We start from the raw sequence: 55,411 nt of genomic DNA, 5'->3' as shown, positions 1-55,411 counted from the left end.
GCAGCTCACCCAGAGCGGTTCGGCGCAGCGCTCCAGCTCCACGCGGACGTTGCTCGGCTGGGCCTTGAGGCTGATGAAGTAGAGCGTTTCGCCGAGCAGTTCGTTGAGGTCGATGCGCTGTTCGGCCTGCTCCAGCTTCACCACGTACTCGCGCACGCTCTTGATGATCAGCGAGGCGTGCTCGATCTGCCGCACCGCGCTGTCCAGGCCCCAGGCGGCGGAGGCTTCGGCCTTCTGTTCGCGGTCCAGGCGGATCAGCGCGCCCTCGATGAAGTTGCGCGTGGCTGCCAGCGGCTGGCTGAGTTCGTGGGCGATCGCCAGGGCCATCTCGCCCATGGCGTTGTAGCGCGCCAGGTACTCCAGCTTCTGGTCGCTCTGGCGCTGCGCCTGGGCCGCGCGGACCTGCTCGGTGACGTCGCGGAACAGCAGCAGGTGGCCGACCAGGTCGTCCTCGATCTCGATGTAGCGGCAGGTCGCATGGTGCCAGCGCCACTCGCCGTCCAGGCGCTGCAGCTGGTAGCTGACCGAGTAGGGCTCGCGGCTCGGCGGCTGCATGGCGAGGTGGTGCTCCAGGCGCGGGCGCGTGGCGCTGTCGCAGCGGCCGAGGAAGTTGTGTGCCAGCCAGTCGTCCTGGCTGCCGCCGAGCAGGGGCAGGGCGGATTCGCTCAGGAAACGCAGGTTGCCGTCGGCATCCAGCACGGCCACGCCTTCGGCAAGGTCCTGCATGAAGGCCTTCAGGCGGCTCTCGAAGCGCTGCAGGTCGCGCTCGACCTGCTTCTCCTTGGAGATATCGCGGAACTGCACCATCAGCACGTCGCGCTCCTGCAGGTGCACGCGGGTGGCGACGGCTTCGGAAAGGATCTCCACGCCCTGCTTGGAGCGGTAGCACCACTCGATGGTGCGCTGGCCGGTGCGCGCGGCGCCCTCCAGCCAGCGCAGGCCGACCGAGCGGCGGTACTGCGGGGCCTTGGCGGTCATGTCCGGGGCTTTCAGCGGAACAAGCTCGGCGAGGGTGAAGCCGAGCACGGCCAGGGCGGCGTTGTTCGCCCAGAGGATTTCCTTGGTCTGCACGTCGTGGAGGATCACGCACAGCGGCATGGCCTGGAGCAGGGCGAGGAAGTCGTCGGGCCTGGGCTGGAACATCGGTTCTGTCTCGGTAAGCAGTGGCGTCTTTATACCGCGCAGCGTAGCGCGATGGGACTGCGGAGTAACCCGGCGCCGACTAGGGGATTTCCTTAGGCGTGGGGCTGCACGCCCCAATGGTTGGGCGGGCAGGGCGGTTCATACACTGGCCCCACGACGACCGACCCGCATCGAACGGGCCGGCCCTACAAGAACAACCGGAGATGACGCCATGCTGCGTGCCGCTGCTGCCAAACCGCTCGATGCGGACGGCCGTGCCCTCGAATTCCAGCGCGTACTGGAGGAAGTCCGCCAGCGCCGCGAGGAGTTCGACACCCGCTCCCATGTGCCGCGTGACATGGTCGAACGCTTCCGCGACGTGGGCATCTACCGCGCCGCCACGCCCAAGTGCTTCGGTGGTGACGCGCTGCCACCGGCGCAGTTCCTGCGTCTGGTCGAGCGCATCGCCGAAGCCGACGGCTCCGCCGGCTGGGTTGCCAGCTTCGGCAGCGCCAGCACCTACCTCACCGCGCTGCCGCGCCATACCCTCGCCGAACTCTACGCCGACGGCCCGGACCTGGTGTTCGCCGGCGGCCTGTTCCCGATCCAGCCCGCCACCCAGGTGGAAGGCGGCTGGCGCGTCAGCGGCACCTGGAAATTCGCCAGCGGCTGCAAGGGCGCCGACGTGCTCGGTGTCGGTATCGGTATCGGTGGCCCGGGCGGCAAGCCGCGTACCGCGGTGCTGCGGGCCAAGGATGTGGAGATCGTCGAGAACTGGAACGTGGTCGGCCTCAAGGGCACCGGCAGCCACGACCTGAAGCTGGACAACGCCTTCGTCGCCGACGACTGGACCTTCATCCGTGGCGGCCAATCGAACATCGACGAGCCGCTGTTCCGCTACCCGACCATCGCCTATGCCGCCCAGGTACTCGCCGTGGTGAACCTCGGCCTGGCTCGCGCGGCGCTGGACGAGATCACCCGGATGGCCTCGTCCAGCGGCGTGACCGGCGCGCCCAAGCTGGGCGACCGCGCCTACGTGCGCATCGAGATCGGCAAGGCCGAAGCCGAGCTGCAGGCCGCCCGCGGCTTCTTCTATGACGCCACCGAGGCGGTCTGGGAATCCATTCTCGCCGGCGATGCGGTCAGCCCGGAGCAGGTCAGCCAGCTGCGCCTGTCCGCCGTGCACGTGTCCCGCGCCGGCGCCGACGTGGTGCGCCGTGCCTACACCCTGGCCGGCACCACGGCGATCTACATGCACCACCCGCTGCAGCGCTACCTGCGCGACGCCATGGTGGTCACCCAGCACGCCTTCTTGAGCGATGGCATGTACGACGGCGCCGGCGCGGTGCTGCTCGATGTGCCGCCGTTCCCCGGCTACATCTGATTTCGACTCATAAAAATTAAGGACCGAGCCATGACCCGTCCCACCACCGAACCCTTGCGCGTACTGTTCTGCATCGGCATCGCCCAGCCGTTCTTCGACCTGCCCACCGGTGAAGGTATCACCGTGTGGAAGGGCTTCTCGCAGATGATGGGCGACCTCGGCGCGCTGCCCGGCATGAACGTGCTCGGCGTGCTGGATGACGACCGCCTGATGGTCGGCCCGTCCACCACCTCGCCCTGGACCGTCTACATCATGGCCGACGTGGACTGCCACCAGACCGTGATCGACGCCTGCAACCTGTTCCGCACCACCCCGGTGGGCGAATACAGCCTGTGGAAGTACGCCAAGGTCGAGGCGCGCATCGGTCGCCCGCTGACCATTCCCGAAGCCGCGCGGACCTGAGCCATGAGCAGCCTGAGCATGGCCGAGCTGAACCGCCGCCTTGAGACCCTCGAAGGGGAAAGCCAGGTGCGCCGGCTGATGGCCCGCTACATGGACCTCTGCGACGTACCGCACGCGCCGGTGGCGATGAGCGAGCTGGCCGAGTTGTTCAGCGAGGACGCGGTGTGGGAGGGCATCGGCTCTTCCACGGCGCAGACCTTCGGCCATCACCAGGGCCGTGAAGCCATTGCGGCGTTCGTCTTCGGCTACCTGCCGCCGTCGCCGCACTTCACGCTGAACCTGCACTTCCTCACCAGCGAGTCGATCCGCGTCGACGGCCGCACCGCACGTGGGCAATGGATCATGCAGCAGCTTTCGACCTACGCCGAGGGCCACACCGAGCTGTTCGGCACGCGCCTGGACATCGACTTTCGCGAGATCGACGGTCGCTGGCAGATCAGCCACTTCCGCACCCAGCGACTTTCGCAACGCATGCTGGAGGGCCGTCCATGAGCACCTTCGTCAGTGAGTTCCTCCTGGGCAGCGGCGGCAAGCGCGTCGCGGTCAAGGACAGCATCGACATCGCCGGCTACCCGACCCGGTGCGGCACCCGCGCACTGGCCGACGCCGCGCCGGCCGAGCGCAACGCCTTCGTGGTCGACGCCGTGCTCGATGCCGGCTGGCAGATCGTCGGCAAGACCAACCTTCACGAACTGGCCTTCGGCGTCACCGGCATCAATGACTGGACCGGCACGCCGATCAACCCGATGGCGCCGGACCGTGTGCCGGGCGGCTCGTCCAGCGGCTCCGCATCGGCTGTGGCAGCAGGGCTGGCGGACATCGCCCTGGGCACCGACACCGGCGGCTCGGTCCGCGTGCCGGCGGCCTGCTGCGGTATCGCCGGGCTGAAGCCGACCTTCGGCCGGGTCAGCCGCGACGGCGTGCACCCGGCGCAGAGCAGCCTGGATTGCGTCGGCCCGTTCGCCGCCAGCATGGCCGACCTGATCGCCGCCATGCAGGTCATCTGCCCTGGTTTCGGCGAAGTGCAGCTGCCGGGCGAGGGCGCCCGCGTGGCCTTCCTCGAAGTACCGTCGGCGCCACACATCCAGGCCTGCCTGGGCGCTGCCGCCGACCGTGCCGGCTGGCGCCGCAGCCACCTGTTCCTCGGCGAGTTCGAGGCGGCCTTCCAGGCCGGGCTGGTGGTGATCAACCACGAGAACTGGGCTGCCTATGCGGCGCTGACCGGCAAGGGCCTGATCGGCGCCGACGTCGAGCAGCGCCTGCTGCTGGCCAGCCGCACCACCGACGCCGAGCGCGCCGAGGCGGAGAAGGTGCGCGACGGCTTCACCCGCGCCATCGACGCCGCCCTGGAGGACTTCGAAGTCCTGCTGCTGCCGACCATGCCCGACCTGCCGCCGCTGCTCAGCGATGCGCGCAACGGCAAGTCCGTGGCCGGCATGACGCCGCTGGTACGGCCTTTCAACCTGAGCGGACACCCGGCGCTGACCGTGCCCGTGGACCTGGATTGCGGCGGGCTGAAAGTCGGCCTGCAGATCGTCGGCCGCAAGGGCGACGACGAACGTGTGTGTGCCTTCGGCGCGCAACTCGAACACAGCCTGGCTGCCACGCGGCCTGCGCAAAAACATAAGAAATCGGCATGAGGAGAGGGGCATGAGCGCTCACGAATACCGGCTGATCGCCCGGTCGCGCAGCGTCGAAGAGCTGGTCGGCGACGACCGCGTCGATGTTTCGCTGTACAACGACCCGCAACTGTTCGAAGCGGAGATGGACAAGATCTTCTACCGCACCTGGGTGTGGGTCGCCCACGAAAGCGAAGTGCGCAACGCCGGCGACTTCAAGACCACCAGCGTCGGTCGCCGCCCGGTGATCGTGGTGCGCGACAAGAAGGGCAACATCAACGTCCTGGAAAACCGCTGCCGCCACCGTGGCGCCACCGTGTGTGAGAAGCACAAGGGCAACGCCACCGGCTTCACCTGCCCGTACCACAGCTGGTCCTACGCGCTGGACGGCAAGCTGCGTGCGCTGCCGTACCCGGACGGCTACGAGGACATTCTCGACAAGTCCGAGCTGCCGCTGACCAGCCTGCGCGTGGAAAGCTACGCCGGCATGGTGTTCGCCACCTACAACGACGACATCGAGCCGCTGGAAGACTTCCTCGGCGGGGCGAAGCACTGGATGGACCTGTTCATGAAGCAGGGCGCCGGCTACCCGATCAAGACCCAGGGCGAACACAAGTTCACCTTCCGCGGCAACTGGAAGATCCAGCTGGAAAACACCACCGACGGCTACCACTTCCCCATCGTGCACAAGTCGTTCATGTCCTCGGTGGATGAAGAGACCGAAGAGATGCTCTCGTTCATGAGCGACGAGCAGGCGGTCACCCACGCCCTGGGCAACGGCCACAGCGTGATGGTGATGGTCCCCGAGCACGTCGATCTGGACCACGACGACGGCACCGAGCAGCTCCAGGAGCGCTTCGCCCACGTCACCGAGGAACTGTCGAAAACCATGCCGCCGGAACAGGTGCGCCGCATCGTCCGTTCGCTGCATGGCGCCGGCTTCAACCTCAACCTGTTCCCCAACGTGGCGATGTCGATGTCGTTCTTCCGCGTGCTGCGGCCGATCTCCGTCACCGAGACCGAGATTCGCCACGTCGCGCTGGGCATGGACGGCGGCCCGGAAATCGCCAACCGCGAGCGCATGCGCATCCACGAGCACTTCCAGGGCCCGTTCGGCTTCGGCAGCCCGGATGACGCCGAGGCCTGGGACCGCGTGCAGCGTGGCTCCTATGCCGGCGTCGACGCGCCGATCCTGGTCAACCGTGGCCTGAACCGCGAAGTGGTCGCGCAGAACGGCGACAAGGTTTCCCACGCCACCGACGAAGGCGGCATGCGCGAGGCGTACCAGATGTGGAAAAGGATGATGAGCCAATGAGCAACGACACCCTGAACGGCTTCTCCGGCCCGTTGGCCCAGGCCATCGAATTCGTCTGGCGCGAAGCCGAGCTGCTCGACCGCAAGGACTACGCGCAGTGGTCGCAGCTGTGGAGCGAGGACGGCGTCTACGTGGTGCCGATCGACGGCGAGGACGATGACTTCGCCTCGCGCCTGAACTACGTCTTCGACGACGCGCGCATGCGTGCCCTGCGTATCGAACGCCTCACCGGCGGCCATTCGCCGTCGGCGGTGGACGCGGCGAAGACCGTGCGCAGTGTCTCGCGCTTCACCCTGGTGGAAGCGGCAGGCGATCTCGTCGAAGTGAACTCGGCGCAGGTGCTCTACGCCTACAAGCGCGGCGTGGCGACTCCGTTCATTGCCGACCTGAACCACCGCATTCGCCTCAAGGACGGCCAGCCGCGACTGGAGCGCAAGGTGATACGCCTGATCAACGCCGAAGACGCGCTCAACGCGCTCGGCTTCCTGCTCTGAGGGCCGCGCCATGCAACGAGTAGCTCTGGTAACCGGCGCCGCACGCGGTCTGGGTGAAGTCATCGCGCGTCGCCTGCACGCCTCTGGCCTGCGCGTAGCGCTGGCCGATCTGAACGAAGAAGCGGTGCAACGCCTGGCCGACGAGCTCGATCCCGAGGGCCGCACGGCTGTCGGGTTGAAACTGGACGCGCGGGAGAAGGCCGATTTCGAGCGCGCCCGTGACCGGCTCGCCGAGCGCTGGGGCGGCACCGACATCCTGGTGAACAACGCCGGGATGTCGAAGGTAGCCGCGCTGATGGACATCAGTCCGGAGGACTTCGACGCCTCCATGGCGGTGAACCTGCGCGGCACCTTCGTCGCCTGCCAGGTGTTCGGCACGCACTTCGCGGCGCGCGGTTACGGCCGCATCGTCAATATCGCCTCGCTGGCCGGGCAGAACGGTGGCACCGCCACCGGCGGCCACTACGCCGCGGCCAAGGGCGGCGTGGCGACCCTGACCAAGGTGTTCGCCCGCGAACTCTCGGGGCAGGGCGTGACCGTCAACGCCATCTCGCCGGGGCCGCTGGACTTGCCGGTGGTCTACGAAAGCGTGGCGCCCGAGCGCCTGGAGATGATCCTCAAGACCATCCCCACAGGCCGCCTGGGCGACCCGACCTTCATCGCCGACAGCGTGCTGCTGCTCTGCGCGGAGAACGCCGGATCGGTGACGGGCGCCTGCTGGGATATCAATGGCGGGTTGTTCATGCGCTGAGGCTTCGGGCTGCGTGATCGGCGGATAACGCTGCGCGTTATCCGCCCTGCGCTCGGTTCTGGCTTGGGTGATGGGCTTCAAGCCCCCTCACCCTAACCCTCTCCCGAAGGGAGAGGGGACCGTCCGGAGCAGGATGAAGCCGCATCGTCAGCCGGCACATTCTGCTCCCTCTCCCTCCGGGAGAGGGCTGGGGTGAGGGCAGTGCCCTTGCTCCGAAACCAATCAATCGGAGAGAGGAAATCTCTCTCCGGAGCAACATCGACAACCCGTCCGCTCGTGAAAAAGAGGCCGGAAAGGGGCCACAGAGCCCGCACTCAACGCCTTGCAGGTAACGCCATGATGAAGGTCAGAATCGAAAGGATCGTCGAGGAAGCACAGGACATCCGTTCCTTGCGCCTCGTACGTTGTGATGGCCAGCCGTTCGACGCCTACGAGCCGGGCGCCCACGTCGACGTCACCGGTCCCACCGGGGTGACGCGCCAGTATTCGCTGTGCAGCCCGCCGGACGACCGCGCGGCCTACCTGGTGGCGATCAAGAAGGAAGGCGCCTCCCGTGGCGGCTCCAGCGCGCTGCACGAAGTGCGCGAAGGCATGGAGCTGGACATCGGCGCGCCGCGCAACCTGTTCCGCCTGGCGCCGGAAGCCCGCGAGCACGTGCTGTTCGCCGCGGGCATCGGCGTCACGCCGCTGCTGAGCATGGCCTACCGGCTGAACGCCAAGGGCGAGGCGTATCGCCTGCATTACTTCGCCCGCTCCGCCGAGCACGCGGCCTTCGTCGAACTGCTGGCCAGCGAGGCCTTCGCCGGCAAGGTGGAGCTGCACTACGGCGTCGAACCCGCCGACCTCGACCGCGTGCTGGGCGAGTGCCTGGAGCGCGCGCCGCAGCAGGCCCACGTCTACACCTGCGGCCCGGCGCCATTCATGAACAAGGTGGTCGAGATCGCCGCGCGCAGCCGCCCGGAAGATGCCATCCACCTGGAACACTTCCAGGCCGATCCGGCCGCCAACGCGGCGCCGGCCGGTTCCTTCGAAGTGGAGCTGGCCAGCTCCGGCGTGGTGCTCCACGTACCGGCGGATTCGACGCTGGTGGATGTGCTCCAGGCCCACGGCTGCGACATCGATACCGAGTGCCGCGAAGGCATCTGCGGCACCTGCATCGTCGAAGTGCTGGAAGGCGAGCCGGAACACCGCGACAACTGCCTGTCGAACAAGGAAAAGGCCGCCAACAAGCAGATCTGCGCCTGTGTTTCGCGGGCGAAATCGGCGCGGTTGGTGCTGGACCTGTAATCCGAACCACTCTTGTAGGATGGGTGGAGCGCAGCGATACCCATGTTGCTGGTGCGCGGAATGATGGGTATCGCTGCGCTCCACGCCATCCTACGTGGCGTTTCCTGGGGGCTACGGAGCCCAGTGTAGGAGCGGGCCATGCCCGCGATCGCGCCCATGGGGCGCTCCTACAGGGAGGCAGTGCGATCCCGGAAGATGTCGGCGTCGGTTCGTGTATGGCACAGCTGGCAATTCGTCTGGCAGACAGCGACACTCGCGCGCCGCCGGCACTTGCTAGCCTCCGGCAATAGCCCCTCGTTCGGAGTCCCCATGCCTGCGCTGATCGCGCGCCTGGCGCTCGGTTGCCTGCTGCCGGTCGCCGTCCTGCTCGGCCTCGGCGCCATGCCGGGGCTCGGCTATGCCTGGGATTTCGCCAATGCCGCCGGGCTGCTCGGCGCCTGTCTGTTGGGGCTGTTGTTCGTCATCGGCGGCCGTCCGCAACCGCGCCCGCTCTACGAGGGCAAGTTCTTCCTGCGCCTGCACCGCGACCTGGGTTTTGCCGCCGTTACGTTGCTGCTGGTGCACATCGCTGTGCTGCTGGTTGACGAGCCGCTGCTGATCGAGGACCTGCTGCCGTCCGCGCCCGGCTACATGCTGGCCGGGCTGGCATCGGCAATCCTGATGCTGGTGCTGGCGGTTTCCAGCTTGAGCCGCGTTCGTCCGCGCTGGAGCAGCAGTGCTGCCTCGTTCCGCCGCTGGCATTACGGCGGCAGCCTGGTCGCCCTGTTGCTGATGGCCGTGCACGTGCTCGGCGCGGGCTACTACAGCGGCGGCCTGTGGAAGGGGGCGCTGCTGGTGGCGCTGATGCTGGTGGTGGCCATCTGGCCACGCCTGCCCAAACCGGCCAATGGCGTCAGTGGGCGCAAGCGCAACACGGCGCGGCGGGCTACCTGGTTCGCGCTGGCGGCCAGCGGGGTGATCATTGGCCTGTCGGCGCTCTACAGCCTGCTGGCGAATCTGGAGATGCCGCTGTGAAGCGCGTCGGGATCGGACTGTCGGTCGCCGCCGTGATGGCGCTGTCGGCTGGCGCGTGGTTCGCCCACGGGGACTGGCAACGCAGCCGGCCGCTGATGCCGCTGGCGTTCCCCCACGAGCCGCACGCCTCGGTGAACTGCATCACCTGTCACCATGACTACAAGGACCAGTCGCCCTCGGTCTCCGGCAACCGTACCTGCATTCTCTGCCACAAGCAGAGCCCGGAGCTGGCCGTGCGCATCGAGGCGGATTTCCACCAGCTCTGCCAGAGCTGCCACCTGCAGCGCCTGCAGGCGTTCCATGCCAGCGGGCCGGTACGCAGCTGCCTGGCGTGCCATCGCGATACAACCGGAAAATCCAACCCGTAGGGCGCATAACGCCCGAGGCGTTATCCGCCATCGCGGCGGATAACCCGTTCCGGGTTATGCGCCCTACGATGGTTCTTGCGCAAAAGAAAGCCCGGCATTCAGCCGGGCTTTTTTTCAGCTGCGATAAAGAACCGGCCGCCGCAGGTGCACATAGCTGTAGCCCTCGCGTGCCAGGGCTATACGTTGCGGGTCCAGCTCGGCTACCAGAAGCTCTTCGCTGTGTTTGGCCTTGGTCAGCACCTGGCCATCCGGGGCGACGATGCTGCTCAGGCCGCAGTACTCGATCTCACCTTCACTGCCGACGTAGTTGGCGTAGGCGAGGAATACCTGGTTCTCGAAGGCGCGGGTCGGCACCAGGACCTGGGCGACGAACTCGTAGGGGCGCATGTTGGCGGTCGGCACCAGCACCAGGTCGGCGCCGGCCATCGCCAGGCTGCGCACGTTCTCGGGGAACTCGACGTCGAAACAGATCAGCAGGCCGACCTTCCAGCCGTCCAGCTCGAAGATCGCCGGCGCCTCGTCGGAGGCGCTGAACTGGCTGCGGTCGAGGTCGCCGTAGAGGTGGGTCTTGCGGTAGTTGGCGCGGCGTTCGCCCTGGCGGTCGATCAGTTGCACGCTGTTGAAGATGGCGTCGCCGTCACGCTCGGGGTAGCCGTAGAGGATGCCGAGCTTGTGCTCGCGGGCGATCCCGGCGATGCGCAGGGCGGACGGGCCGTCACAGCTTTCCGCCAGTTCGGCGACGCGCTGGGCGCCGATGTTGTAGCCGGACAGGTACATCTCCGGCAGCACCAGCAGGTCCGCACCGTTCTGCACCGCCTGCTGCGCGGCCTGCTCCAGACGGCGCAGGTTGCCGGCGACGTCGTCGGGGCCGGGTGGGCACTGGTAGAGGGCGAGGTACATGGGCTTCTCCTTGGAAACGTGCAAGGCCGGGATCAGGCAGTTTGCACCCGATCCCGGCCTTGCGCGAGCCGCTGTTCAGTCAATGGCGGGGAATGCTGCGGATCAGTCCGGCAGCTCCATCGGGCCCAGTTCGGCGAAGCGGTCGCCGGGGCCGGGGTTGTCCGGATGGGTGGCGCCGCCGAAGTGCTTCATGATGCCCCACACGGCGTTGAGCGAGGTCTGTACCGCGCCTTCCACCCAGGCCGGGGTCCAGGACACGTCGTCGCCGGCGATGAAGATGCCGCGCTGCTCGGCGGGCATGTCGTCCTGCATGAAGTGCGCGTACATGCGCTGGTTGTAGCGGTAGTGGCCCGGCAGCGCGCCCTTGAAGGCACCGAGGAAGTGCGGGTCGGCCTCCCAGGACACGGTGATCGGGTTGCCGATGATGTGGCCGGCGATGTCGACCTTCGGGTAGACCTTCTTCAATGCATCCAGCGCAAGCTGCACGCGCTTCTCCACCGGGTGCGGGAGCATCTTCATGGCGTCGCTCATCCAGGAGTAGGACAGGCAGATCACCCCCGGCTTGTCGTCGCCGTTGTCGAACAGGTAGGTGCCACGGGTGAGGCGGTCGGTGAGGGTCATGCTCATCACGTCGCGGCCGGTCTGCGGGTCCTTGTCCTTCCAGAACGGCCGGTCGACCATCACGAAGGTCTTCGACGACTGCATGTAGCGGGTGCGGTCCAGGGCCATCCACATCTTCTGCGAGAACAGCGCTTCCTCGCACTCGATCTGGGTGGTCAGCAGCCAGGTCTGGCAGGTCGCCAGGACGGCCGCGTAGTGGCGGGTGTCACCCCAGTAGTCGGTGACGGCGAAAGTGCCGTCGGCGGCGCGGGCGATCTTCTTCACGCCCGGACGCGGCGCGCCGTTGTGCAGGCTGGCCAGGGATGTACCGGCCGGCCAGTGCGCGCAGTTTTCCGGCACATGGCTCCAGATGCCGCGCGGCACCTGCTCGACGCCACCGACCACCAGATGCTGGTGATCGTCGCAGTTGGTCATCACCACGCGAAAGATTTCCAGCATGGAGTTGGGGAAGTCCGAGTCCCAGCCGCCGGTGCCGAAACCGACCTGGCCGAAGATTTCCCGGTGGCGGTAGGACAGGCGCGAGAAGGCCTTGGAGGTGGCGACGAAGTCGTAGAAGGTGCGGTCGTCCCATTTGGGCACCAGCTCGCCCCACAGAGCTTTCAGCTTGACCGTGTCGCGCTCGCGCAGCGCGTCCTGGACCTCGGAGAAGCGCGCGCCGTCTTCCAGCGCCTCGGCCCAGGCCTGGGCGACTTCACGGAAGATTTCCGGCAGGTCGGCCATCTTCTCGGCGTAGTGGCTGGTGCCTTCCAGGTCGACCACGGTGCTGCCCGAGGCCGGGGTCAGCGGGTTGGGGAAGGGTTTGGTTTCCAGGCCGAGCTTGTCGACGTAGTGGTAGAAGGCGGTGCTGGAGACTGGGAAGCGCATGCCGCCCAGCTCGGCGATGATGCCGTCGGCGCCTTCGAAGGTCTCCGAACGTAGCCGGCCGCCCATCTTCGAGGCCTCGTAGACCACCGGCTTGAGGCCCATCTTCATCAGCTCGTAGGCCGCCACCAGGCCGGAAATGCCCGCGCCGACGATGGCCACTTCCTGGCCGTGCTGCTCGGCAGGGATGCTGCCCAGGCCGGCGGGGTGCTCGATCCAGTCGTCGAAGGCGAAGGGGAAGTCCGGGCCGAAGATGGTCACCGGTTTCTTGCCGGGAGTGTGGGGGTGGCGGTTCTTGTGCATGGGGGCTTCCTTCTTGTTCGACGTGCCAGTTGTTCTGCGTGCTGGCTTGTGTCACCAGCTTGGCAAGGCTTTGCGCAGCCCGCAGAAGCCAGTCGATGGATGGCGCGCGGGCAAAGAAATGGCGAGCTGATTGGGCTCGCCGTGACGTCCACTATTGCAAAGGCCGTCGTTGAAATGAACCTGACAATCTGCAAGATTGGCGAGAGCTTTCAGGCAGATTGATCAATACGATGAGCAATATGACGAAAAATGCCGACGCGGCCTTGTTGAACCTGCTGCGCGCCAATGCCCGCGAGTCGATCTCCGAGCTGGCGCGCAAGCTCGGGGTGTCGCGCTCCACGGTGCAGAGCCGCATCGAAAGGCTGGAGCAGCAGGGGGTCATCAGCGGCTACTCGATCAAGGTATCGGACAGCTATGCGCAGTCGCTGGTGCGCGCCCACGTGCTGGTGACGGCGTTGCCCAAGCTGTCGCACCCGGTGGTGCAGGCACTGGAGAAGATTGCCGAGGTGAAGACGCTGCATTCGGTGAGCGGCAACTTCGACATGATCGTGATAGTCGAGGCGCTGTCGATCCGCGACCTGGACGCGGTGCTGGACCGCATCGGCGCGCTGGACGGGGTGGAGCGGACGATGTCGTCGATCATTCTGTCGACGCGCATCGATAGGTGAGGGGTGTGCGTTCCCGGTAGAGGGCGGGCTTTGCCCGCCTGTCGCGGGCAGGGCCGGCGTTTGCGAGGGTTCGCGAGCAAGCTCGCTCCTACGCAGAGCACTCCGGAGCCGGGGCGGAACTGTAGGAGCGAGCTTGCTCGCGAACCGCCCAGCGCCGATGCCGCCCGCGAGAGCGGGCGACCGGCTGGAATCAGCCCAGGTCTTCTTCCAGGGCCAGCAGCTCTTCCACGCGCTGGCGACGGCGGATCAGCTTGGCTTCGGCGCCTTCGAGCAGCACTTCGGCGATCAGCGGGCGGCTGTTGTAGTTCGACGACATGGACGCGCCATAGGCGCCGGTGTCTTCGATCAGCAGCAGGTCGCCGACCTGGGCGCGCGGCAGGGCGCGGGGGATGACCACGCCGCCGTCGCCCTGGGTGAACACGTCACCGGACTCGCACAGCGGGCCGGCCACCACGGTGTCGATCACCTCGCGACTGGCGACGTCGCCGGCCAGCACGCGGATGCCGTGGTAGCTGCCGTACATGGACGGGCGCATCAGCTCGTTGAAGCCGGCGTCCACCAGCACGAAGTGGTTGCGGCCGGCGTCCTTGGTGGCGCGCACTTCGCTGAGCAGGCAGCCGGACTGGGCGACCAGGTAGCGGCCCGGTTCGATCTCCAGGTGCAGCTTGTGGCCGACCACGGCCTCGGCGGCCTTGCGCGCCTTGTCCCACAGCTGGAAGTAATGCGCGGTGTCCACTTCCGGGTCCCCAGCGCGGTAGGGGATGGACAGGCCGCCGCCGGCGGAGATGCCGGACAGGTCGTGGCCGGCGTCCTTCACCTGTTGCACCAGACCGAGCATGGCTTCGCCGACCTGGGCCAGGTGGCCGTAGTCGACGCCCGAGCCGATGTGCATGTGCAGGCCGACCAGACGCAGGCCGCGCTCGCCGATCACGTCCAGGGCGGCACGCAGGTCGCTGTGCCAGATGCCGTGCTTGGAGTGCTCGCCGCCGGTGTTGGTCTTGTTGCTGTGGCCGTGGCCAAAGCCGGGGTTGATGCGCAGCCACACCGGGTGACCGGGGGCGACTTCGCCCAGCTGGCGGAGCATGTCGATGGAGCCGGCGTTCACCGGGATGCCGTGCTCGACCACGGTTTCCAGGGTAGCGCGGTCCAGCAGGTCGGCGGTGAAGACGATCTCGGATTCATCCTCGCGGCACGAGTAGCCGGCGGCCAGGGCACGCAGCAGTTCGCCCTGGGACACCGCGTCGACCTTCACCCCCTGTTCGCGCATCAGGCGCAGGATGTGCAGGTTGGAGCAGGCCTTCTGGGCGAAGCGGATGATGTCGAAGCTCTTCAGGCGCTCGATCTGGCCGCGGATGGTGGCGGCGTCGTAGATCCACAGCGGGGTGCCGAATTGCAGGGCGAGCTGTTCGGCACGGGGCAGGGCGAGGAAAGTCATGAATGGGCTCCGAAGATAGATGGCGCTAGTCTACCGGCCATTTACGGAGCTGAATAATGCCGCTTGTTATTGGGTCAATTCAATTTTGATATAGGGTGCAGCCCACGCCGGCTTCGCGCAGGCGCTGCACCAGTACGCCGGCCTCTGCCTGGAGTGCCGCCACGAAGCGCTCGCGCAGCGGCGTAGCGGGGCGGTAAAGCGGTTTCGCCACGCTGACCTGGAACGGCAGCGAGAAGGCCAGCGGGCGCAACTGGATGCCCTGGCCCTGGAACATCAGCGCGGTGATCGGGTTGACCACGGCCAGGCCCAGGCCGGCGCGGACCATGCTGCATACCGAGACGGCGCTGTGGGTTTCCACCTGCATCTGCCGCTGCACGCCGGCGCCGAGGAACACGGCGTCGATCAGATGCCGGTAGCGGTCGCTGGTGGCCAGGCTGACGAAGGGCTGGCCGGCGAAGTCCGCCGCCTCCAGGCGCTCGCGGGCCAGCAGCGGATGGCCGTCCGGGAGGATGCATACCTCGTCCACCGCCAGCAGCGGCTGCAGCTCGGTGCCGCGCGGGGCGTCGTCGTTCTCGATCAGGCCGATGTCGTGGTGCTGCGCGCTGAGCGCCTCTTCCAGGTGCGGTGATTCGAGCGCCGCCACTTCCAGGCTGATCGCCGGGTTCTCCCGGCTGAAGCGCTTGCAGGCTTCCGGCAGCAGCGCCTGGGTCAGCGCCGGCAGGCAGCCGATGGAGAACTTGCCCTCGGCGAACTGCCCGAGGCTGTCGGCGAAGGCGACAATGCGGTCCAGCCCGGTGAAGGAGCGCTCCACCTCCTCGAACAGCATCAATGCGCGCGCCGTCGGCGCCAACCGCCCGCGCTCGCGCAGGAACAGCTCGAAGCCGACCAGTTGCTCCAGCCTGGCCAGCTCGCGGCTGACGGTGGGCTGGCTGGTATGCAGGAACGCCGCCGCGCGGGTGACGCTGCCGGTGGTCATGACCGCGCGGAAGACTTCGATGTGGCGGAGGGTGATCATGCTGGGCCCGATGCTGGAGTGCGGGGGCATTGTGGCGTTGTTCGGGGTGGTGCACCAGTGCGGGCTGGCGTGGCATGTCAGTGCGGACTTTGTCCGCTTTTCGCGGGCATGGCCCGCTCCTACATGGGCAGTCTCCAGCCGGCCTGTAGGAGCTGGCCATGCCTGCGACAGCCCAGCGCTTAAGCATCAGGATGGAATCATGTAGGGCGTTATCCGTATTTCGCCGGCAGCGTCGGCGTCAGATGTGTTCGCGAGCAAGCTCGCTCCTACGAAGAGCGCGCGGTACAAACCCGAACCTGTAGGAGCGAGCTTGCTCGCGAACCGCTTGGTGCTGCAAAGAGTGCATCAATGGAAATCCCGGCTCCGCACATCCAGGCCTTCCAGCAACTCGCTCAGATCCGTCAGCCGCCCGGCGATCACATGGCGCACGCCGTCCTTGGCTTCCAGGGTGCCGTCCACCTGCATCAGGCGGGCGCTGAGGAAGGGGCGGCGCTGCTGTTCGGCGAGGTCGCGCCAGACGATCACGTTGACCATGCCGAATTCGTCTTCCAGGGTGACGAAGGTGACGCCGCTGGCGGTGCCGGGACGCTGGCGGCCGACCACCAGGCCGGCGACGCGTACTGGGCGGCCGGTTTCCAGTGTGGCCAGTTCCCGCGAGCTGCGGCAGCGACGCGCCTTGAGGGCGCCGCGCAGTAGGGTCATGGGGTGCGGGCCGAGGGTGGTGCCGAGGGTCGCGTAATCGGTGAGCAGGTCTTCGCCGCGGCTGGGCAGCGGCAGGCTGATCGGCGCTTCCTCGGTGGCCTGGCCGGCGAACAGCGGCAGTTGCGGCTCGACCCCGGCAATCGCCCAGCGTGCCTTGTGCCGATGACCGGCAAGGCCGCGCAGGGCGCCGGCGTCGGCCAGCTGTTCGCGGGCGCGGCCGTCCAGATGGGCGCGCAGACAGAGGTCGGCGACATCGGCGAAGGGGCGTTGTTCGCGTGCCCGGGCGATGGCATTGGCGACTTCCTCGCGCAGCCCGCGCACCATGCGCAGGCCGAGGCGGATCGCCGGCTGGCGTTGGGCGACAGGCTCCAGGGTGCAGTCCCAGTGACTGTGGCGCACATCCACCGGGCGAATCTCCAGGCCATGACGGCGGGCGTCCTGCAGTAGCTGGTCGGGACTGTAGAAACCCATGGGCCAGCTATTGATCAGCGCGCAGGTGAAGGCCGCCGGCTCGTGGCATTTCAGCCAGCAGCTGGCGTAGGTGAGCAGGGCGAAGCTGGCGGCGTGGGATTCGGGGAAGCCGTAGCTGCCGAAGCCCTTGATCTGCTCGAAGATGCGCGCGATGTATTCCTGCGGGTAGCCCTTGGCGGTCATGCGCTCGAACAGCCGCTGACGGTGCGGTTCCAGACCGCCGTGGCGTTTCCAGGCGGCCATGGAGCGGCGCAGGTGGTCGGCCTCGCCGGGGGTGTACTCGGCGGCGATGATCGCCAGCTGCATCACCTGTTCCTGGAACAGCGGCACGCCGAGGGTGCGCTCGAACACTGGCTTGAGCTCCTCGGAGGGATAGTCGACCGGCTCCTCCTTGTTCCGCCGCCGCAGGTACGGGTGGACCATGTCGCCCTGGATCGGCCCGGGGCGGACGATGGCCACCTCGATCACCAGGTCGTAGAAGGTCCTGGGCTTGAGTCGCGGCAGCATGGCCATCTGCGCGCGGGACTCGATCTGGAACACGCCCACGGTGTCCGCGCGGCTGATCATTTCGTAGGTCTTCACACACTCCTGCGGCAGCGAGGCCAGCGTGAAGCGTTCCCCGCGATAGCGTTCTACGAGATCGAAGCAGCGGCGCAGGGCACTGAGCATGCCGAGGGCGAGCACGTCGACCTTGAGCAGGCCGACGGCGTCGAGGTCGTCCTTGTCCCACTGGATCAGGGTGCGCTCGGGCATTGCCGCGTTCTCCACCGGCACCAGGGTTTCCAGCGGCTGCTGGGAGATGACGAAGCCGCCGGGGTGCTGCGACAGGTGCCGGGGGAAGCCGACCAGTTGCCCGGTCAGGGCCAGCACGCGGCGCAGGATCGGGCTTTCCGGGTCGAAGCCGGCCTCCAGCAGGCGCTCGGGCGGCGGCGCTTCGCGGCTCCAGGCGCCGCAGCAGTCGGCCAGCGCGCCGACCTGGTCCGGCGGCAGGCCCAGCGCCTTGGCCACGTCGCGCACCGCGCCGGCGCCGCGGTAGGTGCTGGCCACGGCGGTGAGCGCGGCGCGGCTGCGGCCGTAGCGCTGGAACACGTACTGAATGACTTCCTCGCGGCGGTCGTGCTCGAAGTCGACGTCGATGTCCGGCGGCTCGTTGCGCTCGCGGGAGATGAAGCGTTCGAACAGCAGCTCGGAGGTGGACGGGTCCAGCTCGGTGATACCCAGAGCGAAGCAGACCACCGAGTTGGCCGCCGAGCCGCGTCCCTGGCAGAGGATGCTCTGGCGGCGGGCGAAGGCGACTATGTCGTGGACGGTGAGGAAGTAGCTGTCGTACTTCAGCTCGGCGATCAGCCCCAGTTCTTTCTCGACCTTCGCGCGATTTTCGTCACTGACCCCATCCGGCCAGCGGCGCCGGATGCCTTCCTCGGTCTTCTCGCGCAACCAGGTGGTCGGTGTATGGCCTTCGGGCACCAGCTCGCGTGGGTATTGGTAATCGAGGTGATCAAGGTCGAAGGAGCAGCGCCCTGCGATCTTCAGTGTCTCCGCCAGCAGCCCGGCCGGGTAGATCGCCGCCAGCGCCTCCCGCGGCCGCAGATGGCGTTCGCCATTGGGGTAGAGGTGCTGGCCGGCCTCGTGTACCGGCAGGTGCTGGCGGATGGCGGTCATGCAGTCCTGCAGGGCGCGGCGACCGCGGGCGTGCATGTGTACGTCGCCGCAGGCCACGGCGGGAATCTCCAGGCGTGCGGCCTGTTCCTGCAGGCGACGCAGCTTGCCGGTGTCGTCCGGGCCCTTGTGCAACTCGATGCCCAGCCACAGGCGCTCGGGGAACAGCCCGCGCAGCCAGAGGCCGTCGTCGTCCTTGTCGTCTCGCGGCAGCCAGATCGCCAGCAGATGCTCGAGGTTGCCGTCGAAGTCCGCGCGCACCAGGCGATAGCTGCCTTTCTCGGCGCGGCGGCGGGCGTGGGTGAGCAGGCGGCAGAGGTTCTCGTAGCCGGCCAGGTTCTCGGCCAGCAGCACCAGTTTCGGGCCTTGCTCGATGCTCAGCTCGCTGCCGGTGATCAGCGCGATCTCGTGCGTCTTCGCCGCCTGCCAGGCGCGGACGATGCCGGCCAGGCTGCATTCGTCGGTGATTGCCAGCGCCTGGTAGCCGTGTTTTTTCGCCCTCGCGAACAGCTCGTCGGCGCTGGAGGCGCCGCGCTGGAAGCTGAAGTTGGACAGGCAGTGCAGCTCGGCATAGCCGATGCCTTCGGCCGACGCGCTCATGCAAACCAGCCGTGCAGCAGCAGAGGGCCGTCGCCACCCACCGGGCGGAACACCCAGGCGCGCTGGCCGCTGCGGGTGCGCACCTGATAGTAGTCGCGGCGGATGTCCTCGCCGTCCCACCAGCCGGACTCGATGCGCTCGGGGCCGGCCAGCAGGGCCGGGGCGAACTCGCGCAGCGGTTGGGGCTCGGCCAGCAGCCAGCCGGGGCGCGGGGCTTCGGTGATGGCCTGAAGCGGTGTGGAGCTGCCTTGCCAGGCGCGCTCCGGACGATGGTCGGCGCGGCCGCCGAGGCTGTGTACGGCGTCGTCACCCAGTCGCGCGCGCAGGCGTTCGCGCAGCTGTTCCCAGGGCAGCGATTGCTGCGGGCGGTCGTCGAACAGCTCGCGGTGCTGCGGGACGAAGGGCGGCAGGTCGTCGGCCAGCAGCCGCACACTGTGCACCGGCGCGCGCAGTTGCAGCTGCTCCAGGCGGCCACGGGTCAGTTCGAAGAGCATCGCTGCCTCGCGCTCGGCGCTGAGCAGGCCGACCGGCATCTGCGTGTCGCTGCCTTCGTGGTGCTCCAGGTGCAGGACGAAACGCTGCACACCGCTGTCGCGCCCGGCGAGGAAGGCGGCGAGGTCGGCGGTCAGGCGGCGCAGCGGGAACAGCAGCGCCTGGGTGGATTCCACGTCGAAGTTCAGCTCGATGCGCGACTCGAAGCGGTCCGGCGGCCGGTAGAACTCCAGGGCCAGCGGGCGCTGGCCGAGCAGGGTGTCGACCTGCCGCAGCACCTGTGGCGGAAAGCGCCGGGCCAGGCTCTCGCGGGGCAGGGCGAGCAGTTGCTGCAGGCTGCGCAGGCCCATGCGCCCCAGCGAGGTGGCGGCGTCGCGCTCCAGGCCCAGGCGCTCCAGCGGCATCCGGCCCAGGTACTGGCGCAGCTGCTGGTTGTCGTGGATCGCCAGGCCGTCGTGGCCGTTGGCGAGGATGCGCGCGGCGGCCGGGTTGGGCGCGGCGGTGATGCGGTGGCGGAAGCCCAGCCCGTTCAACTCCTCGCGCAGGCGCGCCTCGAAGCGCGGCCAGGGACCGAACAGTTGCAGGCTGGACTGCACCTCCAGCAGCAGCGCACGCGGGTAGTGCTGGCTGACCTGCGAACTGAAGCCATAGGCCCAGGCGGCCAGCAGGTTCTGCCAGCGCTGCACTTCGCGCAGGTCGTATTCGGCGCTGGCGAAGTCGCGGCTCAGCGCCTGGGCGGCGGTGAGCGACTGGCCGGGCTTGAGGCCCAGCGCCCGCGCGGCCGGGTTCACCGCCTGCAGCACGCGGCGCTGGGGCGGCCCGGCGAGCAGTGCCAGGGCGGCGTCCGGCTCGGGACGGCCGCGCAGCACGCCGTCCATCGCCAGTTGCGGCAGGAGAATGCAGGCCCAGAGCATGGCGGCCTCAGTGCCAGGGCAGCGCGATGGGCCGCGCCGGCGCCAGGCCGCCGCGGCACTTGAGCACGCGCAGCTGCGCCGGGTTGGCGTCCAGCGCCAGACGCAACGCGGCGGGCGACGGGTTGAGTGCCTCGCGCTGTGAGCGGTAGGCGATGGCCAGGGTCTGCCCGGTTTCGGCGGCGACTTGCAGACGGCGCAGGGCACGGTCGTCGGCCTGCTGCGGCCAGCACAGTACGGCGCCGCAGCTGCCCGAGCGCAGGCACTGTTCGGCAGCCCAGAGCGCATCGCGGCCGGTCGCCTGGACGATGGCCAATTGATCGATTGAGACGCCGGCAGCCTGCCAGGCAGCCGGGTAGGGTACATGGGGAGGCGCGACCAGTACGATGCGTTCGCCTGCTGCGCTGAGCCGCGCCAGGGTCGGCCAGACCAGTTGCAGCTCGCCGGTGCCTTCGGCGGCCAGGAGGATTTCGCTGAGCGCCGCTTCCGGCCAGCCGCCGCTGGGCAGGGCGGCGTCCAGCACCGCGTGGCCGGTGGGCTGCTGGCTGGGCGGCAGGCCCTGGGGCTGGCCCTTCCAGACCTGCCGCTGGTGAAACAGGGTGTCGAGCGCGACCACGCTGCCCATCACGGCCTCCCGGCCGGCAAGCGGCGACGGTCATGCGCCCGGCGAGAGGGCCGGGGGAGGGAAATGGGGTGGAGGCGCATGGGATGGCTCGGATAAACTGTATGGATATACAGTTTATCCGGTGGGATGGTGCCGTCAATGGTGGTTGGACTGACGGACGTTGGGGCTCACTGTAGGAGCGGGCCATGCCCGCGATCTGTCGGCAGGGTCGACGCCTTCCTCCGCTCCGCTCCGATGTTGATCCTGTATTGCTGCGTTGGCTTGGGTATTTCTGCGTCGCTTCTGCGTACGCGTGAACTCCGTGTTTCGCCCCCTCGGGCGAGTTACTTTTCCAAACGACGGAAGGCCGCCCCCCGAAAAGTAACCAAAAGGCTTGCCCCGGACATCCGGTTTTTCGCTTAGGCGAAAAATACCCTCGTTGAAGTGCAGTTTCAGGGGCACGCGTCGAAGGGCCATCCCTGGCCCATCGCCGCTCTCGCGACATCCCTGTCGCTCAACCCCCGAAACTCCGCTTCAACGAGGCCTCCTGAACGGGGCATTCGGCGTGCGCGGGTATTTCTCTGGAAGTCTTCAAAAGCCAGAGCCAGAGCGTCGCTCTTCGTAGGAGCGAGCTTGCTCGCGAACCGCACGGCACAAGATCAAAAGGGATTTCCGCCTGCGAGGGTTACAACAACAGATACCCCTGCGGCGCCTTGAACCGAGGCGGATCGGCGATGAACTTCAGCCGTTCCGGCTTCCACCACCCCGGCAGCAACTTCCGCACCGCCGGCTGGTTGAAGCGGTCGTCGAGCAGGTAGATCACCCCCGAGTCCGTCGGCGTACGAATCACCCGCCCGGCCGCCTGCACGACCTTCTGCAAGCCGGGGAACAGGTAGGTGTAGTCGTAGCCGTCGCCGAACATCCCCTGCATGCGCTGCTTGATCTCCTCGTTGACCTCGTTCACCTGGGGCAGGCCCAGCGTGGCGATGAAGGCGCCGATCAGGCGCTCGCCCGGCAGGTCGATGCCCTCGCCGAAGGCGCCGCCAAGCACGGCGAAGCCGATGCCGCGCGAGGAAGTGGTGAAGCGGTCGAGGAAGGCCTGGCGTTCCAGTTCGTTCATGCTGCGCGACTGAGCCCAGTGCGGGATGTCCGGGTGCTCGGCGGTGAAGCGCTCCAGTGCCTGCTGCAGGTAGGCGTAGCTGCTGAAGAAGGCCAGGTAGTTGCCGGGGCGCGCGCGGAACTGCCGGGCCATCAGGGTGCTGATCGGCGTGAGGCTGGCCTCGCGGTGCTGGTAGCGGGTGGACAGGTTGCTCAGCGCGTGGACTTCCAGCTGTTCGGCGTGGAAGGGCGATTCCACCTCGCGCCAGCCGGTGTCTTCGGGCAGGCCGAGCAGGTCGGCGTAGTAGTGCGCCGGGGTCAGGGTGGCGGAGAACAGCGTGGTGCTGTGGGCCACCTTGAAGCGTTCGGCGAGGAAGGGCGCCGGCACCACGTTGCGCAGGCACAGGGTCGAGAGCACGCGGCGCGCGCTGACGTCGTGGCGGGTGATGTCGAACAGCGAGTGCGGCCCGTAGGCCTCGGCCAGCCGGCAGAACAGCATGGCGTCGAGGTAGAAGCTCAGCAGCTCGGCCTCGTTGCCGGTGGGCTGGTCGGTGAGGTGGTCGGTGATGGCGCTGACGGCCTTCTGCAGCGCGGCGATGAACAGGTCGGGGATGGTCGGGTAGATCTGGTAATCGACATCCTGGTCCTGATGCAGCTGGTTCCAGTGCCGGCCGACGCGTTCCAGCGCGCTTTTCAGCTTGGCCGGTGCGACCTTGCGCAGGGCGTTGAACTCGCCCTGGTCCAGCTCGGCGCTGTACATGCCGCGCCCACGCTCGATGAGGTTGTGCGCCTCGTCCACCAGCAGGGTGACCTTCCAGTCGTTGAGCACGGTGAGGCCGTAGAGCAGGGCGGTCATGTCGAAGTAGTAGTTGTAGTCGCCCACCACCACGTCGGACCAGCGGCACAACTCCTGACTCAGGTAGTAGGGGCAGACCTGGTGCTCCAGCGCCACCTGGCGCACCGCTTCCTGGGTCAGCCAGCACTGCTTGAGCGCGGCCTCGCGGGCGGCGGGCAGGCGGTCGTAGAAACCCTTGGCCAGCGGGCAGGATTCGCCGTGGCAGGATTTGTCCGGGTGCTCGCAGGCCTTGTCGCGGGCGACGTGCTCCAGCACCCGCAGCGGCTGCGCGGCCTCCTGCTGGCGCAAAGTGGCGAGGGCGTCCAGCGCCAGGCGCCGGCCGGGAGTCTTGGCGGTGAGGAAGAACAATCGGTCCAGCTGCTGGCCGGGGAAGGCCTTGAGCTGCGGGAACAGCGTGCCGAGGGTCTTGCCGATGCCGGTGGTGGCCTGCGCCATCAGCGTCTGGCCGTCGCGGGCGGCGCGGTAGACCGACTCGGCGAGCATGCGCTGGCCCTGGCGGAAATCGGCGTAGGGGAAGCGCAGCGCCTCAAGCCCCTGGTCGCGTTCGATTCGGTGGGCGCTTTCCTGCTCGGCCCACTTTACGAAGCGCTGGCATTGCAGCTCGAAGAAGGCGCGCAGCTCGGCGGCGGCGAAGCGCTCGCGGAACTCGGTTTCCTTCTGGGTGATGACGTTGAAGTAGACGACGGCCAGATCGATGGTGTCGATCTCCAGGGTCTGGCACAGCAGCCAGCCGTACACCTTCACCTGCGCCCAGTGCAGCAGCCGGTGGTTCTGCGGGATGCGCGCGACGTCGCCGCGGTGGGTCTTGATCTCTTCCAGCAGGTTTTCGTTCGGGTCGTAGCCGTCGGCGCGGCCGCTGACCACCAGCCCCGGATATTCGCCGCGCAACGGCAATTCGGCGATGTAGCCCAGCCCGCGCCGGGAGACCACCGTGGCGTGCCCGGCCATGCCTTCCTGGGCGGTGGGCGCGGGGGTGAAGCGCAGGTCGAGGTCACCTTCCTTGGCGGTGAATTCGCACAGCGCGCGCACGGCGATGGCGTAGCTCATTCGGCCTCGTCCGCCTCGCCCTGCCAGCGCACGTAGCAGACTTCCACCGGCATGCCGTGCTCGGCGCAGAAGGCCAGCCAGCGCTTCTGGTTGTCCTGCAGGCGGTCGCCGGGGCCTTTCACCTCGATCATCCGGTAGCGCGCCTCGGCGGGCCAGAACTGGATCAGGTCGGGCATGCCGGCGCGGTTGGCCCTGGGGTCGGCCAGCAGGCGCTCGAACCACAGCTTCAGGTGCGCCGCCGGCAGGCAGTGCAGGGCCTGCTCCAGCAGGTTCTCGTCCAATAGCTCCCAGTGCACGAAGGGCGAGAGGATGCCGGACTTGGCGGCCCAGGTTGCGCGGATCGCCGCGAGATAGGCATCGCTGTCCAGCAGCGCCAGGCGTGCGCCGAAGGCTTCGGCGCGGCGGCTGACGAAGTCGCTGCGGTTGAGGTCGCTCGGCCCGGCCTGGAAGGGGTGGAAGAAGGCGCCGGGCAACGGGGCGAAGATCACGTCCCAGCAGAGCAGGCCGAACAGGCTGCAGACCAGTGCGTTCTCCACATAGTGCACCGGGGCCTCGTTCTCATTAAGCACGGCCTGTACGGCGAACTCGACGTTGACGTCCGGGCGCGGCAGCTCCAGGTCGATGCGCAACGGCGGCGCGGGCTTGGCGGTTTTTTCCTTCGGCAGGCCGAGCTGGCGGACCAGCCGGCTCAGCGCGCGCTCGACCAGTTGCAGCTCGCCGTCGCTCTCCGGCGCGGCCAGGGCGGCTTGCACCAGGGCGTGGGCCTCCTCGAAGCGTTGCAGGCGTTCCAGCACGCGAATCTGCCGCTGCCGTGAGCCCCCGGCTACGGTGCACTGGTACAGCGCCAGGGCAGCGTCCAGTTCGCCTTCGCGCTCCAGCTGGTAGGCCATGCGGTACAGCAGGCGGCCGTGGCGGGCTTGCAGGTAGGGGTTGTCGCTGCGGAAGTCGCCCAGCTCGGCCAGCAGCTCGGCGATGGGCTCGCCGGTTTCGAAGCGCACCGCGCCGTTCCACAGGTGGATGTAGGCCTCCAGGTCGTCCCGACAGCGGAAGGCGCGGGAGTCGGCGGTGAAGGGGACGGTTTCGTAGCGGAAGATGCCGAGGTCGGCGAGGACGAACTCGGACCAGTCCTGCTGCAGATTGCCGAAGAACAGCAGGCGCAAGCGGTCGCAGAGTGGCGTCGCCATCAGTGTGTAGAGCTGGTCGAGGTCCGGGTACCAGCCGGCGAAAGGCTGCACCTGACCGTGGTAGGCGTGCAGGTGCTCGTAGAGCTCGGCCTTCTTCAGCGCGCCGCGCGGCAGGTCGGCGCGGAAGCGCGCGAGCAGTTCGTCCTTGAGCAGCAGCGGCAGCAGTTCCTCCAGCGCCAGAGGACAAGCATCGTCCAGCCAGCCCAGCTCCAGCAGCGGCGCGGCAGCGCTGGGGATGTCGCCGATCTCCGCGTAGCTCAGCTTGCCGGCGCGAAAGTGCGGCCCCTTGCGCATGACCAGCCGCACCAGCAGCGCCCGCGAGGGCAACGGCAGCTCGCGGAAGTCGGCGATGAACCGGGCTTCCTCGGCGTCGAGCAGGTCGGCGTAGCGTTCGTCGATCCAGTCGAGGGCGCGGTGGAAGTTGGTCAGGTAGTAGAGGTTGGGGTCGAGCGGCACGGACATCGGTTGGCACTGGTTTTACATACAGTGGCAAGGATGGCGTGATGGGGGCCTGGCCGCAAGGGTTGGTTCGGCCTTTCATCGGGAGAAGTCGGGCTTTTCTGTAGGAGCGAGGGGGACGCCCAGTTCTTGCTCGCGAACCGCAAAGGCGACCACATGACCCGACCTACACCCAAATCGCAGATCACCCCGGAACTTTACCTGCGCCCTAGGGGAAATCTCCCTGCCTCCAACCTGATACCCAACTGTTAGCGTTGCCCGTTCCTGCCCAACGGGCGCAACAACGGATGGTTGCCCATGGCCGCCTCGAACCAATGGAAGATGTCTGCGCTGGCCTACTTCCTCGATTTCTTCACCGCTCCGCTGTTCATCCTCATCGCGCTCTGCCTCGGCCCGATCCACTTTGGCCAGCTATTGGCGGGCCTGTTGGTCTGGTCGCTGCTGGAATACCTGGTTCATCGCTTCCTGTTCCACTCCCTCTACCGCCGCGAGCACTGGACCCACCACCTGGACCCGCTGGACTACATCGGCATCTCCAGCTGGAAAACCAGCGCGGTCTACGCCGGCCTCCTGCTTCTGGCCTGGCTCACCCAGCTGACGTCCGCCTTCGCTGGCCTGGTGATCGGCTACTTCCTCTACATCGCCCTGCACTACGTCATGCACCGGCCCAGCCACTGGGCTTATCGCTTCATCCCGCACCTGGTGGCCAACCACGACCTGCACCACATCAAGGGCATCGAAAAGAACTTCGGGGTCTCTTCGCCGCTGTGGGACTTCGTGTTTGGCACCTATATCGCGCAGGTTCCTGAAGTGGCGGAGCGGCTTGAGGCGAAGCAATGACATTCCATCGATTTCGGCGGCTTGCACGCCGGGAATTCAAGACGCCGTTTCAGCGAAAGAGCCAATTGCTCCCATTGCCAGGGAGCCAGGAGATTCAAGAATGGACGCGTTCAAACATTGGTATGAGCAGCTTCAACAAGCGGCCACGGAGCTTGGCCAGCCTTATATCGACGTGATCCTGGACCAGACAGGCGGCGTATGGGGATATCCCCCCTACGCCCTGGTGCCGCGTATTCATCCCGCGATGCCCTGGTATTCCCTGTTCACCGGCACGCCGGAAGAGCACTTGCTGCAACAGGCACCGTTGCTCATGCGCATGGATCTTCAAACATGGCAGCACAAAGCCCTGCTGGAGGATCTGTTCGAAGGCTGGCGGCTGGAGTCGCGCCTGATGCTGCTGCTCTCGCCCTTGCCGTTCGAAGCGTTGAGCCAGCGGCTGACAGCACTGCTGCAAATGGAATTGGGTGGGTGTGGGGGAATTCTGCGCTTTTACGATCCAAGGATATTTCCCGAACTGCTCAGCGGCATTCTTACCGATGAGCAGAGCGCCCCATTCCTGCAAACCGCCAACTTCTGGGGCTGGCTCGACCGCGACGGTCAGCAGTGGTGGCTGAAGGGCGACTGCCATCCCCGGCAAATGGGGGGCGAATTGCCCCCGGTCTTGAGGGTCACCGATGCGCAGTACGAACTGATCGGCTGCATCAGCGATGCGAACCAGCTCCTCGATGACCAGCGCTTTGCCTCATTGGGCGACAGCCTGGAGCAGCGTTTCGCCGCGCTGCATGCGCTGGCCCGCGAGAAAAGTGCAGCCAACGACTTCGGAATGTTTCCCGACTACGTGATGCAGCAGTTAGCGAGGAAGGAATGATCTATTAAGCGCGCGAAATAATAAGTTTGCTCATTTGAGCGCAGAACTTTCATACAAGGCCAGATTGTTGAAGGGAGGGAATTTGAAGTGGTCAGGATTTCAAAGCGAACATGGCAATGGTTTTGTGGTTTGGCGACATTGACATTGTTGGGTTGCTCTTCGGCCAAGGAGGAAGTGGCGGCAGGGAATATTGCGGCGGTGAATCATGTGGAGGGTACGGCCATTAACTGGTTTTCCGTCAATGGTTATCGGGCTTCGGGCGGTGGGGGGCGGCAGTGTTGCGTTATCTTGCCTACCCACTGGCGGCCCGGCTTGATTGCCAATATTGAGTGGGAAATGGACCCTGATACATCGGTAAAGTTGCCATCTGTTACATCCAGTGAGTTTCAGGCGGCGTATGCAAGGCACGCTGCAAATTATCAACACCACAGTGCCAGTGTGGAAATTCCAGAATGGCCTGGGACCGAAACTTGTGATTTGAAAGTCCACTTTCTGCCTTGCAATAAAGTCAAGGTAACGACTTCCTGCTGGGGATACGGTTCGCCAAATAATCCGATCAAGGAGCCTCTTGAAATGAAGGAGCCTGCATCATGCCCGAAATAAATTCCAAGGCAGCCAAGGTGTCCGCGCCACCGGTATTCCCGGTGGGGGGTTGCCGTTTGGCCCTAGATGAAAAAGCACTGCGCGCAGTGCTTTTTCATGCAAGGCCCGACTGATGATAAGAGGGAATTGAAGTGGTCAGGATTTCAAGGCGAACGTGGCAATGGTTTTGTGGGTTGGCGGAATTGACATTGTTGGGTTGCTCTTCGGCCAAGGAGGAGGCGGCTGCTGGAAATATTTCCGCCATCAATCATGTGGACGGGACGGCTATTAATTGGTTATCGGTCAATGGGTATCGCGCTGATGGCGGAGGAGGCGATTCGTGTTGCATCGTCATGCCAATCAAATGGCGCCCCGGCCTGATTGCCAATATTGAATGGGAGGTTGATCCAGATGCTTATGGCCCTACTCCGCCATTAGGGACAGATGAGTTCAGAGATTTCATGGCAAAGCATAGAGCCAATTATCAACTTCATAAGGTCAGTGTAGAGATTCCAGAGTGGCCTGGTACGGAGCGTTGTGGCTTGAAGGTGCATTTTCTCCCTTGTGGTCAGATAAAAGTTACCACCTCTTGCTGGGGATATGGCTCGCCAAATAATCCTATTAAGGAACCTTTGCATATGAAGGACCCAGCGTCATGCCCGAAATAAATTCCAAGGCAGCCAAGGTGTCCGCGCCACCGGCATTCCCTGTGGGTGTTTGCCGTTTGGCCTTGCATGAAAAAACACTGCAAACAGTGGTTTTTCATGCAGGGCCCGATTGTTGATAAGAGGGAATTTGAAGTGGTCAGGATTTCAAAGCGAACGTGGCAATGGTTTTGTGGATTGGCGGCATTGACCCTGTTGGGTTGCTCTTCGGCAAAAGAGGAAGTGGCGGCAGGGAATATACAAGCGGTCAATCATATGGAAGGGACGGCGATCAACTGGTTATCCGTGAATGGTTATCGGGCGGACGGCGGTGGGGGATATAGCTGTTGTGTTGTTCTTCCTGCCAAGTGGCGGCCCGGCTTGGTTGCCAATATTGAGTGGGAAGTTGATCCGGATAGATGGGCGAAGCTCCCTGAGTTTACGGACCCCAACTACGAGTCTGCGTATGCCAAGCATAAGAAGAATTATCAGTTCCATAAAGCTAGTGTGGAGATTCCAGAATGGTCAGGGACTGAAACCTGTGACCTGGAAGTTCATTTCCTGCCCTGCAATCAGGTCAAGGTAACGACCGCCTGTTGGGGCTATGGCTCACCGAATAATCCCATCAAGGAACCTTTGCATATGAAGGAGCCAGCGTCATGTCCGAAATAAACTCCAAGGCAGCCAAGGTGTCCGCGCCACCGGTATTTCCGGTGGGTGGGCGTTTACCGGGCACGACTCAGGTGGTGCTGGAGAATTATTACCAACAAACCAGGGAAGAGAGTGTTTACAAGCAAAGCCGGGATGAACACGGTTGCCGGCGATGGTCGGCGTGCTGCCATACCTTGCACATCAGCCTGTTTTTCGACGGCACCAATAACAATGACAACAATGATACCAATGCCGGGCATCCGACCAATATCGCGCGGCTTTTCCATGCTTCCATGCGAGGTAAGGAGGCTTCGGATGGTGGACATTTTTCCTACTACATGCCGGGTGTCGGCACGGCTTTCCCGGAAATTGGTGAGTTCGATTACAGCGACGATGGGCTGAGGTTCGCTACTGGGGGCGAAAATCGCATCAACTGGGCTTTGGTCTCGGTGGCCCATGCCTTGACCTATGCCATCGATCAACAACGGGTCATCACGACGGAAGCCAGGGCCAAGGCGGTGGAAAGCATGGCCACCTATCCCGCCCCACTGATGATTGCGCTGGGGGGCGGGCGTCGGCGGAAGGTCATGGGTGATCTGCTGAGCGATTTGAAGGTGCTGTTGGAGACCAAGCCTCCTCAGCCCAAACCGCTGGCGGTGAAGTTGTATGTGTACGGCTTCTCCCGCGGGGCGGCGGAGGCGCGGACCTTTGTCAACTGGTTGAGCGAGTTGTTCGACACGCCCGAGGGGGCGGACAAGCCCGAGCAGAAGCTGATCGGCCTGCCGGTCAGCGTGGAGTTCCTCGGGCTGATGGATACCGTGGCCTCGGTGGGCATTGCCCATGTGGCGCCGCTGTTCGCCGGGCATATGGACTGGGCCGACGATACGCAATTGCTGCCCAGCGAGGACAAGCTGCCCGGCTTTGTCAGGCGCTGCCGGCACTTTGTGGCCGCCCATGAGCAGCGTTCGTGCTTCCCGCTGGATTCGTTGCGCAACGAGGAGGGCGAGTACCCGACGATGGTCGAGGAGGTGGTCTACCCCGGCGTGCATTCGGATGTGGGCGGCGGCTATCAGGTGGGTGAACAAGGCAAGGCGCGGGGTGGTTCCAAAGAGTTGCTCTCGCAGATCGTCCTGCATGACATGTACGCCGAGGCATTTGCGGCTGGAGCACCGCTGCAGGTGCCGGAGGGTATGTTGCCTGCGAGATTGCAATGTGAGCGCTCATGGCGGGCGATGGAGCCAGGCACACGAGATGAGTTCTTTATCGGCGATCAAGTCATCGAACGCTTCAACGCCTGGCGCCACACCGTGCCGGGTGTGACCACCGTGCCGCCCGACACACCGCCCTGGGAGTACAAGGCGCAGCCGCTGAACCTGACGCTGGAGCAGGTGCTGGCCCGGCAGCTGTACTGGATCACCGGCTGGCGCATCGGCCGCTTCGCCAACGGCAGCTACAAGACCCAGCCGTTCTACACCCTGGCGGTGCAGCACGATGACGAGCGGATCAAGAACGACAGGGCGGAGTATGAAGAAAAGCTGCGCAAGTCGCGGGATGCGCGCGTACTGCGCCCTGCGGAGGCAACCAATCATCCCGGCCCGCCGATCTACGAGCCGCAGGTGGACCAGACGCAGATGGGCCAGGCCGCCGAGGAGTTCCGCTACGACTACTCGGGGGAGAAGCGCGAGCAGACCAGCGGGTATGGCGAACTCCTCGATGTGTGGCTGCGCGACACCATCTACCTGCTCAACGACGATGACGAGCAACGCGACCATGAGGAGATCAAGCTGGCCGGTGAGCAATGTTGCCGGAAGCTGTTCCTCAATGACTGGGGGATGCCCACCAGTGACCCGACCTTGGCGCTGGTGGTGGCGCTGTTCGATGACCAGGTGCACGACTCGCGCGCCTGGTTCATGCACGACAAGCTGAAGTCGCGGGAGATGTGGGGCGGCTACTTCTTCTACCGGATGGTCTATTTCGGCGGCGACAGCAGCCGGCGGATGACGCTGGTGATGGCGGCCGGCAAGCTGATCGGGTTGACGATGATCGCCGGGGTGACGGTGTACGGCATCCGCCTGATGCGCGGCAACGCCCTGAAGGCCGCCGCCGCTGGGGTGACCGGGGCAGCGGCTGGCGTGCTGCTGGCGGGCGTCACCTATCAGGTGATCGACAAGACCACCGGCCTGGCCTTGCCCTTCCTGCCGGATGCCGCCGAGCTGCTCAAACCCACCGACCATATTGGTGCGGTAGCGGCGCAGCTGAAGCGCCGTATCGCCGTGGAAGACTATGCCGCGCGCATGGCGCGCAGCCGTGAGTACCTGCGGCAGACGGGCAGTCTGTTCGAGCTTGCGCAGGAGACGCTGCGTTGATGACCCAGCAGAGCGAATAACCGTTCACGGTTATCCGCCATATTGGTGCCTTGGTGCGGTGACGTGGCGGATAACGCCGTAGGCGTTAAGCGCCCTACGGGTGATTCAGTCGGAGCACTCGTTCGTAGGGCGAATAACCGTTCACGGTTATCCGCCGTTCTTGCGTCATGCAGCGGTAAAACGGTGGATCAATCCAACCGGAACACCAGCGCCTTCAAGCCGCTGTCTTCCTCGATGTCGGCGAACTCCGGCGGGTTTTCCAGGCGCTCGATGAAGCGCAGCTGCGGCGCCTCGGCGGCCATGCCCTGGAGCAGGAAGTCGACGCCCACGCCCGGGTCGTTGACGCAGGCCAGTACGGTGCCGGCGCCGTCCAGCAATTCCGGCAGGCGGCGCAGGACGCGGGCGTAGTCCTTGTCGAGGACGAAGCTGCCTTTCTGGAAGCTCGGCGGGTCGATGATGATCAGGTCGTACGGGCCGGATTTCTTCACCTTGCCCCAGGACTTGAACAGGTCGTGGTCGAGGAAGCTCACCCTGGACAGGTCGTGGCCGTTCAGGCGGTGGTTGTCGCGGCCCCGGCTGAGCGCGGCGCGGGCCATGTCGAGGTTGACCACCTTCTGCGCGCCGCCGGCCATCGCCGCCACGGAGAAGCCGCAGGTGTAGGCGAACAGGTTGAGCACACGCAGGCCTGCGGAGTTGGCCTGCACCCACTGGCGGCCGTAGCGCATGTCGAGGAACAGGCCGTTGTTCTGCTTGCGGCCCAGGTCCAGCTGGTAGCGCAGGCCGTGTTCGCTGATCTGCCAGCCGTCGAAGGCCTCGCCGTGGAGCACTTCCATGGAGCTTTCCAGGGTGTAGCGGTGCTGCAGCATCAGGCTGCGGGCGCCGCTGGCGCGCCAGATGTCGCCTTGCGCCAGCTCCAGCAGCATCGCTCGCAGTGCAGCCAGCTCATCCTCGGCTGGCTCGCGGAACAGCGACACCAGCAGCACGCCTTCCAGCCAGTCGGCGGTGAGCTGCTCCAGCCCCGGCCAGCGGCGGCCGCGGCCATGGAACAGGCGGCGGGTTTCCGCAGGGGCGGGGTTGAGGGCGGTGAGCAGTTGCTCGCGCAGGGTGGCGATGGCTTCGGTGTTCATCTATCCGGGCTTTCTGAATTCAGGCGATGGGAGCAATTCGGGGCGGCGATTCTACGCGCTCAGGCGCCATGGCGCTGCACCTGCAGTTTTTCCTCCGGGCGCGGGGCGACGAAGTAGCGATTGAGCGCCTCGTAGCCGGCCGGGTCCAGCGGCGCGGCCAGCGGGGCGACGGCGTGGCGCGCCAGCAGGCGGTTGCGGCAGGTGGCCGGGTCGATATCGAGAAAATGCAGGCAGTGCGCCGCGCCGGCCTGCTGCGCCAGGTCGATCAGCCAGCGGCGATCGGCCAGAGTGTTGGCGGGGATGTCCAGCACCACGCTGGTGCCAGCGCGCAGCAGGCCGACCACGTGCGGGCCCATGACCTTGCGCACGCGGCGGGCGTAGAGCTGGTAGTCATCGGGATTGCTGATGCCCCAGGGGAACAGCTCGGCCAGCCACTGTTCCTCGGCCAGCATCACGGTGCCCGGCGCCTCGGCCAGTTCGCGGGCCAGGCAGGACTTGCCTGACGCCGCCTTGCCGCACAGCAGGTGCAGCGTGCCTGTCTGTGTGCTCATGGGGTGGCCTCCAGCAGGTCGGTGCCATAGGAATTGTCGACCGCGCAAAGCCAGGCGCCGTTGGCATCACGGCGGAACACGTAGGTGGCGCGACGGCTCAGCTTGCCGTGGCTGGTGTCGAGCAGGGTCTGTGCGACCACCAGGGCGGTGTCGCCGGTTTCGAGGATTTCCAGGCGCCCCTGGCGCACCCGCAGGTTGTGCCCGAAGTGCTCGGCGATGGCGACGAAGGCCTGGCGGATCTGCGCCTTGCCGCGCGCCAGCAGGCCGGGCTTGACCACCAGCAGGGCGTCTTCGCTGTAGAACCCGAGCAGTGCGTCGAAATCCTCGCGGCCGATCGCCTCGTCGGCGGCCTGGATAAGCGCTTGCAGGGGGTGCGGTGCCGCGGAAAGCGTAGGGGAAGGTGCCTGGTCCATCAGTGTCTCCTCGATCGGGAGCCTCGGACGGCGGGCATTAAAAAACCCGCCGGGAGGCGGGTTTGGTTGTTCGCGGAATGCGCTAACCCACCATCGGAGCGATGGTGGTAATAATCGGCTGGAAGGTGCGGTTGGCGGCATTCATGCTTCAGAAGCTATCAGAAGTTTCATACGTCGCGCCAGCGCTCTTTTTTGCTGGCGGCATGGCATGATCGCGCCGCGCCACTGTCTGAGCATCGTGTCTTTCTCCAATCTGTCGCGGAATCCTTTCATGCCATCCCTCCTTGCAACCCGCCTCCTGCGCGCTCTGGCGCTGCTCGCCGGGTTGGCCGCGTCCGTCGATGCCCTTGCCGCGACCTGCCCGCCGGGGCAGCGCCAGGTCTGCCTGGACACCTGCACCTGCCTGCCGGACCTGGGTGCGGTGCTCGGCCCGGTGCTGTCGGATACCCGCAAGATGGCTGCCCAGGCGCTGGGCGTGTGGCTGCAGCAATCCCGCGATCAGGCGGCGCAGGGCGGCACCGAGCCGATCCCGCTGGAGATCCGTGCCCAGTTGCAGCCGTACTTTGCCGACGACGTGCTGATGGCCGCGCGCTATTCCACCGGCGCGCTGGACGAGCTGAACGCTGCCCAGGCGATCATGCAGAACCCCGATACCGAGGCCGTTACGCTGGTGGACGTGATCGTCTTCCGCCGCGAGGAAGACGCGCAGAAGGATGTCGCCCTCTGGGCCCACGAGCTGTGGCACGTGAAGCAGTACCAGGAGTGGGGCGTGCAAGGCTTCGCCACGCGCTATTCCGAGGACTTCGACGCGGTGGAGGCGCCGGCCTACGAGATGCAGCGGCGGGTCGCCAAGGACCTGCGCGACGGCAAGATCACCGCGCAGCAGAACTGACCTCAACGGCTGGCGCTGGCCTCCGGCGCCGGCGTGCCGCCGCCGAGCGCCTTGCACAGGGCGATCAGCGTCAGGCGCAGCTGGGTATCGCTGTCCACCAGGTCGCGGCGCGCTTGCAGGTAGGCGCGCTGGGCGTCCAGCTCCACCAGGAAGTCGGTCATGCCGCCGGCATAGCGCGCCCTGGCCATGCCGTAGGCGACGTCGCTGCTGTGCAGTTTTTCCTGCAGGCGCTGGTTGCGCTGGCGTTCGGCGCCGTAGTGGCTGAGGGCGTCGTCCACTTCCTGCCAGGCCTTGAGCACGGTCTGCTGGTAGGACACCGCGGCTTCCTGCTGTTCCAGCTTGCGCAGGTTGATCTGCGAGCGCCGCCGGCCGTTGTCGAAGATCGGCAGCGACAGGCTCGGGCCGACGCTCCAGGTGCGGCTGCCCCAGTCGCTGAACTTGCCGTCGTCCGCCGACTCGTAGCCGAACTTGGCGCCCAGGCGGATGGACGGGTAGAGGTCGGCCACTGCCACGCCGATGTTGGCGGTGGCAGCGTGCAGCTGGGCCTCGGCGGCGCGGATATCCGGGCGGCGACGGGCCACTTCCGAAGGAAGGCCGAGACTGAGGTCCGGCGTTTGCGGGGCGCTTTGAGCAACGGGTTCAAGGTCGTCGCGCAGGCTGCCCGGCTCGGCGCCGATCAGTACGCCGATCTGGTTGATCGCCGCGCTCTCGCTGGCGAGCAACTGCGGCAGGCTGGAGCGCAGGTCGGCGAGCTGGCCGCGCTGGCGTTCGACGTCGAAGTCGTCCACCAGTCCGCCGTCGGCGCGTACCTGGATCAGCTGCAGGGATTGCTCGGTGGCGCTGATGTCCTGGTTGGCCACGGCGATCTGCTGCTGCACGCCGCGCAGCTCGAAGTAGGCGCGGGCCAGTTCCGCCGAAACGCCCAGGCGGGTTTCCTCGAACATCGCCTGCTGCGCCGCCACGCTGGCGTCGGCGGCCTCGATGGAGCGGCTCACGCGGCCCCACAGGTCCGGCTCCCAGGAGGCGTCGAAGCCGGCCTGGTAGAGGGTGAAGGGCTCGGCCAGCACCTTGCTGATCTCACTGCTGTCCGCACCGGGGGCGATACGCTCGATCATCAGCGCGTTGGCGCCGTTCTCGCTCATGCGCTGGCGGGTCACGCCGCCGGAGGCGTTGACGTCGACGCCACGCTGGGCCGCCACCATCTGCCGCTGCATGCGGCTCTGGGCGAAGCGCAGCACGGCGCTGTTGAGATCGGGGCTGGCCTTGTCGGCACGGCGCTGCAGGTTGTTCAGCACCGGGTCGTTGAACAGCGTCCACCAGTCTTCGCCAAGGCGCACATTGCCCTGTGCCGGATGCAGCTGCGCGTCGCCGGCATGCGCGGCCTGCCAGCTGGCCGGCGTCCGGGGCTGCGGCGCTTCATAGTCGGGCCCGACCGCGCAGCCGGCGAGGCCGGTGCCGAGCAGGGCGAGGGAGACGAGGCGAGACGTGCGGTTCATCGATGGCACCTTTTCAGAATTGCACCTTTTCAGATTCGCCGGGCGCTAGTCATCGGACGAGCCCTCGAAACGCCGTGCGACGTAGCCCAGCAGCAGGCCTGCGGCAATGCCGACGAGGCCCAGCGTCAGGCCCATGGAGCGGTTGCTGACCATGCCGACGTTCTTCACATGGGTCGGCAGACCGAGCAGGCCGATGAAGAACAGCATCGCCAGCGACAGGGCGATCAGGTAGATGCCGCCGGCCCGCCAGGTGTCGGTCGGGATGCCCTTGCGGCGGCAGTACAGGTAGCCCAGCCCGAACGGCAGGGCGAGTTGGGTGACGGCGAAGACGATGAACTGGCTGGTTTCGCTCATGGGCGGCGGCTTCTGAAGTGGGGTTCCGGGTCAGGGTATTGCATCGCGGGGACATCTCCAGTGATCGACTACGCAAGCCGGTGGCGGAACAGCCACGAGGCGAGCGGCAGGGTGACGCCGGCCACCACCAGCATGGGAATCAGGTTGTGCCAGACATCGGCCAGAGTCGCGCCTTCGAGGTAGACGCGCTGGATCAGGTCGATGCCGAAGCGCAGCGGGTTGGCGTAGGTCACCATCTGCAGGAACTCGGGCATGTTGCGCACCGGCGTGGCGAGGCCGGAGAGCAGCGTCAGCGGCATGATCAGCACGAAGGTGTAGAGCATCGCCTGCTGCATGTTCAGCGACACCGCGCTGATCGACATGCCCAGCCCGACGCAGGCGATGGTGAATACCGTCAGCCCGCCATAGAGGTTGAGCAGCGAGCCGGCCATGGGTATTCGGAACCAGAACAGCGCCATCAGCAGGACCAGCGTGGCCTGCAGCATGCCGATCAGCAGGGGCGGGATGGCCTTGCCGAGCATGATTTCCAGCGGCGTGTAGGGCGTCACCAGCAACTGGTCGAAGGTGCCCTGTTCGCGTTCGCGGGCCACCGAGAGCGCGGTGAGCATCAGCGTCTGCATCATGCTCAGGGTGGCGATCAGCGCGGGGATCAACGGCCAGCGGGTTTCCAGGTTGGGGTTGTACCAGGAGCGGCTGACGACGCTGATGGGCGCCGCAGCCAGGCCCTGTTCCTGGTTGAACTGCTGAACCACCACCGCCAGCCCGGCGGCGGCGGAGCCGGCGGTGTTGGAGTTGCGCCCGTCGAGGATGACCTGGATCGGCGCCGGGTCGCCCTGCGCCAGGCGGGTCTGGAAGTCCGAGGGGATGTGGATCACCAGCAGCGCCTTCTGCTCGTCGATCACCGTCTGGATTTCCTCCACGCGGGTCAGCGTTGCCACCCGGTGGAAGATGCCGCTGCCGTCCAGGCGCGAGGCGAGCTGGGTGGAGGATTCGCTGTGGCTCAGGTCGAGGATGGCGTAGGGCGCGTCGTTGAGGTCGAAGGTCACCGCGTAGCCGAACAGCACGCTCTGCATCAGTACCGGCGCCACCAGCACGATGCGGTTGGCCGGGTCCTTGAGGATCACCAGCAGTTCCTTGCGCCACAGGTTGAGGATGCGCCAGAGAAATTCCATGGGAGTCAGTCCAGCCGCTTGCGCGTCACCAGCCGCGCCAGGCCCAGCAGGGCGACGGCGTAGGCGGCGAGCATGGCGCAGTTCTTGAAGATCATCGGCCAGAAGTCGCCGGCCAGGAACAGGGATTTCACCAGTTCCATGAAGTAGGTCGCCGGCAGCAGGTTGCCGATCACGCGGATCGCGGTGGGCACGTTGCGCAGGTCGAAGATGAAGCCCGAGAGCATCATCGCCGGCAGGAAGCTGGCGAGCAGGGCGATCTGGCTGGCGAGGAACTGGTTCTTGGTCACCGCCGAGATCAGCAGGCCGATGCCCAGCGCCACCAGCATGTAGAGCATGGAGGCGATCACCAGCACGAGGAACGAGCCGTAGATCGGCACGTGGAACAGGAAGCGCGCGGCGAGCAGGCACAGGGCGAGGCCGATCATGCCGATGCCGAAGCAGGGGATGATCTTCGCCAGGAGGATTTCCACCGGCCGCACCGGCGTGACGAACAGCGCCTCCAGCGTGCCGCGCTCCCACTCGCGGGCCATCACCAGGGCGGTGAGGAAGGCGCCGACCAGGGTCATGATCAGCACGATCAGCCCCGGCACCAGGTACCAGGTGCTGGTGTTGGCGGCGTTGAACCACATGCGCTGGACGATGGTGACGGCACCTCCTTGGGCAGTGCTGCCGGCACTGCGGTCGGCCTGCTTCTCGGCGTAACCGGCCAGGGCGCTGCTGACATAGGTGGAGACGCTGGCGGCGCGGGTGGCGTCGGAACCCTGCACCAGCACCTGGATCTGCGCGTGGCCGTCGTTGAGGTTGCGGGTGAAATCGGAAGGGAATTGCACTACGGCATCCACCTCGCGGGCGCGCATCAGTCTCTCGCCTTCGGCAAAGGAGCGCACCAGGTGTGGTTCCAGGTATTCGGTGCGGCTGATCCCGGCCGCCACGTCACGGGCTACCGGAGACGGATCGTCGAGGACGATGGCGACGATGGCGCGCTTGACGTCCAGCGACAGGCCGTAGCCGAAGATCAGGATCAGCGCGATGGGCAGGCCGATGCCGATCAGCAGGTTGCTGCGGTCGCGCACCAGCTGCCGCACTTCCTTGCGGGTCAGCGAGGCGAGGCGCCGCCAGAAGCCGCCGGCGCTCATGCCGCGCCCGCCTTGGCGTGCTGGCGGTTGCTCTCGACGATCTCAATGAACGCCTGCTCCATGTTCAGCGTGCTGCCCTTGCCGCCGGCCTGCTCGCGGACTTCCTGCGGGGTGCCCATGGCCAGCAGCCTGCCGGCATCCTGGATGACGATGCGGTCGCAGTACTCGGCCTCTTCCATGAAATGGGTGGTGATGATGATGGTCGTGCCCGCCGCCGCCAGCGCCGTGATGCGCTGCCAGAAGCCGCGGCGGGCGAGGGGGTCGGCGCCGCTGGTGGGTTCGTCGAGGAAGAGGATTTCCGGCTCGTGGAGCAGCCCGACCGCCATCGCCAGGCGCTGCTTGAAGCCGCCGGGCAGCTGGCCGCTGGGCGAGTCCTCCTGGCCGCTCAAGTCGAACTGCCGGGATACCGCGTCCATCCGCTGGCTCAGGCGCTTGCCACCCAGGCCATAGGCGCCGCCGAAGAAGCGCAGGTTCTCGGCCACCGAGAGGTTGCCGTAGAGGGAGAACTTCTGCGACACGTAGCCGACCTTGCGCCGTGCCTGGGCCCGCGCGTGGCGCAGGTTGACCCCGGCCACCTGCAGCGTGCCGCTGGTGGCCGGCAGCAGCCCGCAGAGCATGCGGAAGGTGGTGGTCTTGCCGGCGCCGTTGGGCCCGAGCAGGCCGAAGATTTCCCCGCGGCGCACGCTGAAGCTGGTACTGGCGACGGCGGTGAAGTCGCCGAACTTGCGCACCAGGTCCTTCACTTCGATTACCGCTTCGTTGCTGTCGTCGTGGCGGTGCGTACCGGCCTTGAGCGATTCCATGTCCACCGCCTCGGCGTCGCTGCGGGCGCGCAGGAGGAACATGAAACCGTCCTCCAGGCGCGCGTCCACCTGGCGTACCGGCGCGCCGTCGAGCAGCTGGTCGAGCTTGCCCTGGTCGGCGTCCGGCTGGCGGATGAAGCGCACCTCGCCGGACTGCGGCACCGCGTCGACGATGTTCTGATGGTCGTCCAGCAGCCGCGCCTGCAGGGTGCGCGCGGGCTCGTCGGCGGGCGGGGTGGCGATGAAACAGAGGTTGTCGGCGTGCTCGCGGATCGATGCCGGGTCGCCCTTGGCCATCAACTGGCCCTGGTGCAGCAGGAAGACTTCGGCGCAGCGCTCGGCCTCGTCCATGTAGGAGGTGGAGACCAGCACGCTGAGCTGCTCCTGCTCGATCAGTTGCTGGATGATCTCCCACAGCTCGCGGCGCGACAGCGGATCGACACCGACGGTGGGTTCGTCGAGCAGCAGCAGGTCCGGCGAGCGTACCAGGGTGCAGGCCAGCCCCAGCTTCTGCTTCATGCCGCCAGAGAGCTTGCCCGCCGGGCGCTCGGTGAAGCGCGCCAGGTCGGTCATCTCCAGCAGGCGCTGGTAGCGCTCCTGGCGCTGCTGGTGCGGCACGCCATGGAGATCGGCGTAGAGGTCGAGGTTCTCCTGCACGCTCAGGTCCTCGTAGAGGCCGAAGCGCTGCGGCATGTAGCTGATGCGGTCCTGTACCTGCTGCGGGTGGGCGTGGACGTCCACGTCGAGCACCGTGAGCGTGCCGGCATCGGCCTGCAGCAACCCGGCGACCAGACGCAGGAAGGTGGTCTTGCCGGCGCCGTCCGGGCCCACCAGCGCAGTGAGCTGGCCGCGCGGGATGTCCAGGCTGATGTCCTTGAGCGCCTGCACGGTCTTGCCCGACTCTTTCACCAGAAAGTGCTTGGCCAGGCCCTCGGCGCGGATGACGGGACCTTCGTTGTGGCTTTGCTGAACAGCCGCCATCAGCGCGGCTCGTCGGCGAAGCGCACCGTGGCCGGCATGCCCAGGCGCAGGCGGTTGTCCGGGTCGGCCACCAGCACGCGCACCTCGTAGACGAGGCTGGTGCGCAGCTCCTCGGTCTGCACCGACTTGGGCGTGAATTCGGCCACCGAGGAAATGAAGCCGATATGGCCGTCGATGGCCTGGTCCGGGTGGCTGTCGGTGAACACCTGGGCTTTCAGTCCGGGCTTGATGCGGCCCAGGTTGGTTTCGCTGACGTAGGCGCGAATCCATTTCGGATCGGTCAGCGCCAGGGAGTACACCGGGCGCTGCGGCGAGGCCATGTCGCCGGGCTCCAGCAGGCGCGAGCGCACGGTGGCGTTCTGCGGCGCCTTGAGGTCCGCTTCGTCGAGGTTGTGTTGCAGCAGCGCCACGTCGGCGCGGGCGGCGGCGAGCTGGGCCTCGGCCTGGGCGATGTCCTCCGCGCGCGGGCCGATCTGCGCCAGGCGCAGGGATTTCTGCCGGTCTTCCAGTTCGGCCTGGGCGACCTTCTGCTGCGAGGTGGCGCTGTCGATGTCCTGCTGGCTGACCGCGCGGCCGCCGGGGCTGTTGGCGCGGATGCTTTGCAGCCGGCGCAGCTGGGTGTTGGCGAGGTCGAGCTGGGCGCGGGCGGCCTTGTCCTGTGCCTTGGCGCGGTCGATGTCCTCGGGGCGCGAGCCGTTCTTCAGGCGCAGCAGATTCTGCTCCTGCGCGGCGATCTGTGCCCGGGCCTTGTCGATCTGCAGGTGCAGGGCGCGGGTGTCCAGGCTGGCCAGCACGTCGCCGGCCTTCACCGTGTCGCCTTCCTCGACATTCATCTTCGCGATGCGCTCGCTGCCGGTGAAGGCCAGCGACACCTGGCGGATGTCCACGTTGCCGTAGAGCACCAGGCGTTTGTCATCACTTGTGCGGGACTGCAGGTACCACCACAGTCCGCCCCCCAGCAGCAGTGCAACGAGCACCACCAGCACCAGCTTCTTAGGCATTGCCCCATCCCTGATTCATGACAGCCCGGTGAAGGATAGACAGTTCCACAGGGGTGGCGCGGACCTGTGTCAACGCTGCAACGCTCTGTCGGGGACGCGTGGCGCCAGCAGTGACCGTTCGGCGGATGCGAATGACCTGCGTTTCAACTCGTCAGAGGGCCGTCTATACAGAATTCAGTAGCCGTCACACGCAGCGCAGTTCCGACCTTTCGGGAGACGGCTGGAGGCCCCTTGCGGGGCCTTCGGTCAACAGCTCATCACCGTTGGGGTCAATCATGTCCAGACTGCGCCTGCCGCTTGCCGCGTTGTGCCCGCTTGCCGTGTTTCCCTTGGGGGCCGCGCTTGCCGCACCCCTGCAACCCCCGCCGGAATTCAGTTACGACGCCAACGGCACCACCACGGCAACCCTCACCGCCGAGCGCCGCGAAGTACCGGTGGGCGATGCGCGCTACGACACCCTGATATTCAACGGCAGTTACGACGCGCCGTTGCTGCGTCTCAAGCCCGGCGGAACCCTGGCTCTGCGGTTGGATAACCGCATGGACGACATCACCAATCTGCACTTCCACGGCATGACCGTCTCGCCGCTGGACGAGGGCGATAGCATCTTCCGCGAAACCCGCCCGCACCAGGTCGGCGTGTACAACATCAAGCTGCCGGCCGATCACAGCCCCGGTGCCTACTGGTACCACAGCCACTTCCATGGCGGCGCGCAGTACCAGGTATCGGCAGGGATCGCCGGGCCGATCATCGTCGACGGCATGCTCGATCCATTCCCGGAACTCAAGGGCATCCGCGAACGCGTGCTGGTGCTGCGCAACTTCCAGAAAACCCTGACCGGACGCAACGCCACCGAGGTCATCACCAGCGCGCCGTCGATTCGCACCATCAACGGCCAGGCCGAGCCGACCATCGATATCCGGCCCGGCGAGACGCAGCTCTGGCACTTCCTCAACATCGCGGCCAACCAGTACTTCCGCATCAGTATCGACGGACAGGAGATGCAGATCCTCTCCCGCGACGGTAATACGGTGACTCGCCGTGTCGATGCGAAAGAGGTGCTGATCGGCCCGTCGGCGCGCTTCAGCGTATTGGTGGTGGGGCCGTCGGCAGGGCGCCATGACGTAACCATGGGGGCCGCCAATACTGGGCCGGCAGGGGATACCTACCCGGCTGCGCGACTGGCGATCCTCGAGTCTTCCGGCGAGCCGGTGGCAACAAAGCAGATCACCAGCGCCTATCCCCCGGCCGAGGATTTCCGCCAGGAGAAGGTCGCCAAGGTGCGCCAGTTCGCCTTCCAGGATTCGGACAGCGACGACAACACCTTCCTCATCAATGGCACGCGCTTCGATGCCGGCAAGGTCAACACCACAGTGAAGCTGGGAGACCTTGAGGAATGGCGGCTGTACAACCCGTCCCAGGAACTGCACCAGTTCCATATCCACCAGGTGGATTTCCAGGTCACCGAAATCAATGGCAAACCGGTGCGCTTCAGCGGCTACCGCGACAACGTGTACATCCCCGCCACCGGCTCGATCACCCTGCGCATCCCGTTCCGCGATCCGGTGATCCTCGGCAAGTTCGTCTACCACTGCCACATCCTCGAGCACGAGGACGGCGGCATGATGCAGGCGATCCAGGTGGTAAAACCCGAGGACTATGAGCAGGCGGTCAAGCTCGAACCTCTGGGGGGTATCTACGGCGACAACCAGATGTGCGCCTATCTGCGAAACACCGGGCGGGAGGCTGACAAGGCCAACCCGCTGGCCAAGTGACGGGGGCGCCGCCATGACTTCCAATCGCCTGACCCTGCCGATCCTCGGAGCACTGCTTGCCACTCCCGCCGCCCAGGCCGACGACGGCCAGTACCCCAACGTCGGCCTGGATTACGACGCCACCTTCCAGTACGACTACAGCCGCGCCGATCACTCGCAGCCCGGCGGTCGCGAGACGCTGGACGGCTACCCGGACATCAACAGCACCTTCTACTTCCGCTTCAGCCGTGATGCACAGATTCGCTTTTCCACCGAGATCAATCCGATCGACCCGCCCAACAATGGCGAGAAGCGCTTCTTCGAAGACGTCGGCATGGTCATCAACGAGCTGAACTACTACCAGCAGTTCGACAAGCAGGCCTTCGTCGTCGGCAAATACCACGTGCCCATCGGGCGGGCCATGGATCAGGCGCCGGGGCTGTATACCAGCGACTTCGTCGACACCTACGACATGGACGGCATGCTCGGTGGCACCTATTCGTACCGCTTCTTCAGCCAGAGCCTGGGCAACATCGAGCCGAACCTGAGCCTCTACAGCGCCGACAACTCCTACCTGGGGCGGCCGTATTTCCGCCATGGCGAGATGCTCAAGAAGAGCGACGGCGGCCCGGCCAATACCGGCAAGCTGGACTCCTACGCGCTGATGGTGAACTGGCTGGCGATCCCGGCCATTCCTTACCTCGAACTGCAGGCCGGCTATGCGCGCAGCCGCGAGGGTGACGAGGTGACGGGGCAGGGCACGCCGGACGACGAGATCATCCGCCTGGCCTCGGCGCGTTACATCTGGGCCTTCCATGGCAACACCCTGGGGCCGACCCTGGGCGAGAAGTACATGGATCTGGTGCCCTTCATCGAATACGCCGACGTCGACAACGAAGACGCCATCAAGGGCAACGACACCAGGTACCTGACGACCTCGCTGACCTTCGACTGGGGCCTGTGGGCCTTCGGCCTCACCCGCACCAACAAGAGCTACCGCCTGAGCGACACCCCGGACGACTACCTCAACGAGTTCAGCGTGGTCTACAACATCACCGGGCAGCTCAAGCTCGACGTCTCCGCCGGCACGCAGAAACAGCAGGGCGAAAACTCCAACATTGTCGGCCTGGCGCTGACCTATTCGGGAGGTTACTGAGCATGCGCTGGATCTTGATTCTGGCGCTGTACGCCGGAGTATCCGTGGCGGCCACCCGTAGCGATGTCGGTGGGCCGTTCAACCTGACCAACCAGGACGGTCAGCGCGTCACCCAACGCGACTATGAAGGGCGGCCGGCGCTGCTGTACTTCGGCTTTACCTCCTGCCCGGACATCTGCCCGACCGACCTTGCGAAGATGGCGCGCATCGCCCACGCCGTGGAGGAGGAGAAGGGCATCAAGCCGAGGCCGATCTTCGTCACCCTCGACCCCGAGCGCGACACGCCGCAGCAGCTCAAGGGCTATGTCGGGCACTTCGATCCGGAGTTCGTCGGCCTGACCGGCACGCCGCAGGAGATCATCGCGATCACCGACGAGTACCACGTCTTCTACAAGAAGGTGCCCTATGGCGACAAACCCGGCGACTACACGGTCGACCATTCCACCTTCCTCTTTCTGCTGGACAAGGATGGCAGCTACCTGGACCACTTCAGGCGGGGGATGGCGGAGGACGAAATCATCCAGCGGGTGGGGGCGAAGTTGACGCCCTGAAAGCAGTTCCGCGCCCTACAGGAAGCGGTGCGCCATGACAGTTCGTCAGCTGCGGTTCCGCCCGTCGCGGGGACTGTTAGCGTGGAGAAACATCCCCTGTGGAGGTCTCGCCATGAACAACGTGGGAAACAGCCTGGGCGGGCACCCAACCTCCTGGCACCTGCGCGCCCAGCGCCTGCAATGGTTCGGCCTGGTACTGCTGTTCCTGGCTGTGGGCCTTGCCGCACTGACCGACTTCCTGCAACGCGAGGGTGGCGTGGCAATCATCAGCGCTTTCGCCGTGGTCGGCGTGCTGGCGCTGGTGGTGGCGCGGGTCATTCTGAGGCGGCACAAGCCTGTGTAGGAGCGGGCTCCCTGAGGTTCCGGGGTTGTCGTCGGTTCGCGAGCAAGCTCGCTCCTACGAAGAGCGTAACGCCGGCACCTGCAGGAGCGAGCCTGCCCGCGAACCCGCCCAGGTCAATGTTTGCCAGCGGGCTCCGCCTCAACGCCGGGGGATGGACTGCACCTGCGGCTGCATCTGCTGCTGCGGGATGTTGCGGTAGCCCATCTGGCCTTCGTCCATGGGCGGCGGGCGAGGTGCGTCGTGGTCGTTGTGGCTGCCGCAGGACGAGCCGCCCAGCAGCACGGCCAGCACGCCGATCATGAGTAGAAAGGTGGTTTTTCCCATGGCGGTTGCTCCCCGGTGTTCCTTCCTTGCAGTGAAAGCGAAAACCCACCCGCGAGCCGGCTGATCGGACGAATGGGGGCCGCCGGAACCGGCTCGCCGGCTTCCCTGGCAATCGCTTGAAATCCCGCCGTTTTCGCGCAGTTACGATCGTGCAGACTGCCATGGATCAACCATACTCAGGCGACTCGCTCCGGCGTTGTGCTCGGGGGAATCAGGAGGGCGGGATGCTCGATTACTTTGCGCTGGGGGTACTGATCTTCGTCGGATTGGTACTGTTCTACGGGATCATCGTGCTGCACGACATCCCTTACGAGATTGCGGTACACCGCAACCATCCCCACCAGGACGCCATCCATGCGGCCGGCTGGGTAAGCCTTTTCACGCTGCACGCGTTGTGGCCGTTCCTGTGGATCTGGGCCATGTTGTACCGCGAGGACCGGGGCTGGGGCTTCCACCACGGCAAGACGCCGGCGCAGGAGGCCGAATACCTCGAACAGCAACTGGCCGAGCTGCGCCAGCGCCTGGAGGTGCTGGAAGGCCGCCAGAATGCCGCCGCCGCACCGGCAACCACTCAACCGGGCGGGGAGGGCTGAGCCATGGACCTGTTGCTGGTTCTCACCTACACCGCCATCTGCATCGCCATCTTCAAGATCTTCCGCATCCCGCTGAACAAGTGGACGGTGCCCACCGCCGTGCTGGGCGGCATCGTCATCATCGGCGCGCTGATCTTCACCATGAACTACAACCACCCGTATTCCGAGGTGGCGCGTTCGTACTTCATCACCACGCCGGTCATCCCTGTGGTCACCGGGCAGGTGGTTGAAGTACCGGTGAAGGGCAACGAGCTGATCGAGAAGGGAACGGTGCTGTTCCGTATCGATCCCAAGCCGTTCCAGCTGCAACTGGACTCGCTCAAGGCACAACTGATCTCGGCGCGCGCCGACCAGGCCCGCGCCCGCGAACTGGCCGTGCGCAACGTCGGCAACAAGCGCGACGTGGACCTGACCACCGCCCGCGTCGATGACCTCAATGCGCAAGTGGCCCTGGCCCAGTTCAACCTCGACAGTACCGTGGTGCGCGCGCCCTCGCGGGGCTTCGTCAGCCACGTGTCGCTGCGTCCGGGGATGATGGCCAGCCGCTTGCCGCTGCGCCCGTCGATGGTCTTCGTGCCGGACGAAGGGCCGTACTTCACCGCCTGGATGCGCCAGAACAGCCAGCTGCGCCTGACCGTGGGCGACGAGGCCGAGGTGGCCTTCGATGGCATTCCCGGCGAAGTGTTCGCCGGCAAGGTCAAGCAGGTCCTCCCGGTGATCGGCGAGGGCCAGGTGCAGCCGTCCGGCACCCTGATCAGCTACAGCGGCTCGCCGCCGCCCGGGCGGGTGCCGGTGATCATCGAGATCACCGACCCGAAATACGCCCCCTACGCCTCGGTGATGCCCGGTGGCGCCTATGGTCAGGCGGCGATCTACAGCGAGCATTTCCACCATGTGGCGATCATGCGCAAGATCCTCCTGCGCATGGCGGCCTGGATGAACTACATCTTCCCGTTCCACTGATTCGCGGCATTGCGGCGCCCCCACGGGGGCGCCTGCGCGTGGGCGTCCGTCCGCGCGCGAACAACACGGGGGAGGGGGTAGCGCAGTCTCCTGCCGTACAACGTGGCGACATCGATATCTCAACCGGAGAACCCTATGAAGTCCACTGTCGCGTTGTTGTCCCTGCTGCTGTTGCCGTTACTGCAAGGCTGCGCGGAAAAGCAGGTGCAGCCGGAGGAATACTCCGGCTTCCTGTATGACTACTCCCGACTCACCGAACAGGAAAACGCCTCGGGCACCAAGGTCCTGGCCTGGATCGATCCCAGGCTGAACCTGATGAACTACCGCAGCATCGTTATCGAGCGTTCGCAGTTCTACCCGACGCCCAAGGCCACCGATCAGCTCTCGCAAGCGACCATGACGCAGATCACCGACTACTACGACAAGGCACTGCGCCGCGAGCTGGGCCAGGTGCTGCAGGTCGTCGACAAGCCCGGCCCGGGCACCCTGGTGCTGCGCCCGGCGATCACCGCGGTGAGCAGCCACACCCAGTCGCTCAAACCCTATGAAGTGATCCCGATCGCCCTGATCGCGGCCGGCGTCAGCACCGCCACCGGCATCCGCGACCAGGACACCCAGATCGCCACCGAAGCCGCGATTCTCGACGGTCCTTCCAGCCGCGTGGTCGCCCAGGTGGTGCGCAAGGGCACCGGGCATGCGCTGGAAAACGACAGCCAGGCCATGGCTGCCAGCGACTTCAAGGGCGTGCTCGACGGCTGGGCCCGCGACATGCGCCTGACCTACAGCAAGCTGCGCGAACTCAAGTAAGTCGCCAGTCAAGGGGATAGGGCTGCCGGTTGGCGGCCCTTTTCTTTTGCCCCAGCTTGCCTGCTGCGCACGGGCTCGAGCGAGCCTTCCACGCTGGCGTTGGGCCTTAGGAGCAACTGGCTTTCTCTGAAGGTCCGTACCAGGGCTTCCCCTCTCCCTAACCCTGTCTGCGCGCCCCGCTCCGAAGGGAGAGGGGACCGTATGGTGCAGGTTGAAACCAAAGTGTCAGCCGGCAGGGACGGCTCCCTCTCCCTTCAGGGAGAGGGCGGGGGAGCGGGGACGCATCGACACGGATTTACCTGAGAACAGATCGCGGCTCCTGCCGCGCAACCCCATGTACTCCAGGCGGCGCCCGGCCTGGCGCCGCGTCGGCCTGTCATGAAATGAAAAGCCCCTGTCGCACCATGTGAAGCCGCCTGCCGGCCCCCTGCCTATTGTCCGCTCAAAGGGCGCTTGCCTGCTCCAAACGAAAGCGCCCACAACAACAAGACAACTGGAGATTCCGGCCATGGCCAAAGCCGTTCGTTTCTATGAGACAGGGGGACCCGAAGTCCTGCGTTACGAGGACGTGGAGGTCGGCGAGCCCGGCCCGGGGCAAGTGCGCATCCGCCATGTGGCGGTGGGCCTGAACTATGCGGATACCTATTTCCGCAATGGCACCTACGCCGTTCCGCTGCCCAGCGGCATGGGCGTGGAAGCCGCCGGCGTGGTGGTGGCGGTGGGCGAGGGCGTGAGCAACGTCGTCCCCGGTGACCGCGTCACCTATACCGGTTTCATCAACACCCTCGGCGCCTACAGCACCGAGCGCCTGGTGCCGGCGGCGCCGCTGATCCGCCTGCCGGAGAACATCGCCTTCGAAACCGCCGCCGCCATGACCATGCGCGGCCTGACCTCGGCCTACCTGCTGCGTCGCATCCATGACTTCAAGCCGGGCCAGAGCATCCTGCTGCACGCCGCTGCCGGTGGTGTCGGGCTGATCGTCGCGCAGTGGGCCAAGCTGCTCGGCCTGCGCGTGATCGGCACCGTATCCAGCGACGCCAAGGCCGAGATCGCCTTCGCCCATGGCTGCGAGCACGTCATCAACTACAGCCGCGAAGGCGTCGCCGAGCGCGTACGCGAACTGACCGATGGCCGTGGCGTGGACGTGGTCTTCGACAGCGTCGGCAAGGACACCTTCATGACCTCCCTGGAGTCGCTCAAGCGCCGTGGCCTGATGGTCTGCGTCGGCACCGCGTCGGGGCCGATCCCGCCGTTCGACCCGGTGCTGCTGGCCATGAAGGGCTCGATCTTCCTCACCCGCCCGGCCCTGGCCGACTACATCGCCGACCCGGCGGAAAAGGCGGCGCTGCTGGACGAACTCTTCACCCACGTGGGCAACGGCGATATCCGCATCGAGATCAACCAGCACTACGCGCTGGAAGATGCCGTGCAGGCCCACCGCGACCTCGAATCGCGCAAGACCACCGGCTCGTCGATCTTCGTCATCTGAGGGCGCCGCCATGCACGTAGAACGTCTGACCTGCAGCATCGGCGCCGAAATCTCCGGGGTGAACCTGGGCGACGCCTCCCGCGATGAAGGCCTGTTCGCCGAGCTGCGCGAGCTGCTGCTCAAGCACAAGGTGCTGTTCCTGCGTGACCAGGACATCACCCGTGCCGAGCACGTGGCTTTCGCCCGCCGCTTCGGTGAGCTGGAAGATCACCCGGTGGCCGGCAGCGACCCGGAGCACCCGGGTCTGGTGCGCATCTACAAGACCCCGGACCTGCCCAACGACCGCTACGAGAACGCCTGGCACACAGACGCCACCTGGCGCGAGGTGCCGCCCCTGGGCTGCGTCCTGCGCTGCGTGGAGTGCCCGCCGGTGGGCGGCGACACCATGTGGGCGAACATGGCCCTGGCCTACGACATGCTCCCGGCCGAGATCAAGGAGCGCATCGCCAAGCTGCGCGCGCGCCACAGCATCGAAGCCAGCTTCGGCGCGGCGATGCCCATCGAGAAGCGCCTGGCGCTCAAGGCCCTGTACCCCGACGCCGAACACCCGGTGGTGCGTACTCACCCGGAAACCGGCGAGAAGGTGCTGTTCGTCAACGCCTTCACCACCCACTTCAGCAACTACCACACGCCGCAGAACGTGCGCTTCGGCCAGGACGCCAACCCCGGCGCGGCCGACCTGCTGCGCTACCTGGTGAGCCAGGTGTACATCCCCGAATTCCAGGTGCGCTGGCGCTGGAAGAAGAACGATGTGGCGATCTGGGACAACCGCTGTACCCAGCACTACGCGGTGATGGACTACCCGCCCTGCGTGCGCCGCATGGAACGCGCCGGAATCATCGGCGACAAGCCGTTCTGATCCCTGAAGAAAGACTTCTGACAAGAACAATTACGGAGACCGACATGCAATTCTTCGACGATTCGCTGCACCCCGAGAACCAGGACAAGGTGGTCATCACCACCGCTCCCTACGGCCCCGAATGGATGCCCGAGGACTTCCCCGAAGACATCCCGGTAACCATGGACGAGCAGGTCCAGAAGGCCGTTGACTGCTACGAGGCTGGCGCCACCGTGCTCCACCTGCACGTGCGGGAGCTGGATGGCAAGGGCTCCAAGCGCCTGTCCAAGTTCAACGAGCTGATCGCCGGCGTTCGCGAAGCCGTGCCGGACATGATCATCCAGGTCGGCGGCTCGATTTCCTTCGCCCCGGAAAGCGACGGCGAAGCGGCCAAGTGGCTGTCCGACGACACCCGTCACATGCTCGCCGAGCTGACCCCCAAGCCCGACCAGGTGACGGTGGCGATCAACACCACCCAGATGAACATCATGGAGCTGCTCTATCCGGAGTACCTCAAGGGCACCTCCCTGGAAAACCCGCTGTACCAGGCGGCCTACAGCGAGATGACCGTGCCGGCCGGCCCGGCCTGGGTCGAGGAACACCTCAAGCGCCTGCAGGCTGCCGGCATTCAGCCGCACTTCCAGCTGACCGGCATGCACGCCCTGGAAACCCTCGAGCGCCTGGTGCGCAAGGGTGTCTACAAGGGCCCGCTGAACCTGACCTGGATTGGCATCGGCGGCGGCTTCGACGGCCCCAATCCGTTCAACTTCATGAACTTCGTGCACCGCGCACCGGACGGCGCCACCGTCACCGCCGAGTCGCTGCTCAAGAACGTCCTGCCGTTCAACATGATGGCCATGGCCATGGGGCTGCACCCGCGTTGCGGCATCGAGGACACCATCATCGGCCAGCACGGCCAGCGCATGACTTCGGTGGAGCAGATCCAGCAGTGCGTCCGCGTCGCCCATGAACTGGGCCGCGAGGTCGCCAGCGGCAAGGAAGCACGCGCCATCTACAAGATCGGCGTGCAGTACGACAGCGTGGAAGAAACCCTGCGCATGAACGGCATGGCGCCCAACCGCCAGCCGGGCCAGAGATCGGTCCCGCTTCGCACGTGACTCTCTCTTAGTAATAAGGGTGGCGCGGTCTGCCAGCACCGCGCCACGGCTTTTATCCCAGAACAACAAGAATCCATTGACCCACCTGGAGAGCTAGCACCATGGCCATCCACTCCGTCGCCCTGGGCGACATTCCTGCCACCGTGCCCAGCGTGCCACGCCGCTATGCCTGGGTGGTGTTCGCCCTGACCTTCGGCCTGCTGATCTCCGATTACATGTCGCGTCAGGTGCTCAATGCCGTCTTCCCGCTGCTCAAGGTCGAATGGGCCCTGAGCGATGCGCAGCTCGGCCTGCTCAGCGGCATCGTCGCGGTGATGGTCGGCCTGCTGACTTTCCCGCTGTCGCTGCTCGCCGACCGCTGGGGCCGCGTACGCAGCCTGGCGCTGATGGCCATGCTGTGGAGCCTCGCAACGCTTGGCTGCGCCGTGGCCGAGACCTTCCCGCAGATGTTCGCCGCGCGCTTCTTCGTCGGCGTCGGCGAGGCCGCCTACGGCAGCGTCGGCATCGCCGTGGTGATCTCGGTATTTCCGGCGCACCTGCGCGCCACCCTGACTGGTGCCTTCATGGCCGGTGGCATGTTCGGCTCGGTGCTCGGCATGGGCCTGGGCGGTGTGCTCGCCGCGCACCTGGGCTGGCGCTGGGCTTTCGCCGGCATGGCGCTGTTCGGCCTGCTGCTGGCGCTGCTCTATCCGCTGGTGGTGAGCGAGAAGCGCATCGCCCCGGTGGCCGCCGCCGAGGCGCCGCGCCAGGCCGGCGGGCGCTCGCTGCGTAGCCTGTTCGGCAGCCGCTCGGTGATCGCCGCCTACCTGGGCAGCGGCCTGCAGCTGTTCGTCGCCGCCGCCGTGATGGTGTGGATTCCCAGCTACCTGAACCGTTACTACCACCTGGACACCGGCAAGGCCGGGATGATCTCGGCGGTGATCGTGCTGGTCGGCGGCAGCGGCATGGTGCTCTGCGGCATCCTCTGCGACCGACTTGGCCGCAGCAACCCGCCGCGCAAGATCATCCTCGCCATCGGCTTCTGCCTGGCCAGTTGCCTGCTGCTGTCGGTGGCTTTCCACCTGCCGCCGGGTACCGCGCAGCTGAGCCTGCTCGCCCTCGGCATGCTGGTCGCCGCCGGCACCTCCGGGCCGTCCGGCGCCATGGTCGCCAACCTCACCGCGCCGGCCGTACATGGCACCGCCTTCGCCACCCTGACCCTGGCCAACAACCTGCTGGGCCTGGCGCCCGGGCCGCTGCTCACCGGTGTACTGGCCGACCACATTGGTCTGGACCGTGCCTTCCAGCTCATCCCCTTGCTGAGCATTCTCGCCGCGCTGGTCTTCCTCTACGCCCGGCGCCACTACCACAGCGATATCCGCCGCCTGCGCGGCGAAGAGGAGGGCGCCTGATGCCGACTCTCAATCTGGACATGACCTTCGACTTCATCTGCCCCTGGTGCCTGATCGGCAAGCGCAACCTCGACGTCGCGCTGCGTTTGCTGGCCCGCCAGCGTCCGGAGCTGGACGTGCGGGTGAACTGGCTCGGCCTGCAGCTGCTGCCGCAGATTTCCATGGAAGGCGAACCCTTCGCCGAGTTCTACCAGCGCCGCCTGGGCGGCAAGCGTGCCGTGCGTGCGCGGATGGGGGAAGTGCGTCGCGCGGCAGAGGGCGCCAGGGTCGACCTGGACCTCGAACGCATCCTCACCATGCCCAATACCACCTATGCGCACCGGGTATTCCAGCGCGCCGTGCATGTGGGCAGCGAGAACCAGAAGGAGCAGCTGCTGGAGATGATCTTCCGCGCGCACTTCCAGCTGGGCCAGGACATCGGCAATCGCGACACCCTGTGCCGCCTGCTGCGTGCCTGTGATTTCAACGTGGCCGACTTCGACGACGCCCTGGCCGACGGTGCGCGCCAGTTCATCGGCCGCCGCGTGGCCCTGGCCGATTCCAGCGTGCCGATGTTCCTCCTCGAAGGCCGTGCCTTCGCCCTCGGCGGGCAGAGCCCCGAGCAGCTGCTGGCGGCCCTCTACCGGGCGCTGGAAAGGCAGTTCCCGGAGGCGATCCCGGCATGAGCTGCTCGATCCGTATTCCCGCCGACCGCCTGCCGGCGCGCGGCGGCCGCAGTCTGCTGCATCACGAGCAGGGCATCATCCTGCTCTTCGATATCGACGGCGAACTGCATGCCATCGATGACAGTTGTCCTCACGCTGGTGCTTCGCTGTTCAGTGGCCGCCTGGACGGCCGCTGGCTGCAATGCCCGGCCCACGGCCTGCGCTTCGACGTGGCCAGCGGCTGCCCGGCAGGCATCAAGGGCTTCGGCCTGCGCCGCCACGGCATCTCCTGGATCGCCGGCGAATGCCATGTAGTGATCGGCGAGCAGGAGGCGACGGCATGAACACGCTGACCATCTCCGCCCTCGGTAGTCGCAGCCGTACCCTGCTGCCGGGCCTGCTGGTCAGCGCCATGGTGGCGGCCGCCGCGACCTTTCTTTCCGAGCATTACGGCGCGCCGGTGATGCTCTTTGCGCTGCTGCTCGGCCTGGCGATGAACTTCCTCTCCGCCGACAGCGTGTGCAAGGCCGGCATCGAGTTCACCGCCCGCGAAATCCTCCGCCTGGGCGTGGCGCTGCTGGGTATCCGTATCACCTTCGGGCAGATCGCCGAGCTGGGCTGGCAGCCGGTGATCATGGTGGTGGTACTGGTGACGGTGACCATCCTGGTCTCCATCGCTGCGGCCCGCGCCATGGGCTTCAACTTCCTCTTCGGCCTGCTCACCGGCGGCGCCACGGCCATCTGCGGCGCCTCGGCGGCACTGGCCCTGGCGGCGGCCTTGCCGGCCCACACGCAGAAGGAAAAGGCCACGCTGTTCACCGTGCTGGGTGTGTCGGCGCTGTCCACGCTGGCGATGATCCTCTACCCGATGATCGTCAAGTCTCTGGGACTGCCGCCGCTGCAGGCGGGCATCTTCCTCGGCGGCACCATTCACGATGTGGCCCAGGTGGTTGGCGCCGGCTACAGCATTTCCAAGGAAGTCGGCGACAGCGCCACGGTGGTCAAGCTGATGCGTGTGGCGATGCTGCTGCCGGTGATCCTCTGCGCGGCGATGATCACCCGTGCCCGCGGCGTGGAGCCGGGGGACAAGCGTCCGCCGTTGCTGCCGTGGTTCGCCGTGGGCTTCGTGCTGCTGGCGGCGGTGAACAGCACCGGCTGGCTGGCGCCGATGGTGCAGCAGGCGGGCGGCAAGCTGTCGCAATGGTGCCTGGTGATCGCCATCGCCGCGCTGGGCATGAAGACCCAGCTCAAGGCGCTGGCGACGGTGGGGATCAAGCCGATCCTGCTGATGCTGGGGGAGACGGCGTTCCTGGCGTTGCTGGTGTTGGGGATGTTGCGCTTCGCCGGTTGATTCGTGCGTTGCGGATGACCATCGCGGACGGAGTCCGCTTCTACGCGCCGATTGGCGTTTCCGCTCACACCGGAATTGCGGTGGCGTACGAACGTAGGATGGCGTGGAGCGCAGCGATACCCATCGATAGCCGTGCGCCAATGGCAGTGCGTAGGGCGCATGACGCGCCAGCGTTATGCGCCGTGTGGCTATCGGCGGATAACCCGTTCCGGGTTATGCGCCCTACGTATAGGCACCGGCTCTGGCACTGCCCCTGGCTCTGGCTCTGGCTCTGGCTTTTAAGGTCTTCCAGAGAAATATCCGCACGCGCCGAGTGCCCCTTTCAGGAGGCCGAAGGTGATCGGAGTTTCAGGGGTTGAGCGACATGGATGTCGCGAGAGCGGCGATGGGCCAGGGATGGCCCTTCGCGGCGGGCCCCTGGAACTCCGAAGAGCCGAGGGTACTTTTCGCGAAGCGAAAAGCCGGATGGAGGGGCGTGTAGGAGACAACCACATAGGTAACAAACGAGTTCAGTCACATGGGTGACACTCGCATCTTCAGATATCGCCTACTTCGCTCCCTTTCGTCCAG

Annotated in this window: 53 protein-coding genes (1 of these 53 cut by a window edge); 32 read left to right on the top strand and 21 right to left on the bottom strand. The window is 66.1% G+C overall.

What is annotated here, in order from left to right:
* Nucleotides 1–1,143, bottom strand: the 5' portion of a protein-coding gene (locus J2T47_RS27845) for an ATP-binding protein (RefSeq protein WP_253453821.1). It extends 333 nt beyond the left edge of the window; the window shows 1,143 of its 1,476 coding nt (coding positions 1–1,143); the start codon lies at nt 1,141–1,143; the stop codon falls past the left edge of the window.
* Nucleotides 1,144–1,354: 211 nt separating this feature from the next.
* On the opposite strand from J2T47_RS27845, the gene J2T47_RS27840 reads away from it, so the two are divergent.
* The 10 genes from J2T47_RS27840 to J2T47_RS27795 all read left to right on the top strand — a co-directional run bounded on the left by J2T47_RS27840 (nt 1,355) and on the right by J2T47_RS27795 (nt 9,756).
* Nucleotides 1,355–2,506, top strand: a complete 1,152-nt coding sequence (locus J2T47_RS27840; RefSeq protein WP_253453819.1) for an acyl-CoA dehydrogenase family protein — start codon at nt 1,355–1,357, stop codon at nt 2,504–2,506.
* Between the two features lie 30 nt (nt 2,507–2,536).
* Nucleotides 2,537–2,908 carry a hypothetical protein gene (locus J2T47_RS27835; RefSeq protein WP_045207771.1) on the top strand — a complete coding sequence of 124 codons (372 nt, stop codon included), beginning with the start codon at nt 2,537–2,539 and terminating at the stop codon, nt 2,906–2,908.
* A gap of 3 nt (nt 2,909–2,911) precedes the next feature.
* Nucleotides 2,912–3,400 carry a nuclear transport factor 2 family protein gene (locus J2T47_RS27830; RefSeq protein ID WP_437181021.1) on the top strand — a complete coding sequence of 163 codons (489 nt, stop codon included), beginning with the start codon at nt 2,912–2,914 and terminating at the stop codon, nt 3,398–3,400.
* Nucleotides 3,397–4,548: an amidase gene (locus J2T47_RS27825; RefSeq protein ID WP_253453817.1), complete on the top strand. Its 1,152-nt coding sequence runs from the start codon at nt 3,397–3,399 to the stop codon at nt 4,546–4,548. Before J2T47_RS27830 ends, J2T47_RS27825 begins: the two co-directional genes overlap by 4 nt.
* Nucleotides 4,549–4,558: 10 nt before the next feature.
* Entirely contained in the window at nt 4,559–5,842 is a 1,284-nt protein-coding gene (locus tag J2T47_RS27820) for an aromatic ring-hydroxylating oxygenase subunit alpha (RefSeq protein WP_253453815.1), read from the top strand.
* Nucleotides 5,839–6,336, top strand: coding sequence for an aromatic-ring-hydroxylating dioxygenase subunit beta (locus J2T47_RS27815; protein WP_253453813.1), 498 nt, complete (start codon nt 5,839–5,841; stop codon nt 6,334–6,336). Before J2T47_RS27820 ends, J2T47_RS27815 begins: the two co-directional genes overlap by 4 nt.
* A 10-nt stretch (nt 6,337–6,346) precedes the next feature.
* Nucleotides 6,347–7,087, top strand: a complete 741-nt coding sequence (locus J2T47_RS27810; protein ID WP_253453810.1) for an SDR family NAD(P)-dependent oxidoreductase — start codon at nt 6,347–6,349, stop codon at nt 7,085–7,087.
* A gap of 336 nt (nt 7,088–7,423) precedes the next feature.
* Complete coding sequence (locus J2T47_RS27805) at nt 7,424–8,374, top strand: PDR/VanB family oxidoreductase (RefSeq protein WP_253453808.1); 951 nt, start codon at nt 7,424–7,426, stop codon at nt 8,372–8,374.
* Between the two features lie 309 nt (nt 8,375–8,683).
* Nucleotides 8,684–9,388: a ferric reductase-like transmembrane domain-containing protein gene (locus J2T47_RS27800; protein ID WP_253453806.1), complete on the top strand. Its 705-nt coding sequence runs from the start codon at nt 8,684–8,686 to the stop codon at nt 9,386–9,388.
* Nucleotides 9,385–9,756 carry a cytochrome c3 family protein gene (locus J2T47_RS27795; protein WP_253453804.1) on the top strand — a complete coding sequence of 124 codons (372 nt, stop codon included), beginning with the start codon at nt 9,385–9,387 and terminating at the stop codon, nt 9,754–9,756. Before J2T47_RS27800 ends, J2T47_RS27795 begins: the two co-directional genes overlap by 4 nt.
* A gap of 114 nt (nt 9,757–9,870) precedes the next feature.
* On the opposite strand, the gene J2T47_RS27790 is transcribed toward J2T47_RS27795, so the two are convergent.
* Together J2T47_RS27790 and J2T47_RS27785 are read right to left on the bottom strand one after the other, a co-directional pair.
* A complete protein-coding gene (locus J2T47_RS27790) occupies nt 9,871–10,656 on the bottom strand; it encodes a carbon-nitrogen hydrolase family protein (protein WP_253453802.1) in 786 nt (261 codons plus the stop codon).
* Between the two features lie 102 nt (nt 10,657–10,758).
* Complete coding sequence (locus J2T47_RS27785) at nt 10,759–12,441, bottom strand: flavin monoamine oxidase family protein (protein ID WP_253453800.1); 1,683 nt, start codon at nt 12,439–12,441, stop codon at nt 10,759–10,761.
* Between the two features lie 239 nt (nt 12,442–12,680).
* Here J2T47_RS27785 and J2T47_RS27780 point away from each other — a divergent pair, with 239 nt between their 5' ends.
* On the top strand, nt 12,681–13,109 hold the full coding sequence (locus J2T47_RS27780) for an Lrp/AsnC family transcriptional regulator (RefSeq protein ID WP_253453798.1): 429 nt from the start codon (nt 12,681–12,683) through the stop codon (nt 13,107–13,109).
* A 190-nt stretch (nt 13,110–13,299) separates the two neighbouring features.
* On the opposite strand, the gene lysA is transcribed toward J2T47_RS27780, so the two are convergent.
* From lysA to J2T47_RS27745, 7 genes are all read right to left on the bottom strand, one after another.
* The gene (gene lysA, locus J2T47_RS27775) at nt 13,300–14,544 is read right to left on the bottom strand and encodes a diaminopimelate decarboxylase (RefSeq protein ID WP_253453796.1); all 1,245 of its coding nucleotides are present in this window, start codon (nt 14,542–14,544) and stop codon (nt 13,300–13,302) included.
* A gap of 79 nt (nt 14,545–14,623) precedes the next feature.
* Nucleotides 14,624–15,559 carry a LysR family transcriptional regulator gene (locus tag J2T47_RS27770; RefSeq protein ID WP_253453795.1) on the bottom strand — a complete coding sequence of 312 codons (936 nt, stop codon included), beginning with the start codon at nt 15,557–15,559 and terminating at the stop codon, nt 14,624–14,626.
* A 345-nt stretch (nt 15,560–15,904) separates the two neighbouring features.
* Nucleotides 15,905–18,991, bottom strand: a complete 3,087-nt coding sequence (locus J2T47_RS27765; RefSeq protein WP_253453793.1) for an error-prone DNA polymerase — start codon at nt 18,989–18,991, stop codon at nt 15,905–15,907.
* The gene (locus J2T47_RS27760; protein WP_253453791.1) at nt 18,988–20,397 is read right to left on the bottom strand and encodes a Y-family DNA polymerase; all 1,410 of its coding nucleotides are present in this window, start codon (nt 20,395–20,397) and stop codon (nt 18,988–18,990) included. Before J2T47_RS27760 ends, J2T47_RS27765 begins: the two co-directional genes overlap by 4 nt.
* Nucleotides 20,398–20,404: 7 nt before the next feature.
* Nucleotides 20,405–21,019 (bottom strand): translesion DNA synthesis-associated protein ImuA, encoded by a 615-nt coding sequence (gene imuA, locus J2T47_RS27755; protein ID WP_253453789.1) that lies wholly within the window; start codon nt 21,017–21,019, stop codon nt 20,405–20,407.
* 664 nt (nt 21,020–21,683) lie between these two features.
* Nucleotides 21,684–23,999, bottom strand: a complete 2,316-nt coding sequence (locus J2T47_RS27750; protein WP_253453787.1) for an ATP-dependent DNA helicase — start codon at nt 23,997–23,999, stop codon at nt 21,684–21,686.
* Nucleotides 23,996–25,645, bottom strand: a complete 1,650-nt coding sequence (locus tag J2T47_RS27745) for a VRR-NUC domain-containing protein (RefSeq protein WP_253453785.1) — start codon at nt 25,643–25,645, stop codon at nt 23,996–23,998. Before J2T47_RS27745 ends, J2T47_RS27750 begins: the two co-directional genes overlap by 4 nt.
* Before the next feature lie 294 nt (nt 25,646–25,939).
* On the opposite strand from J2T47_RS27745, the gene J2T47_RS27740 reads away from it, so the two are divergent.
* From J2T47_RS27740 to J2T47_RS27715, 6 genes are all read left to right on the top strand, one after another.
* A complete protein-coding gene (locus J2T47_RS27740; protein WP_253453783.1) occupies nt 25,940–26,482 on the top strand; it encodes a sterol desaturase family protein in 543 nt (180 codons plus the stop codon).
* A 100-nt stretch (nt 26,483–26,582) separates the two neighbouring features.
* Nucleotides 26,583–27,350, top strand: a complete 768-nt coding sequence (locus J2T47_RS27735; protein ID WP_253453781.1) for a DUF4123 domain-containing protein — start codon at nt 26,583–26,585, stop codon at nt 27,348–27,350.
* 87 nt (nt 27,351–27,437) lie between these two features.
* A complete protein-coding gene (locus J2T47_RS27730; RefSeq protein WP_253453779.1) occupies nt 27,438–27,953 on the top strand; it encodes a DUF3304 domain-containing protein in 516 nt (171 codons plus the stop codon).
* 131 nt (nt 27,954–28,084) lie between these two features.
* Complete coding sequence (locus J2T47_RS27725; RefSeq protein ID WP_437181020.1) at nt 28,085–28,600, top strand: DUF3304 domain-containing protein; 516 nt, start codon at nt 28,085–28,087, stop codon at nt 28,598–28,600.
* 96 nt (nt 28,601–28,696) lie between these two features.
* Entirely contained in the window at nt 28,697–29,248 is a 552-nt protein-coding gene (locus J2T47_RS27720; RefSeq protein ID WP_437181022.1) for a DUF3304 domain-containing protein, read from the top strand.
* Nucleotides 29,236–31,593 (top strand): T6SS phospholipase effector Tle1-like catalytic domain-containing protein, encoded by a 2,358-nt coding sequence (locus J2T47_RS27715; protein WP_253453772.1) that lies wholly within the window; start codon nt 29,236–29,238, stop codon nt 31,591–31,593. Before J2T47_RS27720 ends, J2T47_RS27715 begins: the two co-directional genes overlap by 13 nt.
* 188 nt (nt 31,594–31,781) lie before the next feature.
* Here J2T47_RS27715 and J2T47_RS27710 read toward each other — a convergent pair whose 3' ends face one another.
* From J2T47_RS27710 to J2T47_RS29295, 4 genes are all read right to left on the bottom strand, one after another.
* Nucleotides 31,782–32,720, bottom strand: a complete 939-nt coding sequence (locus J2T47_RS27710; RefSeq protein WP_253453770.1) for a class I SAM-dependent methyltransferase — start codon at nt 32,718–32,720, stop codon at nt 31,782–31,784.
* Between the two features lie 59 nt (nt 32,721–32,779).
* Nucleotides 32,780–33,271: an AAA family ATPase gene (locus J2T47_RS27705; protein ID WP_253453768.1), complete on the bottom strand. Its 492-nt coding sequence runs from the start codon at nt 33,269–33,271 to the stop codon at nt 32,780–32,782.
* Nucleotides 33,268–33,684 carry a YybH family protein gene (locus tag J2T47_RS27700; RefSeq protein WP_253453766.1) on the bottom strand — a complete coding sequence of 139 codons (417 nt, stop codon included), beginning with the start codon at nt 33,682–33,684 and terminating at the stop codon, nt 33,268–33,270. Before J2T47_RS27700 ends, J2T47_RS27705 begins: the two co-directional genes overlap by 4 nt.
* Nucleotides 33,685–33,825: 141 nt before the next feature.
* Nucleotides 33,826–33,957, bottom strand: a complete 132-nt coding sequence (locus tag J2T47_RS29295; protein WP_301295710.1) for a hypothetical protein — start codon at nt 33,955–33,957, stop codon at nt 33,826–33,828.
* On the opposite strand from J2T47_RS29295, the gene J2T47_RS27695 reads away from it, so the two are divergent.
* Complete coding sequence (locus J2T47_RS27695) at nt 33,956–34,576, top strand: eCIS core domain-containing protein (protein ID WP_253453764.1); 621 nt, start codon at nt 33,956–33,958, stop codon at nt 34,574–34,576. The genes J2T47_RS29295 and J2T47_RS27695 overlap by 2 nt on opposite strands.
* Nucleotides 34,577–34,578: 2 nt before the next feature.
* Here the strand turns inward: J2T47_RS27695 and J2T47_RS27690 are convergent, their stop codons facing one another.
* The 6 genes from J2T47_RS27690 to J2T47_RS27665 all read right to left on the bottom strand — a co-directional run bounded on the left by J2T47_RS27690 (nt 34,579) and on the right by J2T47_RS27665 (nt 41,519).
* Entirely contained in the window at nt 34,579–36,072 is a 1,494-nt protein-coding gene (locus tag J2T47_RS27690) for an efflux transporter outer membrane subunit (protein WP_253453761.1), read from the bottom strand.
* A gap of 45 nt (nt 36,073–36,117) precedes the next feature.
* Entirely contained in the window at nt 36,118–36,426 is a 309-nt protein-coding gene (locus J2T47_RS27685; protein WP_192223148.1) for a hypothetical protein, read from the bottom strand.
* Between the two features lie 68 nt (nt 36,427–36,494).
* Nucleotides 36,495–37,598 (bottom strand): ABC transporter permease, encoded by a 1,104-nt coding sequence (locus J2T47_RS27680; protein WP_253453759.1) that lies wholly within the window; start codon nt 37,596–37,598, stop codon nt 36,495–36,497.
* 5 nt (nt 37,599–37,603) lie between these two features.
* Nucleotides 37,604–38,734, bottom strand: a complete 1,131-nt coding sequence (locus tag J2T47_RS27675) for an ABC transporter permease (RefSeq protein ID WP_253453758.1) — start codon at nt 38,732–38,734, stop codon at nt 37,604–37,606.
* A complete protein-coding gene (locus J2T47_RS27670; RefSeq protein ID WP_253453756.1) occupies nt 38,731–40,518 on the bottom strand; it encodes an ATP-binding cassette domain-containing protein in 1,788 nt (595 codons plus the stop codon). The genes J2T47_RS27675 and J2T47_RS27670 overlap by 4 nt, the downstream gene beginning before the upstream one ends.
* Nucleotides 40,518–41,519: an HlyD family efflux transporter periplasmic adaptor subunit gene (locus J2T47_RS27665; protein WP_253453754.1), complete on the bottom strand. Its 1,002-nt coding sequence runs from the start codon at nt 41,517–41,519 to the stop codon at nt 40,518–40,520. The genes J2T47_RS27670 and J2T47_RS27665 overlap by 1 nt, the downstream gene beginning before the upstream one ends.
* A gap of 275 nt (nt 41,520–41,794) precedes the next feature.
* Here J2T47_RS27665 and J2T47_RS27660 point away from each other — a divergent pair, with 275 nt between their 5' ends.
* The 4 genes from J2T47_RS27660 (at nt 41,795) to J2T47_RS27645 (ending at nt 45,323) form a co-directional block, all read left to right on the top strand.
* Nucleotides 41,795–43,294, top strand: a complete 1,500-nt coding sequence (locus J2T47_RS27660) for a multicopper oxidase family protein (RefSeq protein WP_253453752.1) — start codon at nt 41,795–41,797, stop codon at nt 43,292–43,294.
* A 13-nt stretch (nt 43,295–43,307) separates the two neighbouring features.
* The gene (locus J2T47_RS27655) at nt 43,308–44,429 is read left to right on the top strand and encodes a hypothetical protein (RefSeq protein ID WP_253453751.1); all 1,122 of its coding nucleotides are present in this window, start codon (nt 43,308–43,310) and stop codon (nt 44,427–44,429) included.
* 2 nt (nt 44,430–44,431) lie between these two features.
* Complete coding sequence (locus J2T47_RS27650; protein ID WP_253453749.1) at nt 44,432–44,980, top strand: SCO family protein; 549 nt, start codon at nt 44,432–44,434, stop codon at nt 44,978–44,980.
* 112 nt (nt 44,981–45,092) lie between these two features.
* Complete coding sequence (locus tag J2T47_RS27645) at nt 45,093–45,323, top strand: hypothetical protein (protein ID WP_253453747.1); 231 nt, start codon at nt 45,093–45,095, stop codon at nt 45,321–45,323.
* Between the two features lie 138 nt (nt 45,324–45,461).
* On the opposite strand, the gene J2T47_RS27640 is transcribed toward J2T47_RS27645, so the two are convergent.
* Nucleotides 45,462–45,647, bottom strand: a complete 186-nt coding sequence (locus tag J2T47_RS27640; RefSeq protein WP_253453745.1) for a hypothetical protein — start codon at nt 45,645–45,647, stop codon at nt 45,462–45,464.
* A gap of 224 nt (nt 45,648–45,871) precedes the next feature.
* Here J2T47_RS27640 and J2T47_RS27635 point away from each other — a divergent pair, with 224 nt between their 5' ends.
* The 10 genes from J2T47_RS27635 (at nt 45,872) to J2T47_RS27590 (ending at nt 54,841) form a co-directional block, all read left to right on the top strand.
* Nucleotides 45,872–46,240 (top strand): DUF3302 domain-containing protein, encoded by a 369-nt coding sequence (locus J2T47_RS27635; RefSeq protein WP_253453743.1) that lies wholly within the window; start codon nt 45,872–45,874, stop codon nt 46,238–46,240.
* A gap of 3 nt (nt 46,241–46,243) precedes the next feature.
* Nucleotides 46,244–47,203 (top strand): HlyD family secretion protein, encoded by a 960-nt coding sequence (locus tag J2T47_RS27630; protein WP_253453741.1) that lies wholly within the window; start codon nt 46,244–46,246, stop codon nt 47,201–47,203.
* Nucleotides 47,204–47,338: 135 nt separating this feature from the next.
* Nucleotides 47,339–48,010 (top strand): DUF3313 domain-containing protein, encoded by a 672-nt coding sequence (locus tag J2T47_RS27625; protein ID WP_253453739.1) that lies wholly within the window; start codon nt 47,339–47,341, stop codon nt 48,008–48,010.
* Nucleotides 48,011–48,518: 508 nt separating this feature from the next.
* Nucleotides 48,519–49,499 (top strand): quinone oxidoreductase family protein, encoded by a 981-nt coding sequence (locus J2T47_RS27620; RefSeq protein WP_253453736.1) that lies wholly within the window; start codon nt 48,519–48,521, stop codon nt 49,497–49,499.
* Between the two features lie 10 nt (nt 49,500–49,509).
* Entirely contained in the window at nt 49,510–50,358 is an 849-nt protein-coding gene (locus J2T47_RS27615; RefSeq protein ID WP_253453734.1) for a TauD/TfdA dioxygenase family protein, read from the top strand.
* Between the two features lie 44 nt (nt 50,359–50,402).
* Nucleotides 50,403–51,455, top strand: a complete 1,053-nt coding sequence (locus J2T47_RS27610) for a 3-keto-5-aminohexanoate cleavage protein (RefSeq protein WP_253453733.1) — start codon at nt 50,403–50,405, stop codon at nt 51,453–51,455.
* A 101-nt stretch (nt 51,456–51,556) separates the two neighbouring features.
* A complete protein-coding gene (locus J2T47_RS27605) occupies nt 51,557–52,846 on the top strand; it encodes an MFS transporter (RefSeq protein WP_253453731.1) in 1,290 nt (429 codons plus the stop codon).
* Nucleotides 52,846–53,511: a DsbA family protein gene (locus J2T47_RS27600; protein WP_253453728.1), complete on the top strand. Its 666-nt coding sequence runs from the start codon at nt 52,846–52,848 to the stop codon at nt 53,509–53,511. The genes J2T47_RS27605 and J2T47_RS27600 overlap by 1 nt, the downstream gene beginning before the upstream one ends.
* Nucleotides 53,508–53,834, top strand: a complete 327-nt coding sequence (locus tag J2T47_RS27595; RefSeq protein ID WP_253453725.1) for a Rieske (2Fe-2S) protein — start codon at nt 53,508–53,510, stop codon at nt 53,832–53,834. Before J2T47_RS27600 ends, J2T47_RS27595 begins: the two co-directional genes overlap by 4 nt.
* Nucleotides 53,831–54,841 carry a YeiH family protein gene (locus tag J2T47_RS27590; protein ID WP_253453722.1) on the top strand — a complete coding sequence of 337 codons (1,011 nt, stop codon included), beginning with the start codon at nt 53,831–53,833 and terminating at the stop codon, nt 54,839–54,841. Before J2T47_RS27595 ends, J2T47_RS27590 begins: the two co-directional genes overlap by 4 nt.
* The last annotated feature ends 570 nt before the right edge of the window (nt 54,842–55,411 follow it).

Source organism: Pseudomonas nitroreducens (assembly GCF_024170165.1).
Taxonomy (GTDB): domain Bacteria; phylum Pseudomonadota; class Gammaproteobacteria; order Pseudomonadales; family Pseudomonadaceae; genus Pseudomonas; species Pseudomonas nitroreducens_C.
Note: the sequence above shows the minus strand (reverse complement) of the source record. Positions and strands in the feature narration are given on the sequence as shown.

What these genes read in the sequence shown, in the direction of transcription:
- J2T47_RS27840 (WP_253453819.1), top strand. Translation starts at nt 1,355, where the DNA reads ATGCTGCGTGCCGCTGCTGCCAAACCGCTCGATGCGGACGGCCGTGCC.
- J2T47_RS27835 (WP_045207771.1), top strand. Translation starts at nt 2,537, where the DNA reads ATGACCCGTCCCACCACCGAACCCTTGCGCGTACTGTTCTGCATCGGC.
- J2T47_RS27830 (WP_437181021.1), top strand. Translation starts at nt 2,912, where the DNA reads ATGAGCAGCCTGAGCATGGCCGAGCTGAACCGCCGCCTTGAGACCCTC.
- J2T47_RS27825 (WP_253453817.1), top strand. Translation starts at nt 3,397, where the DNA reads ATGAGCACCTTCGTCAGTGAGTTCCTCCTGGGCAGCGGCGGCAAGCGC.
- J2T47_RS27820 (WP_253453815.1), top strand. Translation starts at nt 4,559, where the DNA reads ATGAGCGCTCACGAATACCGGCTGATCGCCCGGTCGCGCAGCGTCGAA.
- J2T47_RS27815 (WP_253453813.1), top strand. Translation starts at nt 5,839, where the DNA reads ATGAGCAACGACACCCTGAACGGCTTCTCCGGCCCGTTGGCCCAGGCC.
- J2T47_RS27810 (WP_253453810.1), top strand. Translation starts at nt 6,347, where the DNA reads ATGCAACGAGTAGCTCTGGTAACCGGCGCCGCACGCGGTCTGGGTGAA.
- J2T47_RS27805 (WP_253453808.1), top strand. Translation starts at nt 7,424, where the DNA reads ATGATGAAGGTCAGAATCGAAAGGATCGTCGAGGAAGCACAGGACATC.
- J2T47_RS27800 (WP_253453806.1), top strand. Translation starts at nt 8,684, where the DNA reads ATGCCTGCGCTGATCGCGCGCCTGGCGCTCGGTTGCCTGCTGCCGGTC.
- J2T47_RS27790 (WP_253453802.1), bottom strand. Translation starts at nt 10,656, where the DNA reads ATGTACCTCGCCCTCTACCAGTGCCCACCCGGCCCCGACGACGTCGCC.
- J2T47_RS27785 (WP_253453800.1), bottom strand. Translation starts at nt 12,441, where the DNA reads ATGCACAAGAACCGCCACCCCCACACTCCCGGCAAGAAACCGGTGACC.
- J2T47_RS27780 (WP_253453798.1), top strand. Translation starts at nt 12,681, where the DNA reads ATGACGAAAAATGCCGACGCGGCCTTGTTGAACCTGCTGCGCGCCAAT.
- lysA (WP_253453796.1), bottom strand. Translation starts at nt 14,544, where the DNA reads ATGACTTTCCTCGCCCTGCCCCGTGCCGAACAGCTCGCCCTGCAATTC.
- J2T47_RS27770 (WP_253453795.1), bottom strand. Translation starts at nt 15,559, where the DNA reads ATGATCACCCTCCGCCACATCGAAGTCTTCCGCGCGGTCATGACCACC.
- J2T47_RS27765 (WP_253453793.1), bottom strand. Translation starts at nt 18,991, where the DNA reads ATGAGCGCGTCGGCCGAAGGCATCGGCTATGCCGAGCTGCACTGCCTG.
- J2T47_RS27760 (WP_253453791.1), bottom strand. Translation starts at nt 20,397, where the DNA reads ATGCTCTGGGCCTGCATTCTCCTGCCGCAACTGGCGATGGACGGCGTG.
- imuA (WP_253453789.1), bottom strand. Translation starts at nt 21,019, where the DNA reads ATGGGCAGCGTGGTCGCGCTCGACACCCTGTTTCACCAGCGGCAGGTC.
- J2T47_RS27750 (WP_253453787.1), bottom strand. Translation starts at nt 23,999, where the DNA reads ATGAGCTACGCCATCGCCGTGCGCGCGCTGTGCGAATTCACCGCCAAG.
- J2T47_RS27745 (WP_253453785.1), bottom strand. Translation starts at nt 25,645, where the DNA reads ATGTCCGTGCCGCTCGACCCCAACCTCTACTACCTGACCAACTTCCAC.
- J2T47_RS27740 (WP_253453783.1), top strand. Translation starts at nt 25,940, where the DNA reads ATGGCCGCCTCGAACCAATGGAAGATGTCTGCGCTGGCCTACTTCCTC.
- J2T47_RS27735 (WP_253453781.1), top strand. Translation starts at nt 26,583, where the DNA reads ATGGACGCGTTCAAACATTGGTATGAGCAGCTTCAACAAGCGGCCACG.
- J2T47_RS27720 (WP_437181022.1), top strand. Translation starts at nt 28,697, where the DNA reads ATGCAGGGCCCGATTGTTGATAAGAGGGAATTTGAAGTGGTCAGGATT.
- J2T47_RS27715 (WP_253453772.1), top strand. Translation starts at nt 29,236, where the DNA reads ATGTCCGAAATAAACTCCAAGGCAGCCAAGGTGTCCGCGCCACCGGTA.
- J2T47_RS27710 (WP_253453770.1), bottom strand. Translation starts at nt 32,720, where the DNA reads ATGAACACCGAAGCCATCGCCACCCTGCGCGAGCAACTGCTCACCGCC.
- J2T47_RS27705 (WP_253453768.1), bottom strand. Translation starts at nt 33,271, where the DNA reads ATGAGCACACAGACAGGCACGCTGCACCTGCTGTGCGGCAAGGCGGCG.
- J2T47_RS27700 (WP_253453766.1), bottom strand. Translation starts at nt 33,684, where the DNA reads ATGGACCAGGCACCTTCCCCTACGCTTTCCGCGGCACCGCACCCCCTG.
- J2T47_RS27695 (WP_253453764.1), top strand. Translation starts at nt 33,956, where the DNA reads ATGCCATCCCTCCTTGCAACCCGCCTCCTGCGCGCTCTGGCGCTGCTC.
- J2T47_RS29295 (WP_301295710.1), bottom strand. Translation starts at nt 33,957, where the DNA reads ATGAAAGGATTCCGCGACAGATTGGAGAAAGACACGATGCTCAGACAG.
- J2T47_RS27690 (WP_253453761.1), bottom strand. Translation starts at nt 36,072, where the DNA reads ATGAACCGCACGTCTCGCCTCGTCTCCCTCGCCCTGCTCGGCACCGGC.
- J2T47_RS27685 (WP_192223148.1), bottom strand. Translation starts at nt 36,426, where the DNA reads ATGAGCGAAACCAGCCAGTTCATCGTCTTCGCCGTCACCCAACTCGCC.
- J2T47_RS27680 (WP_253453759.1), bottom strand. Translation starts at nt 37,598, where the DNA reads ATGGAATTTCTCTGGCGCATCCTCAACCTGTGGCGCAAGGAACTGCTG.
- J2T47_RS27675 (WP_253453758.1), bottom strand. Translation starts at nt 38,734, where the DNA reads ATGAGCGCCGGCGGCTTCTGGCGGCGCCTCGCCTCGCTGACCCGCAAG.
- J2T47_RS27670 (WP_253453756.1), bottom strand. Translation starts at nt 40,518, where the DNA reads ATGGCGGCTGTTCAGCAAAGCCACAACGAAGGTCCCGTCATCCGCGCC.
- J2T47_RS27665 (WP_253453754.1), bottom strand. Translation starts at nt 41,519, where the DNA reads ATGCCTAAGAAGCTGGTGCTGGTGGTGCTCGTTGCACTGCTGCTGGGG.
- J2T47_RS27660 (WP_253453752.1), top strand. Translation starts at nt 41,795, where the DNA reads ATGTCCAGACTGCGCCTGCCGCTTGCCGCGTTGTGCCCGCTTGCCGTG.
- J2T47_RS27655 (WP_253453751.1), top strand. Translation starts at nt 43,308, where the DNA reads ATGACTTCCAATCGCCTGACCCTGCCGATCCTCGGAGCACTGCTTGCC.
- J2T47_RS27650 (WP_253453749.1), top strand. Translation starts at nt 44,432, where the DNA reads ATGCGCTGGATCTTGATTCTGGCGCTGTACGCCGGAGTATCCGTGGCG.
- J2T47_RS27645 (WP_253453747.1), top strand. Translation starts at nt 45,093, where the DNA reads ATGAACAACGTGGGAAACAGCCTGGGCGGGCACCCAACCTCCTGGCAC.
- J2T47_RS27640 (WP_253453745.1), bottom strand. Translation starts at nt 45,647, where the DNA reads ATGGGAAAAACCACCTTTCTACTCATGATCGGCGTGCTGGCCGTGCTG.
- J2T47_RS27635 (WP_253453743.1), top strand. Translation starts at nt 45,872, where the DNA reads ATGCTCGATTACTTTGCGCTGGGGGTACTGATCTTCGTCGGATTGGTA.
- J2T47_RS27630 (WP_253453741.1), top strand. Translation starts at nt 46,244, where the DNA reads ATGGACCTGTTGCTGGTTCTCACCTACACCGCCATCTGCATCGCCATC.
- J2T47_RS27625 (WP_253453739.1), top strand. Translation starts at nt 47,339, where the DNA reads ATGAAGTCCACTGTCGCGTTGTTGTCCCTGCTGCTGTTGCCGTTACTG.
- J2T47_RS27620 (WP_253453736.1), top strand. Translation starts at nt 48,519, where the DNA reads ATGGCCAAAGCCGTTCGTTTCTATGAGACAGGGGGACCCGAAGTCCTG.
- J2T47_RS27615 (WP_253453734.1), top strand. Translation starts at nt 49,510, where the DNA reads ATGCACGTAGAACGTCTGACCTGCAGCATCGGCGCCGAAATCTCCGGG.
- J2T47_RS27610 (WP_253453733.1), top strand. Translation starts at nt 50,403, where the DNA reads ATGCAATTCTTCGACGATTCGCTGCACCCCGAGAACCAGGACAAGGTG.
- J2T47_RS27605 (WP_253453731.1), top strand. Translation starts at nt 51,557, where the DNA reads ATGGCCATCCACTCCGTCGCCCTGGGCGACATTCCTGCCACCGTGCCC.
- J2T47_RS27600 (WP_253453728.1), top strand. Translation starts at nt 52,846, where the DNA reads ATGCCGACTCTCAATCTGGACATGACCTTCGACTTCATCTGCCCCTGG.
- J2T47_RS27595 (WP_253453725.1), top strand. Translation starts at nt 53,508, where the DNA reads ATGAGCTGCTCGATCCGTATTCCCGCCGACCGCCTGCCGGCGCGCGGC.
- J2T47_RS27590 (WP_253453722.1), top strand. Translation starts at nt 53,831, where the DNA reads ATGAACACGCTGACCATCTCCGCCCTCGGTAGTCGCAGCCGTACCCTG.